This is a genomic window from Nitratifractor salsuginis DSM 16511 (assembly GCF_000186245.1).
GTDB classification, from domain to species: Bacteria; Campylobacterota; Campylobacteria; order Campylobacterales; family Sulfurovaceae; genus Nitratifractor; species Nitratifractor salsuginis.
In genome coordinates this window covers 1,529,663-1,585,375 of record NC_014935.1, presented here as the reverse complement: position 1 = coordinate 1,585,375, position 55,713 = coordinate 1,529,663, and the positions used below count along the sequence as shown (strand labels likewise).

At 55.6% G+C, this 55,713-nt stretch carries 60 protein-coding genes (2 of these 60 only partly in view); 39 read left to right on the top strand and 21 right to left on the bottom strand.

The genetic code is table 11. The annotated features are described in order from the left end of the window. The 6 genes from bcp to NITSA_RS08005 all read left to right on the top strand — a co-directional run. Nucleotides 1-457, top strand: the 3' portion of a protein-coding gene (gene bcp / locus NITSA_RS08030) for a thioredoxin-dependent thiol peroxidase (protein WP_013554525.1). Its footprint begins 17 nt before the window's first position; the window shows 457 of its 474 coding nt (coding positions 18-474); its start codon lies off the left edge, out of view; it ends in the stop codon at nucleotides 455-457. A gap of 39 nt (nucleotides 458-496) precedes the next feature. Then, the gene (locus tag NITSA_RS08025) at nucleotides 497-1,363 is read left to right on the top strand and encodes a hypothetical protein (protein ID WP_013554524.1); all 867 of its coding nucleotides are present in this window, start codon (nucleotides 497-499) and stop codon (nucleotides 1,361-1,363) included. Between the two features lie 191 nt (nucleotides 1,364-1,554). Next, nucleotides 1,555-2,415 carry a 30S ribosomal protein S2 gene (gene rpsB / locus NITSA_RS08020; RefSeq protein ID WP_013554523.1) on the top strand — a complete coding sequence of 287 codons (861 nt, stop codon included), beginning with the start codon at nucleotides 1,555-1,557 and terminating at the stop codon, nucleotides 2,413-2,415. Then, entirely contained in the window at nucleotides 2,415-3,332 is a 918-nt protein-coding gene (tsf, locus tag NITSA_RS08015) for a translation elongation factor Ts (RefSeq protein WP_013554522.1), read from the top strand. Before rpsB ends, tsf begins: the two co-directional genes overlap by 1 nt. Nucleotides 3,333-3,418: 86 nt before the next feature. Continuing rightward, complete coding sequence (locus NITSA_RS08010) at nucleotides 3,419-4,069, top strand: ABC transporter ATP-binding protein (RefSeq protein ID WP_013554521.1); 651 nt, start codon at nucleotides 3,419-3,421, stop codon at nucleotides 4,067-4,069. A 52-nt stretch (nucleotides 4,070-4,121) separates the two neighbouring features. Beyond that, nucleotides 4,122-4,658 (top strand): YceB family lipoprotein, encoded by a 537-nt coding sequence (locus NITSA_RS08005; protein ID WP_013554520.1) that lies wholly within the window; start codon nucleotides 4,122-4,124, stop codon nucleotides 4,656-4,658. A gap of 40 nt (nucleotides 4,659-4,698) precedes the next feature. On the opposite strand, the gene prfB is transcribed toward NITSA_RS08005, so the two are convergent. Further along, complete coding sequence (gene prfB / locus NITSA_RS08000; RefSeq protein ID WP_013554519.1) at nucleotides 4,699-5,817, bottom strand: peptide chain release factor 2; 1,119 nt, start codon at nucleotides 5,815-5,817, stop codon at nucleotides 4,699-4,701. A gap of 155 nt (nucleotides 5,818-5,972) precedes the next feature. Between prfB and panC the strand changes: the two genes are divergently transcribed. After that, nucleotides 5,973-6,800: a pantoate--beta-alanine ligase gene (gene panC, locus NITSA_RS07995; protein WP_013554518.1), complete on the top strand. Its 828-nt coding sequence runs from the start codon at nucleotides 5,973-5,975 to the stop codon at nucleotides 6,798-6,800. 1 nt (nucleotide 6,801) lies between these two features. Here the strand turns inward: panC and NITSA_RS07990 are convergent, their stop codons facing one another. Further along, the gene (locus NITSA_RS07990; protein WP_169308539.1) at nucleotides 6,802-8,808 is read right to left on the bottom strand and encodes a peptidoglycan D,D-transpeptidase FtsI family protein; all 2,007 of its coding nucleotides are present in this window, start codon (nucleotides 8,806-8,808) and stop codon (nucleotides 6,802-6,804) included. Nucleotides 8,809-8,999: 191 nt separating this feature from the next. Between NITSA_RS07990 and NITSA_RS07985 the strand changes: the two genes are divergently transcribed. The 10 genes from NITSA_RS07985 (at nucleotide 9,000) to NITSA_RS07940 (ending at nucleotide 20,194) form a co-directional block, all read left to right on the top strand. Further along, nucleotides 9,000-10,187 (top strand): peptidoglycan glycosyltransferase FtsW, encoded by a 1,188-nt coding sequence (locus tag NITSA_RS07985; protein ID WP_013554516.1) that lies wholly within the window; start codon nucleotides 9,000-9,002, stop codon nucleotides 10,185-10,187. Beyond that, nucleotides 10,180-11,217 carry an undecaprenyldiphospho-muramoylpentapeptide beta-N-acetylglucosaminyltransferase gene (gene murG, locus NITSA_RS07980; RefSeq protein ID WP_013554515.1) on the top strand — a complete coding sequence of 346 codons (1,038 nt, stop codon included), beginning with the start codon at nucleotides 10,180-10,182 and terminating at the stop codon, nucleotides 11,215-11,217. Before NITSA_RS07985 ends, murG begins: the two co-directional genes overlap by 8 nt. Before the next feature lie 101 nt (nucleotides 11,218-11,318). Continuing rightward, entirely contained in the window at nucleotides 11,319-11,762 is a 444-nt protein-coding gene (locus NITSA_RS07975; protein WP_013554514.1) for a hypothetical protein, read from the top strand. A gap of 142 nt (nucleotides 11,763-11,904) precedes the next feature. Beyond that, nucleotides 11,905-12,336 carry a hemerythrin domain-containing protein gene (locus NITSA_RS07970; RefSeq protein ID WP_013554513.1) on the top strand — a complete coding sequence of 144 codons (432 nt, stop codon included), beginning with the start codon at nucleotides 11,905-11,907 and terminating at the stop codon, nucleotides 12,334-12,336. A 108-nt stretch (nucleotides 12,337-12,444) separates the two neighbouring features. Continuing rightward, the gene (gene alaS / locus NITSA_RS07965; protein ID WP_013554512.1) at nucleotides 12,445-15,024 is read left to right on the top strand and encodes an alanine--tRNA ligase; all 2,580 of its coding nucleotides are present in this window, start codon (nucleotides 12,445-12,447) and stop codon (nucleotides 15,022-15,024) included. A gap of 49 nt (nucleotides 15,025-15,073) precedes the next feature. Next, nucleotides 15,074-15,553, top strand: a complete 480-nt coding sequence (locus tag NITSA_RS07960; protein ID WP_013554511.1) for a hypothetical protein — start codon at nucleotides 15,074-15,076, stop codon at nucleotides 15,551-15,553. A gap of 147 nt (nucleotides 15,554-15,700) precedes the next feature. Then, a complete protein-coding gene (gene maf / locus NITSA_RS07955; protein ID WP_013554510.1) occupies nucleotides 15,701-16,252 on the top strand; it encodes a septum formation inhibitor Maf in 552 nt (183 codons plus the stop codon). Between the two features lie 2 nt (nucleotides 16,253-16,254). After that, complete coding sequence (locus NITSA_RS07950; RefSeq protein WP_013554509.1) at nucleotides 16,255-17,346, top strand: aminotransferase class I/II-fold pyridoxal phosphate-dependent enzyme; 1,092 nt, start codon at nucleotides 16,255-16,257, stop codon at nucleotides 17,344-17,346. After that, nucleotides 17,343-18,035, top strand: a complete 693-nt coding sequence (locus NITSA_RS07945) for an ATP-binding cassette domain-containing protein (RefSeq protein WP_013554508.1) — start codon at nucleotides 17,343-17,345, stop codon at nucleotides 18,033-18,035. Before NITSA_RS07950 ends, NITSA_RS07945 begins: the two co-directional genes overlap by 4 nt. Further along, entirely contained in the window at nucleotides 18,032-20,194 is a 2,163-nt protein-coding gene (locus NITSA_RS07940) for a penicillin-binding protein 1A (protein ID WP_013554507.1), read from the top strand. Before NITSA_RS07945 ends, NITSA_RS07940 begins: the two co-directional genes overlap by 4 nt. A 335-nt stretch (nucleotides 20,195-20,529) precedes the next feature. Here the strand turns inward: NITSA_RS07940 and acpS are convergent, their stop codons facing one another. Genes acpS through NITSA_RS07925 form a run of 3 tightly spaced genes read right to left on the bottom strand, consistent with a single transcriptional unit; the run spans nucleotide 20,530 to nucleotide 21,477 of the window. Beyond that, nucleotides 20,530-20,886: a holo-ACP synthase gene (gene acpS / locus NITSA_RS07935; RefSeq protein ID WP_013554505.1), complete on the bottom strand. Its 357-nt coding sequence runs from the start codon at nucleotides 20,884-20,886 to the stop codon at nucleotides 20,530-20,532. Between the two features lie 4 nt (nucleotides 20,887-20,890). After that, nucleotides 20,891-21,079 (bottom strand): hypothetical protein, encoded by a 189-nt coding sequence (locus NITSA_RS07930; RefSeq protein WP_013554504.1) that lies wholly within the window; start codon nucleotides 21,077-21,079, stop codon nucleotides 20,891-20,893. Continuing rightward, nucleotides 21,076-21,477, bottom strand: a complete 402-nt coding sequence (locus NITSA_RS07925; protein WP_013554503.1) for a hypothetical protein — start codon at nucleotides 21,475-21,477, stop codon at nucleotides 21,076-21,078. Before NITSA_RS07925 ends, NITSA_RS07930 begins: the two co-directional genes overlap by 4 nt. A gap of 133 nt (nucleotides 21,478-21,610) precedes the next feature. On the opposite strand from NITSA_RS07925, the gene NITSA_RS07920 reads away from it, so the two are divergent. From NITSA_RS07920 to NITSA_RS07890, 8 genes are all read left to right on the top strand, one after another. Beyond that, on the top strand, nucleotides 21,611-22,000 hold the full coding sequence (locus NITSA_RS07920; protein ID WP_013554502.1) for a hypothetical protein: 390 nt from the start codon (nucleotides 21,611-21,613) through the stop codon (nucleotides 21,998-22,000). Between the two features lie 327 nt (nucleotides 22,001-22,327). Further along, entirely contained in the window at nucleotides 22,328-22,681 is a 354-nt protein-coding gene (locus NITSA_RS07915; RefSeq protein ID WP_013554501.1) for a hypothetical protein, read from the top strand. An 11-nt stretch (nucleotides 22,682-22,692) separates the two neighbouring features. Then, a complete protein-coding gene (locus NITSA_RS07910; RefSeq protein ID WP_013554500.1) occupies nucleotides 22,693-23,373 on the top strand; it encodes a c-type cytochrome in 681 nt (226 codons plus the stop codon). Continuing rightward, complete coding sequence (locus NITSA_RS07905; RefSeq protein WP_013554499.1) at nucleotides 23,363-24,799, top strand: cbb3-type cytochrome c oxidase subunit I; 1,437 nt, start codon at nucleotides 23,363-23,365, stop codon at nucleotides 24,797-24,799. Before NITSA_RS07910 ends, NITSA_RS07905 begins: the two co-directional genes overlap by 11 nt. A 54-nt stretch (nucleotides 24,800-24,853) precedes the next feature. Next, complete coding sequence (locus NITSA_RS11420; RefSeq protein ID WP_013554498.1) at nucleotides 24,854-25,018, top strand: hypothetical protein; 165 nt, start codon at nucleotides 24,854-24,856, stop codon at nucleotides 25,016-25,018. Nucleotides 25,019-25,142: 124 nt separating this feature from the next. Then, on the top strand, nucleotides 25,143-26,852 hold the full coding sequence (locus NITSA_RS07900) for a nitrite reductase (protein ID WP_013554497.1): 1,710 nt from the start codon (nucleotides 25,143-25,145) through the stop codon (nucleotides 26,850-26,852). A 57-nt stretch (nucleotides 26,853-26,909) separates the two neighbouring features. Next, nucleotides 26,910-28,037 (top strand): multiheme c-type cytochrome, encoded by a 1,128-nt coding sequence (locus tag NITSA_RS07895; protein ID WP_013554496.1) that lies wholly within the window; start codon nucleotides 26,910-26,912, stop codon nucleotides 28,035-28,037. Further along, nucleotides 28,022-28,429, top strand: a complete 408-nt coding sequence (locus tag NITSA_RS07890) for a thioredoxin family protein (RefSeq protein ID WP_013554495.1) — start codon at nucleotides 28,022-28,024, stop codon at nucleotides 28,427-28,429. Before NITSA_RS07895 ends, NITSA_RS07890 begins: the two co-directional genes overlap by 16 nt. Here the strand turns inward: NITSA_RS07890 and NITSA_RS07885 are convergent. The 4 genes from NITSA_RS07885 to NITSA_RS07870 form a co-directional block, all read right to left on the bottom strand. Then, nucleotides 28,424-29,314, bottom strand: a complete 891-nt coding sequence (locus tag NITSA_RS07885; protein WP_013554494.1) for a protoglobin domain-containing protein — start codon at nucleotides 29,312-29,314, stop codon at nucleotides 28,424-28,426. The genes NITSA_RS07890 and NITSA_RS07885 overlap by 6 nt on opposite strands. 18 nt (nucleotides 29,315-29,332) lie before the next feature. Next, entirely contained in the window at nucleotides 29,333-30,403 is a 1,071-nt protein-coding gene (locus tag NITSA_RS07880) for a cytochrome-c peroxidase (RefSeq protein ID WP_013554493.1), read from the bottom strand. A gap of 71 nt (nucleotides 30,404-30,474) precedes the next feature. Further along, complete coding sequence (locus NITSA_RS07875; protein ID WP_013554492.1) at nucleotides 30,475-31,434, bottom strand: helix-turn-helix transcriptional regulator; 960 nt, start codon at nucleotides 31,432-31,434, stop codon at nucleotides 30,475-30,477. A 12-nt stretch (nucleotides 31,435-31,446) separates the two neighbouring features. After that, nucleotides 31,447-32,265 carry an SDR family oxidoreductase gene (locus NITSA_RS07870; protein ID WP_223162226.1) on the bottom strand — a complete coding sequence of 273 codons (819 nt, stop codon included), beginning with the start codon at nucleotides 32,263-32,265 and terminating at the stop codon, nucleotides 31,447-31,449. 194 nt (nucleotides 32,266-32,459) lie between these two features. Here NITSA_RS07870 and NITSA_RS10935 point away from each other — a divergent pair, with 194 nt between their 5' ends. The 14 genes from NITSA_RS10935 to recQ all read left to right on the top strand — a co-directional run bounded on the left by NITSA_RS10935 (nucleotide 32,460) and on the right by recQ (nucleotide 46,408). Then, nucleotides 32,460-33,515, top strand: a complete 1,056-nt coding sequence (locus NITSA_RS10935) for an OmpA family protein (RefSeq protein ID WP_013554490.1) — start codon at nucleotides 32,460-32,462, stop codon at nucleotides 33,513-33,515. 8 nt (nucleotides 33,516-33,523) lie between these two features. After that, entirely contained in the window at nucleotides 33,524-34,537 is a 1,014-nt protein-coding gene (locus tag NITSA_RS07860; protein ID WP_042203889.1) for a hypothetical protein, read from the top strand. A 63-nt stretch (nucleotides 34,538-34,600) separates the two neighbouring features. Then, on the top strand, nucleotides 34,601-35,308 hold the full coding sequence (locus tag NITSA_RS07855; RefSeq protein WP_148224963.1) for a hypothetical protein: 708 nt from the start codon (nucleotides 34,601-34,603) through the stop codon (nucleotides 35,306-35,308). A gap of 96 nt (nucleotides 35,309-35,404) precedes the next feature. Next, nucleotides 35,405-36,754 carry an Asp-tRNA(Asn)/Glu-tRNA(Gln) amidotransferase subunit GatA gene (gene gatA, locus NITSA_RS07850; RefSeq protein ID WP_013554487.1) on the top strand — a complete coding sequence of 450 codons (1,350 nt, stop codon included), beginning with the start codon at nucleotides 35,405-35,407 and terminating at the stop codon, nucleotides 36,752-36,754. Between the two features lie 15 nt (nucleotides 36,755-36,769). After that, nucleotides 36,770-38,215, top strand: a complete 1,446-nt coding sequence (gene guaB, locus NITSA_RS07845) for an IMP dehydrogenase (protein WP_013554486.1) — start codon at nucleotides 36,770-36,772, stop codon at nucleotides 38,213-38,215. 140 nt (nucleotides 38,216-38,355) lie between these two features. Then, nucleotides 38,356-39,600: a Tol-Pal system protein TolB gene (gene tolB, locus NITSA_RS07840; RefSeq protein ID WP_013554485.1), complete on the top strand. Its 1,245-nt coding sequence runs from the start codon at nucleotides 38,356-38,358 to the stop codon at nucleotides 39,598-39,600. A 22-nt stretch (nucleotides 39,601-39,622) separates the two neighbouring features. Continuing rightward, complete coding sequence (locus NITSA_RS10930) at nucleotides 39,623-40,411, top strand: tetratricopeptide repeat protein (protein WP_013554484.1); 789 nt, start codon at nucleotides 39,623-39,625, stop codon at nucleotides 40,409-40,411. A 69-nt stretch (nucleotides 40,412-40,480) separates the two neighbouring features. Beyond that, entirely contained in the window at nucleotides 40,481-40,984 is a 504-nt protein-coding gene (locus NITSA_RS07830; RefSeq protein ID WP_013554483.1) for an FKBP-type peptidyl-prolyl cis-trans isomerase, read from the top strand. A 131-nt stretch (nucleotides 40,985-41,115) separates the two neighbouring features. Continuing rightward, nucleotides 41,116-41,904 (top strand): ATP-binding protein, encoded by a 789-nt coding sequence (locus tag NITSA_RS07825; protein WP_013554482.1) that lies wholly within the window; start codon nucleotides 41,116-41,118, stop codon nucleotides 41,902-41,904. Nucleotides 41,905-41,925: 21 nt separating this feature from the next. Further along, a complete protein-coding gene (locus NITSA_RS07820) occupies nucleotides 41,926-42,210 on the top strand; it encodes a nucleotidyltransferase domain-containing protein (protein ID WP_013554481.1) in 285 nt (94 codons plus the stop codon). After that, nucleotides 42,207-42,647 (top strand): hypothetical protein, encoded by a 441-nt coding sequence (locus tag NITSA_RS07815; RefSeq protein ID WP_013554480.1) that lies wholly within the window; start codon nucleotides 42,207-42,209, stop codon nucleotides 42,645-42,647. Before NITSA_RS07820 ends, NITSA_RS07815 begins: the two co-directional genes overlap by 4 nt. Before the next feature lie 184 nt (nucleotides 42,648-42,831). Further along, nucleotides 42,832-43,614 (top strand): TrmH family RNA methyltransferase, encoded by a 783-nt coding sequence (locus NITSA_RS07810; protein ID WP_013554479.1) that lies wholly within the window; start codon nucleotides 42,832-42,834, stop codon nucleotides 43,612-43,614. 78 nt (nucleotides 43,615-43,692) lie between these two features. Beyond that, nucleotides 43,693-44,487 (top strand): tetratricopeptide repeat protein, encoded by a 795-nt coding sequence (locus NITSA_RS07805; RefSeq protein WP_013554478.1) that lies wholly within the window; start codon nucleotides 43,693-43,695, stop codon nucleotides 44,485-44,487. 136 nt (nucleotides 44,488-44,623) lie between these two features. Further along, complete coding sequence (recQ, locus tag NITSA_RS07800; RefSeq protein ID WP_013554477.1) at nucleotides 44,624-46,408, top strand: DNA helicase RecQ; 1,785 nt, start codon at nucleotides 44,624-44,626, stop codon at nucleotides 46,406-46,408. A 27-nt stretch (nucleotides 46,409-46,435) separates the two neighbouring features. Here the strand turns inward: recQ and NITSA_RS07795 are convergent, their stop codons facing one another. The 12 genes from NITSA_RS07795 to ychF form a co-directional block, all read right to left on the bottom strand. After that, the gene (locus NITSA_RS07795) at nucleotides 46,436-47,002 is read right to left on the bottom strand and encodes a tetratricopeptide repeat protein (protein ID WP_013554476.1); all 567 of its coding nucleotides are present in this window, start codon (nucleotides 47,000-47,002) and stop codon (nucleotides 46,436-46,438) included. Beyond that, nucleotides 46,999-49,020 carry an urea transporter gene (locus NITSA_RS07790; protein WP_013554475.1) on the bottom strand — a complete coding sequence of 674 codons (2,022 nt, stop codon included), beginning with the start codon at nucleotides 49,018-49,020 and terminating at the stop codon, nucleotides 46,999-47,001. The genes NITSA_RS07795 and NITSA_RS07790 overlap by 4 nt, the downstream gene beginning before the upstream one ends. 6 nt (nucleotides 49,021-49,026) lie before the next feature. Continuing rightward, a complete protein-coding gene (locus NITSA_RS07785) occupies nucleotides 49,027-50,370 on the bottom strand; it encodes an alanine racemase (protein WP_013554474.1) in 1,344 nt (447 codons plus the stop codon). Then, nucleotides 50,371-51,393, bottom strand: coding sequence for an ATP-grasp domain-containing protein (locus NITSA_RS07780; protein ID WP_013554473.1), 1,023 nt, complete (start codon nucleotides 51,391-51,393; stop codon nucleotides 50,371-50,373). Further along, nucleotides 51,390-51,626, bottom strand: coding sequence for a PqqD family protein (locus tag NITSA_RS07775; RefSeq protein WP_013554472.1), 237 nt, complete (start codon nucleotides 51,624-51,626; stop codon nucleotides 51,390-51,392). Before NITSA_RS07775 ends, NITSA_RS07780 begins: the two co-directional genes overlap by 4 nt. 72 nt (nucleotides 51,627-51,698) lie before the next feature. After that, entirely contained in the window at nucleotides 51,699-52,562 is an 864-nt protein-coding gene (locus tag NITSA_RS07770; protein WP_013554471.1) for a hypothetical protein, read from the bottom strand. 105 nt (nucleotides 52,563-52,667) lie between these two features. After that, on the bottom strand, nucleotides 52,668-52,946 hold the full coding sequence (locus NITSA_RS07765; RefSeq protein WP_013554470.1) for a hypothetical protein: 279 nt from the start codon (nucleotides 52,944-52,946) through the stop codon (nucleotides 52,668-52,670). A gap of 17 nt (nucleotides 52,947-52,963) precedes the next feature. Beyond that, nucleotides 52,964-53,863: a ketopantoate reductase family protein gene (locus NITSA_RS07760; RefSeq protein ID WP_245526328.1), complete on the bottom strand. Its 900-nt coding sequence runs from the start codon at nucleotides 53,861-53,863 to the stop codon at nucleotides 52,964-52,966. Nucleotides 53,864-54,128: 265 nt separating this feature from the next. Then, nucleotides 54,129-54,509, bottom strand: a complete 381-nt coding sequence (gene trxA, locus NITSA_RS07755) for a thioredoxin (RefSeq protein WP_013554468.1) — start codon at nucleotides 54,507-54,509, stop codon at nucleotides 54,129-54,131. 64 nt (nucleotides 54,510-54,573) lie between these two features. Further along, nucleotides 54,574-55,050, bottom strand: a complete 477-nt coding sequence (locus NITSA_RS07750) for a YehS family protein (RefSeq protein WP_013554467.1) — start codon at nucleotides 55,048-55,050, stop codon at nucleotides 54,574-54,576. Beyond that, the gene (locus NITSA_RS07745; RefSeq protein ID WP_083799867.1) at nucleotides 55,047-55,556 is read right to left on the bottom strand and encodes a DUF302 domain-containing protein; all 510 of its coding nucleotides are present in this window, start codon (nucleotides 55,554-55,556) and stop codon (nucleotides 55,047-55,049) included. The genes NITSA_RS07750 and NITSA_RS07745 overlap by 4 nt, the downstream gene beginning before the upstream one ends. Beyond that, a protein-coding gene (gene ychF, locus NITSA_RS07740; RefSeq protein WP_013554465.1) for a redox-regulated ATPase YchF crosses the window boundary here: on the bottom strand, nucleotides 55,549-55,713 show its 3' portion. The gene runs 939 nt beyond the window's last position; the window shows 165 of its 1,104 coding nt (coding positions 940-1,104); its start codon lies beyond the right edge, outside the window; the stop codon is at nucleotides 55,549-55,551. Before ychF ends, NITSA_RS07745 begins: the two co-directional genes overlap by 8 nt.

Sequence of the window (55,713 nt, the reverse complement as noted above, 5' to 3'; positions counted from 1 at the left end):
AAAAGCCCCCGACTTCTGCCTGCCCAACCAGGACAGTGAAGAGGTTTGCCTGCGGGATCTGCAGGGCAGCTGGGTAGTCCTCTACTTCTATCCCAAGGACAACACCCCCGGCTGCACCACCGAAGCCCTCGATTTCACCGCCCATATCGACGAGTTCCGCGATCTGAGGGCCACGGTGCTCGGAGTGAGCCCCGACAGTGTCAAACGCCATCAGAACTTCATCGCCAAAAAGGAGCTCAAAGTGACCCTTTTGGCAGATGAGGATCATAAGGTCTGTGAGCTTTACGGTGTGTGGCAGCTCAAGAAAAACTACGGACGGGAATATATGGGAGTGGTCCGCTCCACCTTCATCATCGATCCCGACGGCATCATCCGCGCCAAATGGGAAAAGGTCAAGGTCAAAGGCCACGTCGAGGAGGTGCTGAAGACATTGAAGGAGCTGGTGGAGGGAGATTGAAGATTTTGGATTATAAATTTTGGATTTTGGATTAGTGTAATGATTTTTAATAAAAAGCGTTGCGAAGCAACGCAATCCAAAGTTCCTCATTCCTCATTCCTCATTTCTCATTCGATTCTCTTTCTCGTCTGTTCTCTCCTCTTCGGTTCCTTTCTTTTCGCTTCGGAGCTCAAGCTCAGCGACGCCCAGGCCCGTCGGATCGCCCATATGATTTGGCAAAACGAAGGCTCCGGACAGCGCTGGCAACTGGTTTGGTGGAACAAGGGCGAAGAGTTCGCCTCCTGCGGGATCGGGCATTTCATCTGGTATACGAAAGAGCAGCGGATGTGGTTCAAAGAGTCTTTCCCTCCGATGCTGAAATTTTTGATCGCCCACGGGGCCAAAGCGCCCAAGTGGCTGACACCCCAAACCCCCTGTGTCTGGAACAGCTATGAACGGTGGAAACAAGCCAAGGAACAAAACAGCCCGAAGATGCGGGAGTTGACTGTTTTTCTCGACCGGACCCAGGGGCTTCAGGCCCGCTATATGCTCCGGCGGCTCAATGAATCCTTCCCGAAGATCCTCCGCTATGCCGAGAGGCACGGCCAGGGGAAGATCGTCGAAAAAAATTACCGCAGACTGCTCTATCGAAAAGACGGCAGCGTCGATCCCCAGGGGGCCTATATCCTCATCGACTACATCAATTTCAAAGGCGACGGAGTTACCAAAAGCGAGCGCTATCAGGGCAAAGGGTGGGGGCTCTATCAGGTCCTTACACGGATGGATCTTCGTGATCCCGATCCCCATCACGCTTTTGCCGTCGCAGCCCGAAAGGTGCTGGAGCGACTGATCCGTATCGCTCCGCCCGAGCGAAAGCTTTGGCGCTTCAAAAAAGGGTGGTTTAAGCGCCTGGAGAGTTACAAATAACTGAAGTGGAGCTTTAAGCCTTTTTGGGATATAATCGCGCCTCCTATCTCTGTGGGGTAGGCGAAATTCTCATGCAGTTATTCCTTGAACAGGTTGTGTCCGCCGGGCATTAAGGGCTGCAGAGGTTCAAACCTGAGGTGATCGTCTGACGATCCGAAATCATTTGCTATAAAATCAAGGAGCAAAACAATATGGTAACTATGAAAGATTTGCTGGAGTGCGGAGTACACTTCGGTCACCAAACCCGCCGCTGGAACCCCAAAATGAAGAAATTTATCTTCGGTGAGCGGAAAAACATCTACATCATCGACCTGCAGAAGACTCTGCGCTACTTCAAATATACCTATAACGTCGTTCGTGACGCTGCGGCCGAAGGGAAGACCGTCCTTTTCGTCGGAACCAAGAAGCAGGCGCGCAGCGCGGTCAAAGAGCATGCCGAGCGTGCCGGTATGCCCTACGTCGCTACCCGCTGGCTGGGCGGTATGCTCACCAACTACCCCACCATCAAAAAATCCATCCGTAAACTCGAAATCATCGAGCAGATGGAAGAGAACGGCCAGATCAACCTCCTGACCAAAAAAGAGGCCCTGATGCTGCGCCGCAAGAAAGAGAAGCTCCTGAACTACCTCGAGGGCTATCGCCATATGAAAAAACTCCCCGATATGATGTTTGTCATCGACGCCGTCAAAGAGCACATCGCCGTCAAAGAGGCACGCCGGATGGGTATGCCCGTCATCGCTCCCCTGGACACCAACTGCGATCCCGACCTGATCGACTATCCCATCCCCGGCAACGATGACGCCATCCGTTCCATCAACCTTTTCTGCCGTGAAATCGCCGATGCCATCATCGAAGGTAAAACGATCTATGAAGAAGAGCATGGCGCTGCTGAAGGTGAAGAGAGTAGTGAAGCTTCCGCCGCCATCAGCGAAGAGGCGGCCGCGGCTGCCAACGTCAGCGAAGAGGAGATGAAAGCGATCGTCGAAGAGGCAAAAGCCGATGCTGAAAAAGAGGCCAGTGAGCCCGCAGAGAAAGTCGAGGAGGCTAAATAATGGCAAACTTCGGACCCAAAGATGTCAAAAAACTGAGAGAGATGACCGATGCCGGTATGATGGACTGCAAGCAGGCTTTGAGCGCCACCGACGGTGATATGGAAGCCGCGGTAGAGTGGCTGCGCAAGAAGGGCCTGGGTGCCGCGGCGAAAAAAGCGGACAAAGTCGCCGCCGAAGGCGCCATCACGATGAAGATCGAAGACCACAAAGGGATTATGGTCGAGATCAACTCGCAGACCGACTTCGTCGCCAAGAACGAGAAGTTCCAGAGCTTCGCCAACCAGGTCGTCGAGCACGCGTTCGCCAACAACCTGGCCAGCGCCGAAGAGATCCTGGAGAGCGAAATCGAAGGTGAGGGATTCAAAGAGTATCTGGCCCTGCAGATCGCGACCATCGGTGAGAACCTGGTTGTCCGCCGCGTCGCGACGATCGAAACCGATGAGAACGGCACCGTCAACGGTTATGTCCATGCCGGCGGCCGTGTAGGTGTTTTGGTGGCGGCTCAATGCGACAAGCCCGAGACCTGCCCCGCGGTCAAAGAGGCGCTCAAAAACATCGCGATGCATGCCGCGGCGATGAACCCCACCTATCTCAACGAAGAGGCGGTTCCCGCCGAAGTGATTGAGAAGGAAAAAGAGATCGCCAGAGAGCAGCTGCTCAAAGAGGGTAAGCCCGAGAACATCCTCGAGAAGATTCTGCCCGGCAAAATCAAGCGCTTCCTCCAGGATAATACCCTGGAGAACCAGAAGTTCGTTATGGATGACAAGATCAGCGTCAGTGAATATCTGGCCAAAGTCGCCAAAGAGGCAGGCGGCAGCGCCAAACTGATCGACTACGTCCGTTTCGAGCTCGGTGAGGGCGTCGAAAAGGTCGAAGAGGACTTCGCAGCCGAAGTCGCCAAGCAGATGGGCAAGTAAGCCCCTGCTCCCCCCTTTTTTCCCAAAACGTTCCACTCTATTCCCTGTGATATAATCGACATACTTCTTTTTCAACAAGGAATTCAATGTCCATGCTCCTGCTTGAAGCTCAGGGCCTATCCCATGCCTTCGATTACCCTCTCTACGATAACGTTTCCATGACGATCAGAGCAGGGGAGAGTGTGGCGGTCATGGGGCGTAGCGGCAGCGGGAAATCGACTCTGCTCCATACCCTGGCAGGATTGATCCCCCCGCTCGAAGGCGAAGTGAGGTTGTTCGGCCAGAATCTCTACCGGCTCAAAGAGGCACGCAAAGAGATGCTCCGGCGCTATGAGACAGGTGTGGTGTTCCAGCACCATTATCTCTTCAAGGGGATGAGCGCCCGAGAAAACGTGGAAGTGGCCGCATTGTTGGCGAAGCAGCCCTTCGATCCGGAGCTTTTTGACCTTTTGGAGATCAGTGAGACTGTCGATCAAAAGGTGAGTGAACTCTCCGGGGGCCAGCAACAGCGGGTCTCTCTGGTGCGCGTGCTGAACAAAAAGCCCAAACTGATCTTTGCCGATGAGCCTACGGGCAATCTCGATTTGGAGACTTCGGAACTGGTGATGACGGCACTGCTCGAATATATCTCCCAGGGGGAAAGGGCCCTTTTCCTGGTGACACATGATCCGGAAGTGGCCCGGAAATGCTCCCGGCAATATCTTCTCGAAGACCGGGAACTCCGCCCCCTTTCCTAGAACGCCCAATCTGGTTATAATTGCCCCAAATCTCAATGGAGACTGGAGTCAAATGAAACGATTGATATGGATCGTCGCCCTTGCGTTTTTCGTCGGTGGATGTGCGATGCCGACCGTACCTCTGTTCGGAAAAAGTGAAAAGATACTCACCTTTGATGATCTCGATACCCAGATGCAAAAACAGCTCCCGAAATCGCTCAAAGGCAAGTTTTGCAGAGTGGTGCTGGAATCCGCACTGGTGCAGCAAGGCGATCAGCCGGGCAGCCTCAGCCTCATCACCCGCTTTGTTATGACCAGTTTCGAAATTCCCGAGGGGATCGACGGCACGCTCCGCTATCAGGCCAAGCTCCGGTATGATCCCGGCAGCCACGCCCTCTATTTCGACAAATTGGAACCGGTCACACTCAATTTCGGCGGCGATGTCTCCCTGCAGGAGTACATATCGGCGGGAGCGCGTCAGGAGATCCCGGTTTTGGTGGCCCGGGCGCTACGTTCGTTGGTGGTTTACAGTTTCGGACCGAAATTTCAGGCGAAGCGACTCGATGCTTTCACCGTTCATCAGGACAAATTGACCCTGGAGTTTGAATAGTAGATCTATTCGGTGCGGGAATAAAAGGTGAGGGGGACGCCTAAGCCTCGGCGTTCTCTTTCTCTCCACTCGCCTGGGCGATGAGGACTCCTTCGAGGAGCTTGTCGATGTCCCCGTCGAGGATCGCTTCGACGTTGGTGAAGGCTTGACCGCTGCGGGTGTCTTTGACCTGCTGATAGGGCTGCAGGACATAACTTCTGATCTGGTGGCCCCATCCGATATCACTCTTTTCAATGCCGTCGATCTCCGCCTGCTTCTTGGCCATCTCATACTCATAGAGCCGTGACTTGAGCATCTTCATCGCGGCGGCTTTGTTCTTGTGCTGTGAGCGGTCGTTCTGGCACTGGACCACGATGCCGGTGGGGATGTGGGTGATGCGGATGGCCGATTCGGTTTTGTTGACGTGCTGACCGCCGGCCCCGCTGGCCCGGTAGGTGTCGATACGGATATCTTTGTCCTCGATCTCGATGTCGATATCGTCGTTGATCTCCGGGGAGACCATCACTGAGGTGAAAGAGGTGTGGCGTTTGGCGTTGGCGTCGAAGGGGCTGATGCGCACCAGGCGGTGGATACCGTTTTCGACCTTGAGATAGCCGTAGGCGTTCTCCCCTTTGATGATGAAACTCACATCCTTGATCCCCGCCTCTTCACCGGGCTGGTAGTCCAGCACTTCCACTTTGAAGCCGTGGCGCTCCGCCCAGCGCAGATACATCCGATAAAGCATACTGGCCCAATCTTGGCTCTCGGTCCCGCCCGCACCCGGGTGGATGGTGACGATGGCATTCGCGCTGTCGTGTTCGCCGCTGAGCATGATGGCGACTTCCAGTTGCTGGATGTGCTCTTTGAGGTTTTCCGCCTCGTCGTAGAGCATCTCCAGGGTCTCTTCGTCTCCCTCGCTTTTGGCCAGCTCGAAATACTCCTGGGCATCTTCGAGGGCCGCTTTGGCTTCGTCGTACTTGGCGAGGGTCCGCTCCAGCCGGGTCTTCTCCTGGGAGATTTTGGCCGCCCGATCGCTGTCGGTCCAGAATTCGGGGTTTTGCTGCATCTCCTCGATCTCATCCAGGCGCTTGCGGATCTCCTCGGGCTTGACGATGTTGGTGATATTCTCCATCTTCGTGCTCAGGCTTTTGAGCAGTTCGCCGTATTCGTAGGCATCCATTTTGAAAAGTTCCTTTTTGAAAATTAGGAATGAGAAATTAGGAATTAGAAGTTGTAAACAGTTTTATTTGACTAGAATCCTAAATTCTAATTCCTAACTCCTAATTACACAAGTTTGGGGTAAGATTTTAGCAAAATATCGTAGAAGGCGAGGTTATGAAGGTAGAGAGGAGTTATGAAGAGTTCGTGACGGTGCGGGATGCATTGACGGGATCGATCGGCTTTGTCCCCACGATGGGGGCTTTACACGAGGGGCACCTGTCGCTGATCCGCCGGGCGAAAGAGGAGAACGATCACGTGATCGTCTCGATCTTCGTCAATCCGACCCAGTTTCTCGAAGGGGAGGATCTCGACAAATACCCCCGGAGGGAAGAGGCGGATCGCAGGATCTGCGAATTGGCCGGGGTGGATCTGCTCTATATGCCGACGACGGATCAGATCTATGAAGAGGATGAACTCTCTATCGGGGCACCGAAGATCCGGGGATATATCCTGGAGGGGGCCAAGCGCCCCGGCCATTTCGACGGGATGCTCCAAGTAGTGATGAAGCTGCTCAATCTAAGCCGGGCCGACCGGGCTTATTTCGGTAAGAAGGATGCACAGCAGCTGGTGCTAATCAGGCAAATGGTGCGCACCTACTTTATGCGAACGCAAATTGTCCCCTGTGAAATCGTCCGCGATCCCGACGGTTTGGCACTGAGCAGCCGGAACCTCTATCTGAGTGATGAAGAGCGCCGCCGTGCGCTGAGTCTTTCGCGGTCCCTGAAGCGCGCCGCTGAAATGATACAAAACGGCGAACGTAAGAGTGAAGTGATTCGAAGGGCGATGGAGGGGATACTGGAGTCGGAAGTGGATCGCCTGGAGTATGTGGCCATCGTGGATCGGGAGTTTCGGCCCCTGGAGCGGGTGGAAGAGGGCAACACGATCATCCTAGTGGCCGCCTGGGTCGGGAAGACTCGCTTGATCGACAATCTCTGGCTCTGACTCAGAACATATCGGGCAGGGCCTCGTGGGGTGTCCGCCGGCGGGGGATTGGAGCCGGGGTATAGACCCGGGGTTTGTGGTGCACTCGGGCGGGGATCGGTGCCGGTCTGCGGTGCCGGGGCGCTGTATGGTTTTTCCGCTCCTGTCGACGCATCTGCTCCCGCTGGCGGCGGAGCAGCTCTTTGATCTGCCGGGTGCGTTCCTGCTGCTTTTTCCGGGCGGCGGCGCGGCGTTTTTTCTCTTTGGCCAGCATCGCTTCCCGCTGTTCGGGAGTGAGGTTGGGGTGGAGATAGCCCAGTTCCACCATATCGTCCACAATGGCTTTGAAGGTCGGGACGGCGGATTGGGCGGCGAAATATTTGTGGTACTTGCTTGCCTGGATCACCAGGACTCCGATCTCGTAGCGATGCCCTTTGTCGTCGTTGGCGAAACCGTAGAAGGAGCTGTTGTATTTTTTGACATAGTGGCCGTGCTCGGTGATATGGGCCGTTCCTGTTTTGCCTCCGATGTCCAGGCCCGGGTACTGGGCGGCGACACCGGTTCCTTCGCTGACCACTTTTTCCAGGATTCGGTGGAGTTGCCGGGCGGTGTGGGGTTTTATGATCCGATGAGGTGCCGGAGTGTCGATGCGGTATTTTTTCCCTGAGGCATCGGTGACGGAATCCACGATCCGGGGAGTGACGAGCAGGCCGCCGTTGTTGAAGGCGTTGTGGGCCCGCAGCAGCTGGACAAAGGTCGCGTGCATTCCGTAGCCGTAGGCCTGGTTGGCTTCGTGGGGTTTGCGCTCCAGCAGACGGGCCGGCTTGATCCGCCCGGGGAGTTCCCGGGAGAGGTCGATACCGGTGCGCCGCCCCAGGCCGAAAGCGCTCAATCCCTTGTGAAATTCCGCACCGCTGAGCCGCCAGGCGATCTGGGAAATCCCGATGTTGGAGGAGTGGACGATGATGTCGGTGGCGCTGAGGGAGTCGTAGGCTTCGTCGTCGGTGATGGTTTGGTGTTTGCTGATATGAAAAGGCCCGCCGTTGTAAGTGTTGATGACCGTATCGGGAGTGACCCGGTTCTTGTCGAGGGCGATGGCCAGGGTGAGGGGTTTGATGACGGAGCCGGGTTCATAGGGGTATTCGGTGAATTTGGCATTGAGCTTGGGGATATCCGCCTGGGTGATGTGCGCGGGGTCGTAACGCTCTGAGCTGGCTAGAGTGAGGAGTTTGCCGCTTCGGCTCTCCATCACGGCGGCGATGATCTCTTTGGCCCCGGTCTCTTCTTTCATCCTGTCGAGGGTCGCTTCGACATACTTTTGCAGCGCGAGGGAGACATTCAGGTGCAGGTTGTATCCGTCTCGGCGGGGGATGCGCAGGCTACTCTTGTTGCGGATGATGGTGCCGATGACATCCCGCATCCCCCGCACCAGGCCGTCCTGGGTTTTGTTGAGGTAGGGTTCGTAACGCTTCTCCAGCCCCTTGACGCCGTAGATCTTTCGATAGCGGCCGACATTGCGGCTTCGGACATAGCCGATGACGGGGGTCAGGGTATCTTTGAGCTGGAATTCCCGTTCCTCTCCGTTTTCGAGGATATCCAGCCCATAGAGGACCTGGACACCCCGTTTGTTGGGGAAGGAACGAAAGACGTGGAGACGACGGAGCTGGTAAGCCAGATACTTCAACTGGATCGCGGTGGAAGCGTCGATCTCTTTGCTCAGGACGACGAAGCCTTTTTTGGGATGCCCTTTTTTATCGAGAAATGCTTGCCGGACCTCCTTTTCGGACAATCCGCTGTAGATGGCGAAAAGACGGATGAAGAGCTCTTTTTTCTCCGGATCGATGCTGCGGGCGTGGACGGTGGCTTCGTAGGTTTTGTTGGACCGGCTGATGGTGTAACCCTCCCGGGAGAGGATGGCTCCCCGCAGAGCCCGATCGTGAATGACCGAAGTATGCGGCGGCATTTTTCTGGGACGCTCCTGGATACGCAGAACGGCGCTGAGGAAGCCGGCGATGAGAACGACCGCCATAATGAAAAGGATGAGAAGTTTGGTACTTCTGGTGGTAAATATCCGTTTGTTGCCCATTATTGTCCAAGATCCCAAATTTATGCAAATAGCTATACTTTTACGGGAAGATTTCTGCTATTTTAGTGAAAACTATCTTCAGATAGACTATAATTTCGGTACTTGATACTATTTAATAAAAATTGGGAATAACAATGTCGGACAAAGCACTTTTTTATGCAGTATGTGCTCTTTTTACCCTCTCGCTTGTCCTGGTCTACTCCCTCTCGACCTTCACGGTCCACTATTACGGTTACGACGATTTTCACTTTTTTTTGCGTCAGCTGGCTTCGGTCCTCCTGGGGATCGGCATTATGGTGACGTTGAGTTGGCTCGATCCCGACCGCTGGTTCGTGCGTCTGGGCTTCGCCATTTTCCTCCTCTCCCTCCTGGCGATGATCCTGATGCCCTTTCTGCCGGCCTCTCTGGCCAAGGAGGTCTTGGGGGCCAAGCGCTGGATTCGCCTCGGGCCCATCTCGCTGGCGCCGGTGGAGTTTTTCAAGGTCGGTTTCGTCTTCTTTATCGCCTGGAGTTTTTCCCGCAAATTGATCCAGCACGGCAAACTCTCCCTATTGCGGGAGTTTCTGGTTCTACTGCCCTATCTGGCGGTGTTCGGCCTGGCGGTGGTGCTCATCGCCATCTTCCAGAAGGATCTGGGGCAGGTGGTAGTCCTGGCGGCGACGATGCTCATTCTGACCCTCATAGCGGGCCGCAGCCTCAAATTCTTTTTCACTTCCCTTTTCCTGGGTTTGGTCGGTGTGGTGACTTTGATCCTCATTGCCCCCCACCGGATGCGGCGTATCAAGAGTTGGTGGTCGACGGTGCAGGATCATTTCCTGAGCTTTTTCCCCCAGGATATGGTGGCGAAGCTTCGGGTTCCGGAAGCGAGCGAACCCTATCAAATCGCCAACTCACTCAATGCCATTCACAACGGCGGTTGGTTGGGCCAGGGGCTGGGTAACGGACAATTCAAACTGGGTTATCTCAGTGAAGTCCATACCGACTTCGTTTTGGCAGGTTTGACCGAAGAGCTCGGCTTTGTGACTCTGATCCTGGTGGCGGGGCTGCTGATCTTCATCATCTTTCGACTACTGCAGATTGCTTCACGCCTTCATCAGCCGGCTTATTACCTCTTTACCGTCGGGGTGGCGCTGCTGATCCTCTTTGCCTTTATCGTCAATAGCTACGGGATCGCCGGGGTGACACCGATCAAAGGGATCGCCGTGCCTTTTCTCAGCTATGGAGGATCCCAGATCCTCGCCTCATCGGTGGCCATCGGGATGGTCTTGATGGTTTCGAAGAAGATCGAAGAGAAAAAATCCAAAAGGAAAAAACATGGGTAGTATCGTTATGACCGGCGGCGGGACGGGAGGGCACCTGGCGATTGTCCGGGCAGTGAAAGAAGGCCTTGTTACTTCCGAGACGCCGACAGCTCCTCCGGTCTATATTGGTTCCACCGGAGGGCAGGATCGGCGCTGGTTCGAAGAGGATAGCGACTTTTCCCGGCGCTATTTCCTTCCGAGCCGGGGGGTGGTCAATCAGGGCTTTGCGGGCAAGATCGCTTCTTTGAGAGTGCTGGCCCGTTCGGTGATGCAGGCGCGATCGATCCTCAAAGAGCAAAAGGCAAGCGTGGTCTTCTCCGTGGGCGGATATTCTGCCGCGCCGGCGGCGATCGCGGCGCTGCTGACGGGTATTCCGCTGGTGATCCATGAGCAAAACGCCGTCCCCGGCACCCTCAATCGTCTGCTGCGCCCCTATGCCAAAGCGTTCCTCTCCTCCTATGACCCCGAAAGTCCCATCCGGGCCTATCCCGTCAAATCGGTCTTCTTCGACAAAGCGAGGGTGCGCAGTGAGGCGAAAACCATCCTTTTCCTGGGCGGTTCCCAGGGAGCGGCGGCCATTAACGAGCTGGCCCTCTCCCTGGCGCGGGATCTCCGGGAGCGGGGGATCGCCATCCTCCATCAGGCGGGAGAGCGGCACCTGGAGCGGGTCCGCGACGCCTATCGGGAGCAGGGGGTTGAAGCGGAGGTTTTCGGCTTCAGCGACAAAATTCCCGACTATATGGCAAGGGCCGATTTCGCCGTGGCCAGAGCCGGTGCCTCCACCCTCTGGGAGTTGGCGGCCAACGGCTTGCCCACCCTTTTCGTCCCCTACCCCTATGCAGCCGGGGACCATCAGTATCACAACGCCCGCTTCCTGGCGGAACGACGCCTCGCCTGGGTCCTGCGCGAATCGGAATTGGAACCCGGCAAAGTCCTCGACCTGCTCAAGCAGGATCTCTCCATCCCCAGCCGCGGCCTGATCGAGTTCACTCCCCGCGACGGTGCCCGCGAAATCGCCGGCTTGCTGCAGAGCTATCTGGGCACGCACTAACTTTCCTTCGTTTCTCTTCACGATTCCTCCCCGATTTTCATCTAAGATTCCCGTTGAATCCCACACTGAATGTGGGGAAAGTTCGGACGACGGAGGAACACATGATGAAAAAAAGAATCCTTGTGACGGTCGGAATCCTTTTCCTGGCTTTGGGCTTGAGTGGATGTGGCGGTGGAGGCGGCGGCAGTGCGTCGATCCCATACAAAAAAGCTTATCTGCAGACCTACGACCCTGAGAGTGACAGCTATGTCGGAGTGGAGGGCGTGGCCTACCGATGTGGGCCTGATGAAGGGGTGACCGATGCGGACGGGACCTTCCGCTATGTCGATGGAGACCGGTGTACTTTTTACGACCTGGATGATACCCTCTCCCTCTCCGATCCCGATCTGCTCTACCTGGGGGTCAGCCGTGACGGCTCCCTGGGTTGGGGGAATGTCCCTTATCAGTGCATCTCGGGCTATGAAGGCTTGACGGAGCCGACGGGAAGGTTCCAGTTCGATCCCTGGTGGGAGCCTTCCGGTGACCGCTGTACCTTCGAATTTTGATCCGGAGGGGGACAAAGATCGCTTTGATGAGTGATGGGGGAGGATTCTATCGCGTCACCGGTCTGTGAACTTTGATGAACTGTAAATTTTTTGGGTTATAATACTTCATTAAGTAAATCAGGAAAAAGAATGGGAGTCGGTTATGTTTTCACTTTTTGAGCCTAAACAAAGGAAATTGGTTAAACAATGGAAAAAAGAGCATGAAGAGCTCGTGATCCTTGGTGAAAAGGTAATTGGAGAGTATGTCAAGAATAATCAGGAGGCTACCAAACGCTATCTCAAAAAGTTCGTGGATATGGCGGTGGACCATTTGGGAAGCGAAGATATCGAAATGTTCAAAATGCTCCGTGACACCGACATGAACGACAAAAAGGTCGAAGAGCTTATTTTCCAGTTCCAAAATTCTTTCAAAGACACCAAAATGACTTTGATGAAATTTCTTGCCAAATATGTCCGAGACGATGCACAGTTCGATGAGGAGTTTTTCGATACCTTCCAAAATATTTTGGAAATTCTGAAAGAGCGGATCAACTATGAAGAGGATAACCTCTATCTCTACCTGAGCCTCAGCTGAGGCCAATAACGTCGGGGAACTCTCCCAAAGGCCATTCTCTCCGACAAAACTTTTCCCCTATCTCTTTTCGCTAAAATATCACCCATTAATCGACCGAGGGAAACAACCATGGATATCCGCAAGATGTATCTCGACTATTTCGCCCAGAGAGGCCACCGTGTGGTACCCAGCTCCCCGCTGGTACCCGACGATCCGACCCTGCTCTTCACCAACGCGGGGATGGTGCAGTTCAAAAGCATTTTTACCGGCGAAGCGCCGATTCCCAATCCTCCCAGAGCGACCAGTTCGCAGACCTGTATTCGGGCCGGAGGCAAGCACAACGACCTGGACAATGTGGGCTATACGGCCCGGCACCATACCTTCTTCGAAATGTTGGGGAACTTCAGCTTCGGCGACTATTTCAAAAAAGAGGCCATCGCTTTCGCCTGGGAATTCGTCACGGGCGAAGAGTATCTGGCCCTGCCGGTCGAAAAGATCTGGGTGACCGTCCACGAGAGCGATGACGAAGCCTACGAGATTTGGAAAGAACACATCGCCGAAGAGCGGATCAAGCGTTTCGGGGACAAGGACAATTTCTGGCAAATGGGCGATACCGGCCCCTGCGGCCCTTGCAGCGAAATCTTCTACGACCAGGGCGCGGAACACTTCAACGGCCCCGAGGATTATATGGGGGGCGACGGCGACCGTTTTCTGGAGATTTGGAACCTGGTTTTCATGCAGTACGAGCGGGATGAAACGGGCGAGCTCCACCCTCTGCCCAAACCCTCCATCGATACCGGAATGGGCCTGGAGCGGGTGGTCGCCATCAAGGAGGGGGTCTTCAACAACTACGACTCTTCCCTCTTCAAACCCCTGATCGACGCCATCACAGAGATCGTCGGTAAGGCCCCGACCGAAGAGACCATCGCCAGCTATCGGGTCATCGCCGATCACCTGCGCTCGACCACCTTCCTCCTGGCCCAGGGGGTCAACTTCGACAAAGAGGGGCGGGGCTACGTCCTGCGCCGCATTATGCGCCGGGCGATCCGCCACGGCTATCTGCTGGGCCTCAGAGAGCCCTTTATGCATCGCCTGGTCGATACCCTCGTCGAGCAGATGGGCGGGCACTACGACTATCTGCCCAAACGGGCCGAAGCGGTCAAGACGGCGATGAAGATGGAGGAGGAGCGCTTCTTCGAAACCATCGAAGCGGGGATCAAACTCTTCAACGAAGAGCTGCAGCGCACGAAGGATGTCTTTAGCGGGGAGGTGGCGTTCAAACTCTACGACACCTACGGATTCCCTCTCGACCTGACCCAGGATATGCTCCGGGAGAAGGGGATCGAGCTGGATATGGCCACCTTCGAAGGCAAGATGGCCGAGCAGAAGGCCAAATCCCGCGCCGCTTGGAAGGGCAGCGGTGACGCGGCGGTCAGCGGCGATTTCAAAGCCCTGGAGGAGCGCCACGGCCCCAACCGCTTTGTCGGCTACGAAGAGACCGATACCAAAACCAGGATCGTCGCTCTACTGGATGAGAATTTCAAAGAGGTCCAAAAACTCGAAGGGCTCGGATGGGTGATGCTTGATCCCACGCCCTTCTACGCCGAGTCGGGCGGGCAGGTCGGTGACCGGGGTGAGTTGGTGGTCTGGAGCGGCGGACCCAACGTCAAAGTCCTCGATACCCGCAAATTCCACGCGCTCAACCTCTCCTATGTCGATACCGAAGGCAACACCCTGGAAGTAGGTCAGGAGGTCGAAGCGCTGGTGGATGATTCCCGCCGCCAGATCGCCAAGCACCACAGCGCGACCCACTTGCTTCACGCCGCGCTGCGGGAAGTGCTGGGCGAGCACGTGACCCAGGCGGGTTCACTGGTGGAGGCGACGCGCCTGCGCTTCGACTTCACCCATCCCAAGGCCCTCAGCGCCGAAGAGTTGCAAAAGGTGGAGCATTGGGTCAACGAAGTGGTGGACCGTGCCATCGAGGGAGAGGTCAAAGTCCTTCCCATCGAAGAGGCCAAAAAAGAGGGGGCGATGGCCCTCTTTGGCGAAAAATACGGCGATGAGGTGCGGGTGGTCCGCTTCGGCGACGCTTCGGTGGAGCTCTGTGGGGGGACCCACGTTCGCAATACCGCGGAAGTAGGCCTCTTCGCCATCACCAAAGAGTCGGGCGTGAGCGCCGGGGTGCGCCGGATCGAAGCGGTCTGCGGTAAAGAGTCGGCCAAGCTCTTCGATCACCTGCGCCGGGAGCGCAAAGAGATCGTCGAAGCGGTGAAAAACCCTGAGCCCCTGGCCGGTATCGCCAAGCTCAAAGAGCAGATCAAAACCCTCAAGAGCGAACTCGACGCTGCTCTGGCCGGCGGCGCTAAAGAGCTTGCCGAAGAGAAGATCGGTGACATCACGGTGATCGTCGACGAGGTGAAGGCGGGGGATATCAAAAAGATGATCGACGAGATCAAGAACCGTCACGAGAAGGTGGCGGTGATGCTCTTCCAGAAAAAGGGCGATAAAGTCCTCCTGGCCGCCGGCAGCAAAAACACGCCGGTCAAAGCCGGGGATTGGATCAAAGAAGTCGCTCCGATCCTGGGCGGCGGCGGGGGCGGACGCCCCGACTTCGCTCAGGCGGGAGGGAAAAACCCCGAAAAGATCCCCGAGGCGATGCGGGCGGCCAAAGGGTATCTCGACGATGCTTTGCGAGCGATCGACCTATAATTAAATTAGAAAGTAGAAATTAGTAATTAGAAATTTGGAGGAGTGTGGGATGAAAGATCTGTTTGCCAATTATGCCCATATCATCATTTTTCTGCACGTTTTGGGGGCCTTTGTCTGGGTCGGGGGGATGATCGCCGTGCGCGCGGCGGTTCATCCGGCGCTGCAGAGTATCGAAGATCCCAAAGTGCGTCTGGAGACGACCCTTCGGGTGACGGGGCGGCTCTTTGCCCTCGTGGCGCCTTTTATCCTTTTGATCCTCCTGACGGGCCTGGTGATGGTGATCGCTCTGGACGGCCACCACGGTGCCAACAAGACCATCTTCATTGCCAAAGAGGGGATCTGGACCGTGATGGCTCTGAATTACCTCTTTATGGTTTTCAAGCGTGCCCGGGCCTGGAAGCTCTTCCAGGCGGGCGATCCGGCCGCCGCCAAAGCACAGGTGGCCAATATCCCCAATCTGTTGCTGCCCATCAATATTTTGCTGGGGGTCGTGGCGCTCTGGCTCGGAATCACACTCCGGGGAGTGTGATTCAATGAGAAATGAGGAGTTAGGAATGAGGAATTTTGGATTGCTTTGCTCTGCAAAGCTTTTTTTGAATAGTGATTACTTTGGACGACTAAAAAATTCTCCATTCTCTATTCTCCATTCTCCATCTCATAAGAAGTGGAGCTTCTTATGATAAGGCTTTGTTCCGCCTCCGAGAGCCGTGCCAAACTCCTCAGAGAGTTCGATATCGATTTCATCCAGTCTCCCGTGGACTTCGACGAGGAGCAGATTCAAACGAACGATGCTAGAAAATTCGTCTACCACGCTTCCAAAGGCAAGCTGGAAGCGGCAGAGGCGGCTTTTGGCTTGGAGATCCCGCTGTTGGTAGCCGATACGGTGATCGCCGGGCCCCGGGGGCAGATCCTGCGCAAGGCGAAGGATCGCGACGATGCCGAGCGGATCTTGAGGACGATCAGCGGAGAAGAGATCGCCATCGTCAGCTGCGCCCATCTCAAATCGGCCCGGCGTTACTTCCTGGACCTTTCGGCGACCCATTACCGATTCGCTCCCTTCGACGAAACCGAGCTGCAGCGCTATCTTGAGAGCGGGGAGTGGCAGGGCAAGGCGGGGGCCTGTATGGTCGAAGGGTTTTGCAAGCCTTACATCGAGAAGGTGCAGGGGCTCGAGAGCACGGCGATGGGATTGCAGGTGGAGATCCTGCGTCCCTGGATCGAGGTGTAGCGGTGCCCTACAGTCGGGAGCTCGAAGCGTTGCGCAGGGCGGGACGTTTCCGCGAGCGCCGGCTCTATGACCCCTCTTTGATCGACTTCGCCTCCAACGACTACCTGGGGCTGGCCGAAAAGCGCAAACAGCTTCACCGGGCCCTGCACCGGCTTGAAGATTTCCCCGCTCACGCTCCCAAGGCGAGTATGCTCGTCAACGGCTACCACCCCGTCCATCAACTCTTCGAAGACCGCATCGCCGAGCTCAACGGTTTCGAAGGGGGCATTATCGTGGGCAGCGGTTACCTGGCCAACCTCGGGCTCATCGAAGCTTTGGTGCGCAAAAAGGACCGCTTATTTATCGACGAGGAGTATCACGCCAGCGGGATGATGGCGACGGGGCTGCTGGGGGATCGGGTGAGCCTCTTTCGCCACAACGACCCCGAAGAGCTTCGCCGTATGCTGCGCCAAAGCAAAGCCAAGCGGAAGATCGTCGCCGTGGAGGGGGTCTACTCGATGAGCGGGGATTTGGCCGCCCGGGAGATCTTCGAAATTTGCGAAGAGGAGGGGGCTTTGCTGATCGTGGACGAGGCCCACAGCTCCGGAGTGCTGGGGCGGCATCTGCTGGGGATCTTCGAGCACTACGGCATCGCCCCCTGCCCTGGGCATATCAAGATGGGGACTCTGGGCAAAGCCTACGGGAGCTACGGTGCCTACATATTGGCCGAAGCTTCGATCCTCTCCTATCTGGAGAACCGGGCCAAGCCGATTATCTACTCCACTGCCCCTTCGGTGATCGATACGGCTCTGGCCTTGGAGAACTTGGAGTATATCCGCCGTCACGCGCCGAAACTGCGCCGTCGGATCGGGAAGCGGCGGCAAATCGTGCAGAGGATTCTCGGGAGGCGGATGGAGTCGCTGATCCTGCCGATCCCTGTCGCTTCGAATACCCGGGCTTTGGAGCTTCAGCGGGAGCTCACTGAGCGGGGCTGGCTCGTCGGCGCCATCCGCCAGCCCACGGTCCCGCGACCGATCCTTCGGATCATCCCACGGCTCGGCGCTCCCAAAAAGGAGCTCAAAAAGATGCTCAGCTACCTTAAGGAGCGTCTTTGATCCGCGTCGAAACCCTGAAGATCTATGAAGGGGAACGCCCTCTGGTCGATCTGAACTTCGAGCTCAAAGACTCACTGGCTCTGGTGGGCCAAAGCGGCAGCGGCAAGTCGCTGACCCTCAAGGCACTGCTGGGGATGCTCCCCTCCAATCTACGCTCGGAGCTGAAGATCTCGGCTCCTTTCGGGCTTGTTCGGGGCTGGACCCTCTCCTTCGTTCCCCAAAATCCCTTCACCGCCCTTTCGCCGCTGACCAAAATCCGCAAGCAGTGGTTCGCTTCCGAGGAGAAGGCGCGGGAACTTTTTGCGTTGCTGGGGCTGGAGTGGAGCCTCTTCGACCGCTATCCGCCCCAGCTCAGCGGAGGGCAGCTTCAGCGCATCATCTTCGCCGTCGCCCTGAGCAGCGATCCGAAACTGATTCTGCTCGACGAGCCGACGACGGCCCTGGACCCCCATCTGAGGGAGGAGGTCGCCCGCATTCTGGTAGAATTGCAAAAACGCTTTGCCTTCAGCATGCTCTTCGTCACCCACGACATCAACCTGGCGGCAAAGATTTGCCGGGAGACGCTGGTGATCCGGGAGGGGCGCAAGGTCGAGGCCGGGCCCAGTGAGGTGATCCTGGCCCATCCCCGCAGCGACTATACCCGGCGGTTGCTGGAAGCGAGTTTCGCCCGGAGGGAGTTCCGTCGATGATCAACCGTTTTGTCAAAACCTCCATCTTCCTGGCGATCCTTTTCGGCATCGCGTTGGTGGGAGCCTTCGTCTACGCCTATCAGGAGGTGAAGCTCGACGCCGACAAGATTATCAACTACCGCCCCGAGCTCTCCACGGAGATCCTGGACCGGCACGGCAAACATCTGGCCTACGTCTTCAAAAAACGCCACCGCCTCTACGCCACGTTTGATGAGCTGCCTCCCAAACTCGTCGAAGCCCTCATCGCTACCGAGGATACCCGCTTTTTTGAGCACCACGGGGTCAACCCCGACGCGATCCTGAGGGCGATCGTCGCCGACATCAAGGCGGGCCGCTTCGTCGAGGGGGGATCGACCCTGACCCAGCAGCTGGTCAAAAACAAGCTTCTCTCCAGCCAAAAAAAGCTGGCCCGCAAGATCAAAGAAGCGATCCTGGCCATCAAGATCGAGAATGTCCTGAGCAAAGAGCAGATCATTGAGCGTTATCTCAACGAGATCGCCTACGGAAACAACTATTACGGAGTCAAGACCGCGGCCCAGGGGTATTTCCACAAACCCCTCAAAGACCTCACCCTCAAAGAGATCGCGATTCTGGTGGGCTTGCCCAACGCTCCGAGCTACTACAACCCCCGCCGCCACTACAAGCGGGCGCTCAACCGGGCCAACGCCATTCTCTACCGAATGAAACACCTAGGCTGGATTACCGACGAGGAGTATCACAAAGCGATCAAGGAGACTCCCAAGATCTATCGCACCACCCTGACGCAGAACGTGGCGCCCTATGTGGTCGATGAGGTGCTGCGCCGTTTCCGCGGCAAGCTGGCGGATATCCGGACCGGCGGCTATAAAATTTACACCACCATCGACCTCTCGATGCAGAAGAAGGCGCGCAAGGCGTTGAAATACGGCTACGGCCGCCTCCTCAAACGCTATAAGGAAAATCCGAAAAAGAGCGATCTCAACGGAGCCTTGATCGCGGTGGAGAACAAAACGGGAGACATCCTCAGTATGGTCGGAGGGGTCGATTACAAAAAAAGCGCCTTCAACCGGGTGACGATGACCCGACGCCAGCCGGGATCGGCCTTCAAACCCTTTATCTACCAGACGGCGCTCGATATGGGCTACAACCCCGCTTCCAAACTCACCGATCTCGCCCGGACTTTTGTCTACTACAAGAACGGTCACCGCAAGATCTGGGCTCCCAAGAATTACGAACGGGATTTCAAAGGCTTCATCACCCTCAGAGATGCTCTGGTCCACTCCCGCAACCTGGCCACCATCAACCTGGTCTACGACATCGGGATCGCAACGATCCGAAAGCGCCTCAAACTCCTGGATGTGGAAAATATCCCCAACGATCTCTCCATTGCCCTGGGGAACCTGGCGCTGAGCCCACAGAAGATGGCCCAGATTTATACGGTCTTTTCCAATTACGGCCATATGATCGAGCCGAGGCTCGTCAGCAAGATCGTCTCCAGAGAAGGGGCGGTGATCTACGAGACGAAGCCCAAGGAGATCCTCGATTTCACCCGTCCGGAGCAGGCGTATCTGATGACCAGCATTCTCGAGGATGTCATCAAGCGAGGGACCGGCCGAAAGGCTGCCGTCAAAGGGATAGAGCTGGCGGGCAAGACGGGAACCACCAACGATGGGGTCGATGCCTGGTTCTGCGGCTACTCCCCGTCGGTGACCACCATCGTCTGGTACGGCCGAGACAGCAACCGTCCCATCGGGCGCCACGCCACCGGCGGATCGGTATCGGCCCCGGCTTTCGCCTATTTCTATCGGGAACTTCTGAAGCTCTACCCCAATATGCCCCGGGTTTTCCCGGTCCCCGACGGGGTTTACGAAGGAGAGGTTGACGGACATAAAGAGCTCTATACCAAGATCTCTCCTCTGCCCAAAGGCGAAAGCGGGGATTTTCTGGATGAGGGATTCGCCCCCGCGACGCCAGGTGAGCGGAATCAAAGTGAGGGAAGCGCTTCGCGTGCCGCCGGAAGCACGGATGCGACAGACGAAGTGGAGATGATCCCTCTGGATGGGGATTCGGCGGCCAGCGGCAGGATCGAGGATGAGCAGGGGAGAGAAGTGGTTGACCCCCTCCATCCTCCCCGGAAGAATCCGGCTCCCGTCGGTGGGGATAGCGGATCGCTCTTTTAATGTCCTCGTTGGATACTTTCTTTTTTTCCTATCCCTATATTCCTGTCGTAAATATCGTTCCCCGTTACGTCACTGCCCAAACCCTGAATGAATTTCTAACCGATGAACACTTCACGATTGCCGTCTAAGAGAACCGGCCTTCCGGCACTTGCTGTGGTGACGGCCATTGAGGCTGATCCTGGTTTTCTTCCACGTATAGCGTGGGAGCGGAGGCGGTGTTTTCTAGTGCTATGAATGTTACACGGCATAAAAAACGAGGTTGCGGCTTCCATTTTCGCAACCTTCCAAATCAGCTTCAAACCCCTTGACAAATCTATCAGTTATGTCAAACTCGGTTACTCGGTTACTATCATGACCACCGCGATGGCAAAGCCGCCGTCGTGGCTAATAGAAAGCGAGCTCTCTACGATCCCGAAGCGTCGGGTAACTGCTTCATCGAAAAGAAGATGGGGGGCGCCCCGTTCATCCTTGACGATGTGCATATCGTGAAAGCCCAGATCGGCTCCGATGCCGCAGCCCAGGGCCTTGGCCGTCGCCTCTTTGGCGGCCCAGAGCCCGGCGAGGGTGGCATCGGTGCTATCTGCATCGTATTCCGATTCATCGAGATAACGTTTGAGAAATCTCTCCCCGAATTTTTCACGGCTCTTTGTGATCCGTTCGATGAGGGCGATATCCGTTCCCACCTTGATCATCGCATTATCCGTATTTGAGGTAGGCGGCGACCAGAAGAGAGATAAGGATCGTGACGCCGATGACCATCGTTTTGTACCACTTTTCATGGATATCGAAACGCTCCATAAGCCATTCGGCGATGCGCATAGCGGGATAGGCGAAAAAGAGGAGCAGTACGCTGGTATAGACCAGCATCAAAACCGTATTCATCATTGGGGTTTCACTCCATAATAGTCTTGGACGAAATGACGCTCTTTTTCATTTTGAAATGCGATGGTTTTGAGGACTTTCCCCTGATCGTCGAGGATCTCCAGTCGGTCGTGGCGAAGCCTGAGATGCTTGCCCGCCCATTGGCGGTCGAGCTCCTGAAGCCGCTTGTAGAAATTCACGGCATCCGGCTCCTCTTTGAATTTGGGGTCCTCTTTGCTGAGGATCCGCAGGCCGCCTATGCTCTTTTCTATTGTATAGGGCTCGAAGCTTCTGACAATCGGATAGATCCGCTTGTCCCGATAGGGCGGTTTGCCTTCGATAAAGGCGACGATGGCCAGAAAGACCATCAAAAGTCCCAAAGCCAAAACGATCTTTTTACTGAATATCTCTTTTTGTGCCATACTGAATTCCGTTCCTTGCGCCATTTTTGCGGTAGTATAGGCTCTCTCTCATTAGAGCGTGTTGACTTGTATCAAGGAAGGGAAGCGTCAAACTCAGCTAGACTTTCCCCAAAAGAGCAGGAGGAGAAAAGCGATGCTATCACAGTTTTTTCGATTGGAAGGGGCCTATTTGGTATTGGCGGGGATCATCCTCTTGATCACCCTCTATGTCTCTACCCGTCCCTTCATGTCCAAAGGAGCCCCCAAAAAAGCTTTGTTCTGGGTGGGCCTGGTCCTCATTCTCTTTATCGGGGGGCATTACTGGGTTACCAGCTCCCGGATCGCCGAAGTCAAAGCCGCCTTCGAGCAGGGAAAACCGATCCTCTGTGAAAGCCGGGCCATCCGAACCGCCGCCCAATCGATCGAGATACGCAAGGGGATAGCCGATTGGCATCTGGAAGGAGACAACTTCGTCTCCCCCCAATATGTACGCCCCTTCAGTGCCGCGCGATGTATTGTCAAAAAGTCTTTAAAGGCTTTTTGAATTGAGAATTGAGAATTGAGAATGGAAAATTGAGAATTTTTGATTCTGGATTATAATAAAGTGAACATATATAATACCGGATTACACTGCAAGTAACACGATTTTTCATACCCAATAACCAATATACCAATACACTCCCAACCGACTTCGTTCAATGATTAAGCGAGAAACCGAGGAACAAAATTCCTCAATGTTCAACTCTCCCAATAACCAATGACTAATCTACCAATAACTTTCAAATCTTGACCTCTGTCAATGCCCCGTCCGGGGAAAGCCGCCATAATACCCTATGCTCGTCGTAGCATAACGTTCAAAGGAGTCCTTGACATGGGAAATACTGCACCACTTTGGCATTCGATCGCTCCCGATCAGTTCCTGCCGATCTTCATCGTCTCTACTCTGGTGATCGTGCTGGGGGCTGCCTACGCGGGAATGATCACGCTCGTCAAAATGGGGTATCTCTCACGGAAATGGGAACCTGTGGGCTATCTGCTCTGGATTTTGCAGGTTCTTAGCCTGTATGAGTTGGCCATCCTGATTCACAGCAATCACTACACCACCAAGGTGTTGATCGTGACGATGGTGGCCTATCTCTTCGTACCGCATCTCTATTTCTATCTCATTTCCGAGTCGGAGAAACGGTATGACCAGAAGAAGCCCAACGATACACACAATCAATAAAAGGAGGAAAAATGGCTGAGAAAAAAGCATCGGTCTGGACGAGTATCAGCTTTTGGCGACGCTCGGCAGCCTGGGTAACCGGGTTCGCGACGATTCTGCTGATCTTTCTGACCTTCGACACGATGAGTCAGATTCGCATGGGAACCGATAAGGAGTTGCAAGAAGAGGTGGCGACCGGCAAAGAGACACGCCGGATTCCCGCCCCGACGGTGATCAACTACCATATCGACTACAAATACAATGAGAAGCGGGGCCTCGAAGTTCCCGTCATCGGGAAAAAAGAGCCCTTCTTCGGAAAAGAGTGGAGCCCCAAAGAGGCTGCAGCCCTGCTGCACCTGGGTAAGCTCACCTCTCAGGCCAAGAACTGCATGGATTGTCATACCCTGCTCGGTAACGGTGCCTACTATGCGCCCGACCTGACCAAGGCCTGGCTCGATCCTATGTGGGAAAAGACCATGCCTGCTATGACGAACAAGAAGACCAAAGAGGAGGCGATGGTTGCCTTCCTGACGCATCCTGAGCGGTACCCCACCCATGCGCGGATGATGCCCAACCTGGGGATCACCGAAAAAGAGGCTATGGGTCTGGTGGCTTTCCTGAAGCATATGTCGGCTATCGACACCAACGGCTTCCCCAGAGGCTTCTCCAAAGGCGTGAAAGAGTATCAAACAGGAGGGACCTATGCTCAGTAGTATCAAAAGCAACGTTTTACAGTCGGAGTCGAAAAAGCTCGCGATGATGTATTTCAGAGTGGCGATCATCCTCTTCGGGGCGCAGCTGCTCTTCGGTTTGTTAGCGGGATTGCAATTCCTTTTCCCCGGCTTCCTTTACGGGATCCTGGATTTCAGTGTCAACCGGATGGTTCACATCAACGCGCTGGTCGTCTGGATGCTCTATGCCATGATCGGCTCGGTCTATCTGATGTTGCCGGACGAGACCGGGATCGAAACCGTGGGTATCGGCCTGGGTAAGCTGGCTTTCTGGGTCCTTACCGCGGCAGTGACCGTGGTAGTCCTGGTCTATCTCCTGGTTCAGGTCGGACCCGGTAAAGAGAGCACCATCTGGTTGATCAACGAAGGTCGTGAATATCTCGAAGCACCGCGATGGGCCGATATCGGCATTGTCGTTGTGGTCCTGATCTTCTACTGGAACGTTTTTGCTACCTATATGAAAGGGAAGCGCACAGGAATTATGACCGTTATGGTCGCGAACCTGATGGCCCTGGCCGGTCTCTATCTGGCGGGTATGTTCTTTACTGACAATATCTCCGTCGATCAGTACTGGTGGTGGTGGGTCATCCACCTCTGGGTGGAAGCGACCTGGGAAGTCTTCGTCGGTACGTTGGCGGCTTACGCTTTAATCAAAGTCATCGATGCCAAGCGTGAAATCGTCGAAATGTGGCTCTGGATCGAAGTCCTGATGCTCTTCGGTTCTGGTATTCTTGGACTGGGTCACCACTACTTCTGGATCGGTACTCCCGAGTACTGGTGGGAGATCGGAGCCCTCTTCTCCGCACTGGAGCCTGTGCCTCTGGTCGCCATGTTCGTCCATGTCCTCTATGACTGGGGGAAAGAGCAGGGTCATACCGAGGCAAAAGGTGAAAAATCGGCCATTAAAAACGGTCCCGCAATGGCTTGGATTACGACCAATGCCTTCGGAAACTTCCTTGGGGCCGGTATTTGGGGATTCTTCCATACCCTGCCTCAGGTCAACATCTATACCCATGGATCGCAGTTTACGGCAGCTCACGGCCACTTGGCCTTCTTCGGCGCCTATGCGACGATCCTGATCGGTATGATGTATCTGGGCATTCAGGAAGCCTACGGGATCAAGAGAATGAAAGCGACCTTCAAGTCCAAAATGGCGATCTTCCTGATCACCTTCGGTGTTTTGGGAATGGCTGTAGCTCTGACCATCGCCGGCTATGAGCAGGTCCTGGTTGAGCGTGCAGAGCTGGGAGCCGGATGGCAAGCCTTCTTCACCGCCCAAAACCTCCCCTGGTATGTCCAGGCACAGGTATGGCGTGAAATCATGGGTCTGGTCACCTTTGTCGGATTCGTCTATCTGTTGATCGACCTGCTGACCATCGGTAAGAAAGAGGCGGCGCAAGGCGCCTGATTTTCGCAAAGGAGCGAAGCTCTTTTGTGTTGACATTACATAAGGAGAAATGCGATGAACTTTCATATGTTCGAACAGTGTGCGGATGTGTCCTGCCACAATATTTTCGCCTGGCTCAATCAGGGGCCGCTGACGCTGACGCTGACGTTGCATACGATTATCATTCTGCCGATGATCTGGATCTATTTCAGCGAAAAGAAGAAACTGCAGAATAAGTAGTCTTGACCGAAGTCATGATTTTTCAAGATTTGTTGGAATAAAATTGAAGAATCGGATGACGGGAGAGAGTGGTCGATGTGTACATCGGCCGGAAATGAAGATGAATCAATCCAAAGGAGGAAAGATGAAACTTGGAACAGTCCTTAGTTATGTAGCGGCGGTTTCGCTGGCAGCGACAATGGCCCAGGCCGGAACGTCAAAAATGGATTTCGCCAAAGTCTATGAGAAAGAGTGCCAGGGTTGTCACGGCCCCATCCACCAGGGTGGTGTCGGTGCTGACCTGCGCCCCAAGGCTCTGAAGAAAAAGAATAAGCAGATGCTGGTCGATACCATTCTGGAGGGTCGCCCCGGAACGGCGATGCCGGCGTGGAAATCGAAATTCAGCCGTGACGATGCCGCAGGGATGGTCGACTGGCTGATGAACTGGAAAAATACCGTCGAACTCAAGCTCGATCTCGATCAGATCAAGAAGAGTTGGAAGAAATTGGCGGATCGTGAAGCGCTCTTCAAGAAATATCCCACACCTACCGACGTGAAGAGTGTCAAAGATATCGTTTTCGCCACTGAGCGTGACGCGTCTCTGGTCGACTTCATCGACGGTACCACCGGTAAGGTCCTCTCCCGCCACAAGGCAGGTTTCGCTGTTCACGTCACGGTGACCAACAAGCGGATGCCCCGCTACGCCTATTCGATCAGCCGCTCCGGGCGTCTGACCATGTTCGACCTCAACGCTCCCGGCCAGCCGGCGATTGCCAGTGTGCAGGTAGGACAGGAGTCTCGCGGTCTGGCTGTCTCTCCCGACGGTAAATATGTCATGGCGGGAGATTACAATCCCGGCGGCGCCGTCCTCTGTGACGCCAAGACCCTGGAGCCGCTGAAGGTTTATCCCACCTCCAGTGTCATCGATCCTGACGGAAACATCGGACCCAGCCGCGTCGCTTACATCGCCGATACACCTTATGCTCCCTATTTCAGCTTTGCGCTGAAAGACGGCGGCCATGTCTATATCGTCGATTACAGCAAACCTGACTTCCCGGTCGTAGGGGATATTCCCAACATCGGTAAAATCCTGCACGATGCGTTTGAAAACGAGGGTGTGGATGAAGGTCGTTTCGTCTATGTCGCTTCTCAGGGTAGTGACCTGATGGGTGTTGTCGACCTCAAGACCAAAAAGCTGGCTGCCAAGATCTATACCGGCCCCGGCACCAAGCCCCACCCCGGACAGGGAAGCTCCTGGTACAACGACAAGTACGGTCAGCTCAACGCGACCAACAGTATGAACGTCGGTGATGTCGTTATCTGGAATATGGATAACAAAGTGGTCGCCAACGTTCCTACCGCCGGCGGCGGACTCTTTGTCGGTACCAGCAAAGATACTCCCTATCTCTGGTCTGACTGTGTCCTGGGCGGACCCCACAACTACAACAAGGTCTATCTGATCAACAAGCAGACCCTGAAGACCGATCGGATCATCGAAGTCGGCAAGACCAAAGGTCACCTGATCGATGCCCATACCGGCAAGATCCTGCAAGAGTGGGATGCGACTCAGTATCAGACGGTCAAAGGCAAGCAGGTCTCTTCCAAGATTTCCAAAGAGACCTTGCTGACTTATACTGCCAAGCATGGGCCCAAGGTCAAGAACCCTGTCGTTCCTCGCCTGCTCCATGCCGAGCCTGCCAACCATGGCAAGTGGACCTTCATCTCCGAGTGGACCACCGGACGGATCGGTGTTTACGAGTCTGAGACTGGAAAGTTCGTCAAGTATATTTACAATATGACGACTCCGACCTTCACTTACTCCGTAGAACATCGCCAGGAAGTTCCCGGAGCGTAAGGCTCCTGTCACTCTCCTTCGGGAGGGTGATGCCTTGACTTTTCCAAGGAAAACCCAATGCATCATCCCCTGCTGAAAATTTTGGCTTTTCTTTTATTCTCGTATACTGCCGTTGGCGCCGCTACACCCTATATTCCCAATCACAAATGCAAAGAGTGTCACGAGAAAATCTACGAAGAGTATGAACACTCGGCTCACCATCTGAGCTATTTCACCGACGAACTCCACCGGAAAGTCGCCAACGCTTCCAATCCCAAAACCTACGAGTGCGCTCCATGCCATATGCCGGCCGCATCCAACATTGATGCGCTCGTCTCCGGCAAGGAGCGTCCCCGCGAGAGGGATGTGAGAGAAAGGGATGGGGTTTCCTGCTTCTTCTGTCATACCATCGCCTATGTGAAAAAAGCTCATCATTTCAATCTCAATCTCCCCGCCAAGCAGGCCGAGGGGTACAAACCCTCCCTTTTCGGCTCCTACAACAATCCCGACGAGAGTGACAAACACTCATCCCTCAAAAGTCCCATCTACCGGGATAATGTCTGTATGGGATGCCACAGCCACAAGGTCAACGAGAACAATGTCACGATCTTCCGGGCGATGCATCCCACCGACAATAGCCGTGGATGCATCCGCTGTCATATGCCTATGGTCCCCGGCGGAGCTGAAAAGCACAACAATCGTAACCGCAGCGAGCACCACAGCCACCGCTTCCCCGGGATCCGTGATGCCAAGTTCCGCGCAACAGGCTATCGTTTGAGTGTATCCAAAGAGCCCGGCGGAATCGCCGTCACCCTCGAAAACCGTATGCCCCATCCTATGATCATCCAGCCTGCCCGGGCCAAATATCTCAAGATCACGGTCAAACGCAAGGGCAAAACGATTTGGCAAAACTACCGAAAAAGCCCAACCGAAGATCCCAAAGCCTACTTCGCTTACTATTTTTTCAAAGACGGTCATCCCATCGTCATTCCCACTCCTGCTACCTCTGAAAAGGTCAACAATCTCCAGGGCAAGGAGATCCGCACCCTCAACTACAAAATACCGGGACTCCGTTCCGGAGACCAGGTCACCGTGACCCTCTACGGCCGTCTGGCCAAGGAGGAGTGCCTCAGAGCCATCGACCTGGCCGACAAGCGTTTCACGACCCCGATGAAGATCAAAGAGCTTCGATGGACCGTCCCCTAATCCTGAGACGTTTTTTATTCCTTTTACTGACGGTTGTGCCGCTGTGGGCCCGTATCTCCTGGATGGGGGATTACGCGGCGGCCCATCGTTTGGCCCTTCGGCAGCACAAAGATCTTTTGGTGGTTCTGGTGAAAAGAGGGTGTCGGGAATGTGGGGAATTGATCCGTCGGATCGGAGTCGATGAACCTTTGCGGCAGAGCATCGAGAAGCGATACATTCCGGTCATCATCACCGCTGATTCGGGTGCCCGCTATCCGATTGAGCTCTACTACACGACCCGATTTCCCACGATCTTTTTCGTCGATGCCGCAAAAGAGACCTTTTTGGCGCCGTCCTGTTACGGGATGGGGTGCATCAAGAGAAACATAACAACCATTCCAACACGACTATAGACGTTTCCTCCCCACCAGCCAATAGGAGAGAGCCAGTCCCAGGGTCACCAGGCCGATGATCATCAACTCTTCACCCTTTTCCGGCGAGAGTGAATAGATCAATATCTTGCGGATCAGGGCGGCCATAGCCAGCATAATAAACGCGCCGATGGCGAAACCTCTTCCCTGCAGGTGGTGGATCTCTTCGTGGATGAGCTCGATAGCGGCCCAGAGAACCAGGAGGCTTCCTAGGACGCTGAGAATCCCTTTTTCGATCCCCTCGTCTCCGGTAAAGAGCAGATAGACATCATACAAAAAGAGCCCGATGGAGAAGATGGCGACGATCCCCAACGCTCCCGCGAGAAAGAAGTTGATGTGGGAGCTGAATTTTTTGAGCCATCCAAGGATTTCACGTTCATATTTGGACATAGAGAGGAATTTGCTCAGCTCCTCCTCACGGTAGGAGCTGGTCAGCACGTCGAGATTCATATCGATGATCTTCTCGACAGCCATAATCTCTTTGATATGCCGTTCTTTGTCGCTGAAATCCTCTTCGATATGTTGCAGCACGAAGGTCCGCACATAGGTAAACGCGGAGTTGACATAGTGGGTAGGCAAGCCGATCTTTACGTGGATCTCTCCGATTTTATAGAGGCCGGTGAAGTAGACTACGTCGTATTTCCCGCAAAAAAGATTGAGAAACCACTCTTTGATCTTTTTGCGATGATAGGCGATGATCTCGTCATTTTTGAGGAAATCGGCCGTTTTCCCAAAGCCCCAGATGTAGTTGTAGAACCCGTCAATGAATTCATCGGCCACTTGACGCATTTTGGGTTGCATCTCTTTGAGAATAGCCGCCTCTTCTTCCGTAAATCTATAATGGGATTTTAAACTATCGTATTCCATTAGGGCTCCTTTCACTTCTCAATACCCGTAGTCCACGATTTTCCCGCTGAGGGATTTCAAAAAGGCGACGACATCTTCGATCTGCTTTTTGTTGAATTCGTGGCCGATCTGGTATTTACTCATGATCCGCACCGCTTCGTGCAGATCCTTGACGGCGCCGTTGTGGAAGTAGGGGGAGGTCCTGGCGATGTTGCGCAGCACCGGAACCCGGAAGAAATCCCTGCCGCCCCGTCCGTGGAAATCTCCGACATTGTCGAAGGGGAATTCACTGCTTTTCATATGGAATTTGGGTGTGAACTCAAAGCCGAGATAATCGCTGAGGTAGGCGCGAAGGGGAAAGCGTTTGACGAATTGCCCCCCGACGCTCATCCCGCTGTGGCACCCTTTGCATCCTTTGTGCATAAAGAGGGTCAGCCCCCGTTTGGCTGCCGGGGAGAGGGCGCCGGTGTTGCCTTCGAGGAATTCGTCGAAGGCGCCTCGGGTCAGCAAGGTTCGCTCATAGGCTCCGATGGCCATACGGATATTATGGAAAGTGACCCCCTCTTTGCCGAAAACCTTGGCAAAGGTTTGGCGGTATTGGGGATCCTTTTTGAGCCGCGCTACCGCCTCTTTGGGGGTGAGGTTCATCTCAAAAGGCGCTTGGATCGGGCCGCCCGCCTGCTCCTCGACGGTGTGGACCCTTCCGTCCCAGAACTCATATTTCTCCAAAGCGGCGTTGAGCACTGTGGGAGAGTTGAGGTGGTGGGGGTTGATGCGGCCGTGATAGCCGATGGCCGCCGGGCGGTTATCATCGCCCCCTTCGGCGAGAATGTGGCAACTGGCGCAGCTGACGGTGCGGTCTCGGGAGAGGATGGGGTCGAAGAAGAGCTTTTTCCCCAGGGCGATCTTGGCGGGGGTCATCGGGTTGTAGGTGCCGTTGACCTCCCGCATCAGGCCCGCACGGGTTTTGGGGATGGGGCGATAGCCGCTTTCGAGCGCTTCTTGGCGCAGGACTTCGTCGGAAGGGACTTTGAGCGGTTTTTCCGGGAAAAAGGAGGGGAGGGAAAAGATTCCGGCAAAGATGGCCAAAGAGATCAGCAAAGCTTTCATTTTTCGCTCCTTGCTCGATAGGATTCTCTTCGATTATAGAGTGCAAGGAGCGTTAGTTCAATGCATTTTAGTCACAATCGGGATTTTTCACCGTCACGAAAGGGATTTTTGAGCAGATCACCGGGATAGATGCCGAAGCGCTCGAAAAAGAGGGCGCTGAAATGGCCCGGATGGCGATACCCCACCGCCCGGGCTACCTCTGATACGCTCATCATCCGATCCCGCAGGAGCCGGTTGGCCTCTTTGAGGCGCAGGCTTTGTACATAGCTGTGGATCGTCGTGCCGAAACGTTTTTTGAAGGCCCGTTTGAGTTTGAAGTCGTTGCTGCGCACCAGCCGGGCCAGCTCCGGGATGGTCAGCGCCTCGGTGTAGCGCTGCAGGAGCACAGCCTTGGCCCGGTCGGTGATGAGCCGCTCCTCTTCGCTGAGCTCGGCGGGATCTTCCCACTCGATCATCCCCAGTTGATGGATCAGCAGTTCGAGGGCCCGGTGTTCCGTGGCGATGTTGCTCAGCGTGCTTTTGCGGCTGGAGGCGCGAATGTGGCGGATGAGGTATTCGCTAAGCGCATCCACGGGGCGACGGTGGATCAGCTCAAAGGGGACGCCGGCGGCCAATCGGGTGTAGAGGCGGTCGATGGGCTCCCGGCGGTTCTGCGTCAGATAGCGGCGGATGAAGAAGTCGCCCACAAAGAGGGCAAAAGCGTGCATCGGGTGCTTGGCGGGGCTTTGGACGAGCAGATCCTGACGGGAGCTGAGCACGATGGCACTCTCTGCTGCCTTGAGACTGAGCGATCGGGCCTCGCGGCGTTCCTGGAGATCGAGCCGGCCTTTGAAGACAAAGAGAAAGGCCAGCATCCGGTCGATCCCGCTGACCGCTTTGCAAAAGCCCGGATTCTCTTCCCCCTCTAGCGAGGCTTCCAGACAGACCAGTCCGTTGGAGATGTCGAACCGGCGGATGAGCCTTCCTGGGCCTTTTTCGAGGTCGCTGACGAGGCAGCGCCGCTCCTGGGCCCCGAAAAAAAGGCTCCTCACCGTGCACCTCTCTTAAAATCCATAGCTGTCCCGCACCCGCTGTTCATACTCGGCATCGTTGAGCTCCCGACGCATCGCGAGAAACTTTTTGGCGATCTCTCCCACTGCGACCCGTGCGGGGGCTTCCTCGGTCTCGATGAGGTAGCGGATGGCGTGTGCCACTTCCATCGGGTCGTTGCCGTGGTTGATCTCTTCGACGATTCTCGGGGCCAATTGTCGGGAGAGGGGAGCGTAGGGGCTCGTTTCACTTTGGATCTTGGCGTTGACTTTGAGGTTTTTGCGGGCGAACTGGGTGCTGAAAAAGCCCGGCATCACCGAATGGACCCGGATCCCCGCGGGCGCCAGCTCCAAACGCAGGGAATCAGTCACCCCCTCCACGGCGTATTTGCTGGCGTTGTAAAAGGTCAGCAGGGGCAAACCCACCCGCCCGAGAAAGGAGCTGATATTGACGATGACGCCGCTTTGCCGTCGGCGCATCACCGGGATGACCTGCCGGGTCACCCGCAGCAGACCGAAAAGGTTGATCTGAAACTGCTCTATAATCTCCTCTTCCTCCGCCTCCTCCACGGTGGCTACCAGCCCGTAGCCGGCGTTGTTGACCAGCACGTCGATGCCCTTGTTCTCCTGCAGGATCGTCTCCACCGCTTGCGCTACCGAGCTTTTGGAGTGCAGGTCCATCGCTACGACACGGGGAGGATCGGAAAGCTCCGATTTTTCAAACTCGGCCCGGAGTCTTTCGGGATCGCGGCTAGTGGCATAGACGCGGTAACCGCACTCGGCCAGGTACTGGGCCGTGACACGCCCCATACCGCTGTAGGCTCCGGTGATCAAAACGGTCTTTTCGATCTTCTTCTCCTTTTGAAATCAGTAGGGTCTCGAAGATAGCATATTTCCCTGCTTCCCAAAATGATTTGGGTTAAGTGTCTTGTTTGCATATATCGATAAATCAAAGATTTGTTTGAAGATTATAGACTAGTGGTATAATATAAAAGTAATAAAAGAAGTTAAGTGGAAAGGAGGGCAAAATGAGAAGAGTTGTTCGGCTTTTCGTCGGAATATCCTTATTTTCCGCGTTAATTCTGGCCGGTGGATTGGTGACGGGAACATCCCGTCCTTTTGCTCCTGGGGACAAGGTCCTCTACCGGAACGATTTCAGGAATTGTCCGGTGGGGGAGATCCCCGAAGGGTTCAACAAGATCGACGGAGCAGTGGAGTGCGTGAAATTCAACAATCACATCTGGGTTGCCAATTCCGCGGCCGCCGGTATGGAGCTAGGCAAAAAGATCGATCTGGGTGCGGGAGATTTCTCCATCGACTTCAATGTCGTTCCCCGAGACGCAGGTGAATTCAATTTCTTCCTCTATGAGAACGATGAGAAGGGCTGGGACAAGAAAGTGATCCCAAAAAGCAAGTTGACCTTTTACCAATGTGGGGTCAATTTGGAGGGCGTAGGATTCTTGAAAAAAATAAAAGATTGCTATGAGAAACCCCAGCATGTCGCTTTGCAGGTACGAAGGGGGCAAATGCGCTTTTATATCAACGGGAAACGTGCCGTAGCGATCCCGTGGAAGCTGGAAAAGGGAAAGGGTGTGACGGGTTTCGGTTTCGAACATCGGTTTCGGGCGGATCCCTACGGGTATCTGATCAGCGATCTTCGGGTGGCGAAGTACACGAAAGCCGAGGCGAAACCCACCCCCGAACAGGTAGGGATTATTGTGCGCAAGACGAGTGAGGGGTCGATGCTGACGGTCCCTGAGAAGGTCCTTTTTGACTTCAATAAATTCATCCTCAAACCCGAGGCCAAAAAGGCCCTCGATGTGGTGGCGGACTATATCCGCTCCCATCCCGCCCGGCAGATCGTCGTCACCGGCTATACCGACAATATCGGCACCGACGCCTACAACCTGCGCCTTTCTCTGCAACGGGCCCAGTCGGTGGCGGATTATCTGATGGATTGCGGAAAGGTCGATCCCAAACTCTTCAAGATCGTCGGGAAGGGCAAAGCCAACCCCATCGCCGACAACGCCACAGAAGAGGGCCGGGCCAAAAACCGCCGGGTAGAGATCCGGTTGATTCGATGAGAGCATTTGTGAGCCTCTGTCTCCTGGCGGGAATGAGCGTAGGGCTTCTGGGCTGCGTGCCGATCCCCGAAATCGTAGGTGTTTTCCTCAACAAAAAGGGAGTCACCCTTCAGCAGCCTCCCAGAGATTGGATAGAAAATCTTCGAAAGGAGTTCGGTTTACGGATGATCCGTATCGATCAGATCGACAAGATTCCACATATTGCGATAGAAGCATCCCAATCCTCGAAGGTTGTGAGTATCACAAGCAGTGTCGATCTGCGTCCCTGGTTCAAAAATAAAAAGTGCGCCCAGACTTGGGAGAGTTTTGATGAGTGTCGAAATAAAGGGGTCGATCCCGAAGATGATCGCCTGCAGCGGCGACTTGACCGTGAATTCTATTCCAGGGTGATCTGTCAGGAGCGCTGCCTCGATCCGGAGATGGACAGGGATCTTTTGAAAGAGACGGAGCTCAAGCGGGATTCCAACGCAAGCTGCGAGGATCCCGAATTCATCAAGTGGGAGCTGCGCTGGCCCAGGCCCTGGCGTTTCGTACTAAAGACGGAAGCCATCGGTAAAAAATGGGGATTCGCCTCGGCCGGGCAGGCCAAGGCGAGCCTTCATCGTATCAATGAGCTTCTGGGCCGGGTCCTCCCCGGAGCCCGCTTCCCGGAAGATCCTTCCGAGAACCACGATATGGATGTCTATAGTGAAGAGACGCGCTCTATCTATGTCGATCCGGGATTGAAGCTGCCGGTTATTCTGAAGCGTTTGAGAGACGTGAAATATCTGCAGGGGCTCAGTCCCGCCGATATCGAAGCGATCGGCCGCGTCGCACGTGGAGGCAAGAGTATCTACTACTTGCCGAAGGGTTGTCCAAAGGAAGAGGTGATCCCCGAATGTTTCGTGAGAGAGGACGGCGCGGGCCATTTGCAAAAGATTTGTCCGAAAAGGAAAAGGGTGCCGGGCTGGTATGCTATATCCAACGGCAATCGGATCAACTTTTCAGAAGAAGGGTGCCCGAAGATCGAAGTGTTGAAATAGCACGGAAATTGAAATGATAGGAGGATGGAGATGAGAAGAGTGCTCTTATGGTTACTGAGCTTGGTGTCGATACTCTTTGCGGTACAGAATGATCAGCAATGTCTGGAGACCATGATGAAGCTTCACGATCTGCAAAACCGCATCGTTAAAAAGAGTTTTGAAGCCCTCAAACCCGGCACTTGGGCCAAATACAACGACGGAACCCTCGCCCTCTATCTTGGGGAGCAGCCCGTGGATGGGAAAAGGCTTTATGGGATCGAGTTTCAAAATACCCGGATGCCTGTATCTCAGATCTGGTATGCCGAGGTCCCCAAAAACTTTATCCTTCTCGGCAGAAAACTCACCTTCTTGACCCTCGATCCGAGGATTGCCTACCTCAATATTGGGGGAGTGCTTGTAAAAGTGGACAAAGACCTGATCGATCTCTATCTGACGAGGATGCAGCCCCTCTCCATCGGATTGACCCCGGCACAAATTCAAACGACGGCAAAGTGTGTTCACGATACGGTGCTTAGATTTCGCTCTGGTATCCGCCTCCCGAGCGGAAAGGTGATCGATGTGGCTGAGATCATCGATAGGACCACGGGTGGGGTGGTCTACATGAGTGATGAGGTGCCTTTCGGATATGTCCGAACGGGACCTTTCGGCTCTCCCGGCGCGCCGTCGCTGGTCGATTTCGGCTACGGTGGCCACACACCGCATATCACCCCGGCGCAGCAAAGAGCAGCGAAGCCGGCAGCTTCGCTGCTCTTCGGTCCGGGGAGGTTTTGAAAGGGCAAAAAGTTCTCGTTTCTACCGTTTTCAATCCCTCCCAAACCTCTTTTTGGCTATAATCTGCGACTACATCTATCCGAGCAGGACGGCCACGTGATAACCCTCAAAGAAGCATTGATCAAATCACCCCAGGAGTTGGCGGAGATCCGACAGGAGCTGCGGCGCAAGGCCGAAAGTGGTGGCCTCAACGCCGTCATCGCCTTTGACGAAGCGGGGGAGGGGGTTCCCATCCTCCTCAAAGACAATATCCAGGTCAAAGGGTGGAATGTCACCTGCGCCTCGAAGATCCTCCAGGGCTATGTGGCCCCCTATGACGCGACCGTGGTGGAGAATCTTCGGGCGGCGGGGATGGCCCCTTTCGGCCGGGCCAATATGGACGAGTTTGCTATGGGTTCTACGACCGAGAGCAGCGTCTACGGCCCCACCCTCAACCCCCACGATACAAGCCGGGTGCCCGGGGGCTCCTCGGGCGGTTCCGCCGCGGCGGTAGCAGCCGGCGAAGCCATCGCGGCCCTGGGGAGCGATACCGGCGGTTCCATCCGCCAGCCCGCCGCCTATTGCGGTGTGGTGGGCTTCAAACCTACCTACGGCCGGGTGAGCCGCTACGGATTGGGCGCCTACGCCTCCAGCCTGGACCAGATCGGGCCCATTACCCAAAATGTGGAGGATGCGGCGATTCTCTACGACGCTATCAAGGGTCACGATCCCAGGGACTCCACCAGCGCCGAGTTTGAAAAAGAGCCGATCTACGGGCAGATCGATCCCGACCGCAAGCTCACGATCGCGGTGATCGACAACTACGTCGCCGAAGCTTCCCCGGCGGTACAGCGGGCCCACGAAGAGGCGCTCAAGGCTCTGGAGGCCGAGGGGCATACCATTGTCCACAAAGAGCTCTCCAACACCAAATACGACATCGCCACCTACTACATCGTCGCCACCGCCGAAGCGGCGACCAACCTGGCCCGCTACGACGGGGTGCGCTACGGGCGCCGCTGCGACGATCCGAAAAACCTGGAGGATCTCTACTTCCGCACCCGCAGTGAAGGCTTCGGCGAAGAGGTCAAGCGCCGGATTTTGCTGGGCAACTTCGTCCTCAGCTCCGGCTACTATGACGCCTATTACCTCAAAGCCCAGAAGGTCCGCCACCTGATCCGGGACGAATTCAACAAGATCTTCGCCGAGGCGGATTTGATCCTTTCGCCGGTCGCCCCCTCCGTCGCTCCCAAACTGGGGGCCCTGGCCGATCCCCTGGAGATGTACAAGAGCGATATGTACACCATCGCCGTCAACCTGGTGGGCCTGCCCGGATTGAGCCTGCCCGTTATGAAGGACAGCGAAACCGGGATGCCGGTCGGATTGCAGCTGCTGGCCAAAGCCTTTGACGAGAAGACCCTTTTTGACGGTGCCGCCAGCCTGGAACGTGCGGTCAACTACAGCCACTAACCCAAGGAGAACCCCATGCGAATCAAAATGCGCGCTCTGACTTTCGAAGATGTCCTGCTGGTACCCCAGCACTCTACCGTCCTGCCCAAAGAGGTTTCCCTCAAAAGCCGTCTCACCCGCCGGGTCGGGCTCAATGTCCCCATCGTCTCGGCAGCGATGGATACCGTCACCGAGCATCGGGCCGCCATCGCTATGGCCCGTCTGGGCGGGATCGGGATCATTCACAAAAATATGGATATCGCCACCCAGGCGTTTGAAGTCAAGAAGGTCAAAAAGAGCGAAAGCGGGATCATCATCGACCCCATCTTCATCGGGCCCGACGCGACGGTGGCCGATGCCGACGCGATGATGGCCGAATACCGGATCTCCGGGGTTCCCGTGGTGGATGAGAACCGCAAGCTTCTGGGGATCATCACCAACCGTGATATGCGCTTCATCACCGACAAGAGCCTCAAGGTCAGGGATGTGATGACCCCCATGCCTCTGGTGACCGCCAAGAAGGGTACTTCCCTCGACGAAGCAGCCAAAGTGCTCCAGGAGCACAAGATCGAGAAGCTTCCCATCGTGGATGAGAACGGCATCCTCACCGGGCTGATCACCATCAAAGATATCGAGAAGCGCGAGCAGTATCCCAACGCCAACAAGGATGAGTTCGGCCGCCTGCGCGTCGGCGCCGCCATTGGGGTCGGGCAGCTCGACCGGGCCAAAGCGCTGGTGGAAGCCGGAGTGGATGTGATCGTCCTCGACTCGGCCCACGGCCACTCCCAGGGGATCATCGATACCCTCAAGATGATCAAAGCGGAGCTCGATGTGGATGTGATCGCGGGGAACATCGCCACAGGTGCCGCCGCCGCCGATCTCATCGAAGCGGGCGCCGATGCGGTCAAAGTGGGTATCGGGCCCGGTTCCATCTGTACCACCCGGATCGTCGCAGGAGTCGGCGTGCCCCAGATCAGCGCTATCGACGAGGTGGCCCAGGTGGCTAATCCGATGGGCGTTCCCGTCATCGCCGACGGAGGGATCAAATACTCCGGCGATATCGCCAAAGCCCTGGCGGTGGGGGCCAGTTCGGTCATGCTGGGCAGCGCCCTGGCGGGGACCTATGAAGCTCCCGGTGAAATGATCATCTACAACGGCCGCCAATTCAAAGAGTATCGGGGGATGGGTTCCATCGGTGCGATGACAAAAGGAAGTACGGACCGCTACTTCCAGGAAGGCACCGCCGCGGACAAACTGGTCCCCGAGGGGATCGAGGGGCGGGTCCCCTACCGCGGGCGCATCGCCGATGTGATCCATCAGATGACCGGAGGGCTGCGCTCCTCTATGGGCTACTGCGGAGCCAAAGACATCCCCACCTTCTGGGAACGGGCGGAGTTCGTGGAGATCACCAGCGCCGGGCTCAAAGAGTCCCATGTCCACGACGTCACCATCACCAAAGAGAGCCCCAACTACCACTCCTGAGTCGGGGCGGGCTCTTCCCGATCGCTTAAAAAACCACGCATTCCCCTTAATCATACTATTTAATATACATTTCAGTCCCTCTCCGATACAATCAAAGGAAAAACCGGATCATACGATGACCGATGGGTGAAAGGAACTCCATGCGCCTTCTGTTGACGCTCCTGCTCTCCTGCTATCTTTTTGCCGTGGATGCGACGCTCAAGATCGAGAAGAATGTGGATCAGCGTGCCAAGATCGCCGTCATAGACAGCTCCGACCCGGGGATGCCTCTGGGCCGGAAGAGTTATGAGATCTTTACGGCCGATCTGAAGATCACGGGCCACTATCGCCCCGACGGCCTCTACCACGACGGGAGCTTCAACGGGCCGATCCTCAACCCCGATCTGCGCGCGATGGAGTATCTGCTTAAATACCGCATCAGTGAGTCCGGCAATGGGGTGAGCCTCGATGTTAAAGTCCTCAAAGGGGGAGACTCTTCCCTGGTCTTCGAGCGCAAATACAGCATCGGCTCTCAGGCCCGCTATCCTTTCCTCATTCACCGGGCGGTGACCGATCTGAATGCCGCGATGGGCTTCACGCCGGTCGATTGGCTCAACCGCTATGTGCTTTTCGCCCGCTACACCGGCCGCCGGGAGAGCGAAGTGGTCCTGGCCGATTACACCTTCACCTACATCAAGCCGATCATCCGGGGCGGGCTCAATATCTTTCCCGTCTGGGGCGACGCGAAGCAGCGGACGATCTACTACACCGACTACAGCGGCAAACTTCCTACGCTCTATCGCCTCGATCTGACGACGGGGCAGCGGACACGGATCCTCGATTCCCAGGGGATGTTGGTCTGCTCCGACGTCAGCCGGGACGGCAAGCGACTGCTACTGACGATGGCCCCTTCCGGCCAACCCGATATCTACGAATACAATGTCGCCACCGGCGAGAAACGTCAGCTCACCACCTACAGCGGGATCGATGTGGGAGGCAAATATGCCGACAAGGAACGGAGTATGGTCTTCGTCTCCAACCGACTGGGCTATGCCAATATCTTCAAAAAACCCCTCGCGGGCGGCCCCATCACCCAACTGGTCTTCCACGGAAGCAACAACGATTCCTGCGATGCCTTCGACAACAAAGTGGTCTATTCGAGCAAAGAGAAGAGCAGTTTCGGCAAAGCTTTCAACCTCTATCTGACGACGACCGACGGCGACTATACCCGGCCGCTGACCAGCGGCGGGATCAACCAGTTCCCCCGCTTCTCCAACGACGGGAATACCGTGCTCTATATCAAGCGCAGCGAAGCGGGCAATTCCATCGGCTACATCGGCCTGCAGACCGATCTGAGCATCCTCTTCCCCCTGGGAGAGCACCGCATCCAGTCGATCGACTGGTAAACTTTAACTGAGGAGTGAGATCGTGAAACGTTCGGCACTGATTTTGACCCTGGCGTTGTTGGGGGCGACCCTGCTTTGGGCCGAACCTTCCGTCTACGGAGGAGGATACGGCGGCAGCTCCCTCGCTACGCAGAACAAAAAGACGATTCTCTCCCTGCGTCAGCAGGTCAACCGCCTCCAGGAGGAGGTCGACGGTTTGCGCAGTATGGTTTCGAGCCTCAATCAGCAGATCAACCTTCTCTCCAGGAAATCGAAGAGTGACGGAAGTGAACAACTCCTTGCCAAGCGATTGGATTCACTGGAAGCTCGATTGGCCCGCCTCGAGAAAAACCCTGCGCGCCAAAGCACGACCCGCCGAAAGCCCGCTCAGAGCTCCACCGGCTCTTCGGGGCAGAAAGCCCAAGCCGCCAAAACAACGCAAACAGCCGCTTCCAAAAAAGATCCGCTCCTGAAGGCCGGCTCCTCGGCTCTCTTCAGTCGCGGGGTGAGGCTGATCAACCAGAAACGCTATGCCGAGGCCAAGCGGCGTTTCGACATCCTGGCCGGGCGCAAATACAAACCGGCGGCGGTCAACTTCTATCTGGGGGAGATCGCCTACCGTACCGGCAAGAATGACGACGCGATCCGCTACTACCAAAAGAGTGCCGAGCTCGATGAGAACGCCGCCTATATGGACCGGCTGCTGCTGCATACCGGTATCGCCCTGGAGCGTACCGGGGACAAAGCCCAGGCCAGAAACTTCTTCCAGGCGATCGTCGACGGCTATCCGGGGACTCCCAGCGCCCGTGTGGCGAAAAAACATCTTAAATAAACCGGAGTTGAAAGCTCCGGTTAACTTTGCTTGGTTACAATGACGCAAAATTATACAAAGGACATTTTTATGGCAATTGAAAACGAAAACAGCGTCGTCGGCATCGAGTACGAAGTCAAAGAGGCCGGTACCGATACCGTCATCGACAGCAACAAGGGGGCACAGCCTCTCGAGTTCATCACCGGCAAGGGGCAAATCATCCCCGGTCTGGAGAAAGCACTGGTCGGTATGAAAGAGGGCGAAAGCAAGAAGATCGTCGTCCCCGCCGCCGAAGCCTACGGCGAAGTCAATCCCGAAGCGAAGCAGACCCTGCCCCGCGAACAGTTCGAAGGGATCGATCTGAAAAAAGGGATGGCACTCTACGGTCAGGGCGAAGACGGCCAGACCGTTCAGGTTACCGTCGTCGATTTCGATGACAACACCGTCACCATCGACTTCAACCACCCCCTCGCAGGCAAAGACCTGGAGTTTGACGTCACCGTTACCGAAGCGCGCCCCGCTACCGATACCGAAGCCCAGACCGGTCAAGTCGGCGGCGGTTGTACCGACGGCAGCTGCGGCTGCGGCCACTAAGTCCCCGCCGAGGCTTACGCCTCATTCTATTTTTCTTTCCAAACACATTCTCCTCTTTCTCTTCTCCATTTTATTTACGATAAGCTATATAGATCGAGTGTACTCTTTTGATCACAGTAAAAGGAAAGACGATGGTCGATTGGCAGAGGAAAAAAGCAGCCGTTTTCCGTCCCTCTCTTGGACGGCTCAAAGGCATAGATACTCTCGATCCGATCACTCTGGATGCGCTGGTGGGGATTGGGGAGCAGAAACGCCGCCTCATCGAGAATACCGAGGCTTTCCTCCGGGGAGAAGAGGCGGAGAACGTCCTGCTCTGGGGTAGTCGGGGCACGGGCAAATCCTCCCTGGTCAAAGCCCTGCTCAACGCCTATGCCGACCGAGGGTTGCGGGTGATCGAGTTTTTCAAAGAGGATCTGCGTCATCTCCCCGATGTGCTCGACGAGATCCGGGGTGAGCCCTGGCGCTTCATCCTCTTTCTCGATGATTTGACCTTCGGTGAAGGGGAGAATATCTATACCTACCTCAAGAGCGCGATGGAAGGTTCCATCGAACCCTCGCCCGATAATCTCTTGGTCTATGCCACCTCCAACCGCCGCCATCTCGTCCCCGAGTATCAGAGAGAAAATGAAGCTACGATCATACGAGAGGGTGAAATTCACTACACCGATTCGGTAGAGGAGAAGATCTCCCTGGCGGATCGATTCGGCCTTTGGCTGGCTTTCTACCCCTTGAATCAGGAAGAGTATCTCGCTGTGGTGGATCACTACTTCAAAGGGGAGGAGATCGATCGGGAAGCCCTGCATCGAGAAGCCCTGCGTTTCGCCCAGGAACGGGCTTCCCGAAGCGGCCGCACCGCCCGGCAGTTTTGGAAGGCGTGGAAGGGACGGCTCCGGCGAGTGGGGGGCCAAGCGTCGCGATAAGCAAAATGTTACAATACAAATATGAGACTGTCCAAAGAAGAGAGAAAGCTCCTGAAACGTACTCTTGCCGAGATGTCCAAAGAGGCGGAACTCTACCTTTTTGGCAGCAGGGTAGACGATAGGAAACGGGGCGGGGATATCGACCTGCTGGTAGTGGATAAGCGGCTGAGCAAAAAGGATCTTCGAAAGCTTCGTATCGAATTTTGCAAACATTTTGGAGAACAGAAAATCGATATCGTTCTGGATAACGGAAAAGTAGACGATCCTTTTATCACCATTGCTAGAGAGGGGGCTGTTCCTTTATGATACGAACGAAACTTTTACGTGATCGGGAGCTGCTTCAAAAACAGATGCGATGGCTGGAACTCTCTTTGGATGAGTGTGGTGCGATAGGGATTAAAGCCGAGTACAGCATCGAAGAGTTCGGGAAGTTTGAAACTCTCTGCAGCCGGTATGCCCGGAGTATCGATTTCCTTGTCCGAAAGATCTTTCGGACCATCGATGCCTATGAATTCGAAGCTCAGGGAACTTTGGTCGATGTCGTCAATCGGGCGCATAAACGGGGGCTCATCGAAAGCGTCGATGAGCTGCGATTGATGAAGGATATTCGCAATACCATCGTCCACGAGTATATCGAGGATGAGCTTACCGAAGTTTTTGATGAAGTATTGGAATATGGCAAAAAATTACTTGCCGTAATGCAGACTACAGATCGCTATATTGAAAAGATCGCAGCTGAGTAAAACTCAGCGCTCTTCCCCCTCATTCATATACCAATATACTCAGACTCAAGACTGGAAAGTATCGCATTGAAAAATATTTCGGTATGTCTGTATAGATGCAATAGAGATTCGAATCATATCTTTCCTTTATGGATGTGCAAGCGATATTTTTTGGTTACCATTTCAGAAAACCCAGGAGTCGGCTTTGGAGATCATTGAACTCGAGACGTTGGAATTACCCGAATTGCGGCCCTATGCCACCCTTCGTGGCAACCTTTTCGACAAAGACGGCAGTTTCGTCGCCGACTCCCCGCGGGTAGTGGGGCAGCTGCTCGGGAGCGGGTTGGAGTTCAAGAGTTTGCTTTGCACCCCGGAGTATTTGGAAAAAGAGCGTGAACGGATCGAGGCGGCGGGGGTTCCCAAGGTCTATCTGGGCTCCCGTGAGCTGCTGGAGCGAATCGTCGGTCACTCCATCCATCACAACGTGATGGCCCATCTGAAGCGCCCGACCAATGTCCCCCTGGAAGAGTTGCCCGATCGGGTGGTGATGCTCACCCGGCTCAATAATCTGGAGAATGTCGGGGCGATCGCCCGCTCCGCCGCGGCGCTGGGTGTCGGGGGCTACGTGGTGCCGAGCTCCGGGCCCCACCCCTACGGACGCCGGGCCATCCGGGTGAGCACCGGGCACGTGACCCGCCTGAAGGTCCACTGCTATGAGGATATTTTGCAGACGATGGAGCGACTGCGTGAGCTGGGCTATACCCTCCTGGCGGCGGAAGCGACACCCGAAGCGGTGCCTCTGGCGAGGTTCGGGCCCGTTCCGAAGCGCTGGGCGCTGATTTTGGGTAATGAGGAGGAGGGGGTGCCCGAAGAAGTGCTCGAAAAGTGCGACGCGGTACTGCAGATCGAGATGGAACCGGGGATCAAGAGTTTCAATGTGGCGACGGCGGGGGCGATCATTATGTACCGTTTGAGAATTGAGCGTTGAGCGTTGAGAATTTTGGATTTTGGATTGAGGAATCTTTCCAATAACCAATATACCAGTACACCAATTACAGGGCTAATAATGAGAAAATATTTGATTGCGGGATTTTTTCTGAGTGTCTGGCTTTTGGCTGCCGGAGTGGATAAGGGGCAGGTGGATGAGGGGGTTCGGCTTTTCAAGGCGAAAAAGTTTGACCGCTCCTATAAATTACTGCTTCCGGCTGCCAGGGCGGGGGATGCCAGAGCGCAGTTCTATCTGGGGCTGCTCTACGATATGGGTTCGATCCGGCTGATGGATAAAAACCGGGCGGTGGAGTGGTACCGCAAAGCGGCAGAACAGGGTTATGCCGATGCCCAATACGATATGGGGGTGATGTTCTCCAAAGGGGAGGGGATCTACAAGGATCTCGAAGAGGCACGCCATTGGTATGAAAAGGCGGCTGCCCAGGGGCAGGGCTATGCTCTTTACAACCTAGGGGTGGTCTGGGACAGGGGCTACGGGGTCACGCCGGATTTCGACAAAGCCCGCGGCTATTACGAGCGGGCCGCCGCCAAGGGGATCGCCAAAGCCGCCTACAACCTGGCCAATCACTACTACAAGGGCAAAGGGGTCCCCAAAGACCTCTCCAAAGCATTTCATTATTACCGGCAGGCCGCCAAACTGGGCCACGCCGCGGCGCAGTTTCACCTGGGCTGGCTCTATCAGCAGGGCGAAGGGGTCGAGCGCAACGCGACCTTGGCGAAGCGCTGGTACCGTGAATCGGCAATCAACGGCAGCCGGGAGGGGGCCTGGAACTATGGGCTGATGTTGGAGCGTGAGGGGAGTCCCGAGGCGGGGTATTGGAAAAAGCGGGGGAAACCGAATGACGGGGAGTGATGAATGATGAATAATTAATGGTGAATGGTTTCGGTATGCGTTGCTTCGCAACGCTACAATTATCTAATGACCACCCCCGCCTGTCATTTGGAAATTTTCCTCTTTCTCCTGAAAAAATCCCGCTACACTTCCATCTATGAACAAGCTTGAGATCCTCAAACGTCATTTCGGTCATCAGGGGTTCCGTCCTTTGCAGGAGGAGGCGGTGGATGCGATTCTCTCCAGGCGGGATCTGCTGATGATCCTGCCCACGGGAGGCGGGAAGTCGCTCTGCTATCAGCTGCCCACGCTGATGATGCCGGGAGTGACCATCGTCGTCTCTCCGCTGCTAGCACTAATGCACGATCAAGTCACGGCGCTGCTGGAGATGGGGATCCCCGCGGCGATGCTGGGATCGATGCAGAGCTTCGAAGAGCAGCAGGAGACGGTGCGTCGGCTGCGGCGGGGGGAGCTGAAGCTCCTCTATGTAGCCCCGGAGCGTCTGAACAATGACTTCTTTTCCCAACTTCTCTCCACCCTTCCCATCAACTTTTTCGTCATCGATGAAGCTCACTGCGTGAGTGAGTGGGGGCACGAATTTCGGGAGGATTACCGCCGTCTCTCCCTGCTGCGGGAGCGTTATCCCCAGGTGCCCATCGCCGCCTTTACCGCTACGGCCACCCGGGAGGTGGAGGCCGACATCGCTTCCCAACTCGGGCTCAGAGATCCCGTACGGGTGCGGGGAAGTCTCTACAGGGAGAATCTCACCGTCAGTGCCCGTCACCGGGTGGGAGACGGCCGGGCTCAGCTGCTCGATCTGCTCTCGGCCCACAAGGGAGAGTCGGGGATCGTCTATACCCTTTCGAGGAAGCAGACCGAATCCCTGGCGGATCATCTGCGGGCCAAGGGATACTCCGCCGCCACTTTTCACGCGGGGCTGAGCGCCGAGGAGCGCCGGCGGGTCTACGAGGAATTCGTCGCCGACAAGATCGAGACGGTGGTAGCGACGGTGGCTTTCGGGATGGGGATCGACAAGAGCAACATCCGCTACGTAGCCCATATGAGCCTGCCCAAGAGTGTGGAGAACTACTATCAGGAGATCGGCCGGGCGGGGCGGGACGGGTTGGAGGCGGAGACGCTGCTGCTCTTTGGGGCGCAGGATCTGCTGATGCAGCGCCGTTTCATCGATGAGCTCCCCGAGACCCCCTACAAGGCCCACGCTTACGCAAAGCTGGAGAAGCTCTGGCGGCTGGTCAGCGGCGAAGCGTGCCGCCACAAAGCCCTGGCCGATTATTTCGGTGAAACTCTGCCCGAGTGCGGTGAGCGTTGCGACAATTGCCTGGCTCCGGCTGTGGAGCGTCTGGAGATCACCGAGGCGGCGCGAAAGTTCCTGGCGGCGGCCTGGCGGAGTGGGCAGCGCTTCGGCGCCGGCTATCTCATCGATCTGCTGCGGGGGAGCCGGGACCGCAGGATTCTGGAGAACGGACACGAAGCCCTCTCCGTCTACGGCATCGGCAAGGAGTATGACCGCAAGCAGTGGAGCAGTGTGGCCGACCGGCTGCTGGAGCTGGGAGGGATCGCCCTCAACGAGCACAAGGGGGTGGTCCTGACCGAGACCGGTGCGCAGATCCTCAAAGGGGAGCGGGAGGTCCTGATCCGCAAAGAGCGTATGGAGAAGGAACGTCGAACTCCCAAGCCCCAGCCTATAGAAGAGGTCGATTACGACAGGGAGCTCTTCGACGCCCTGCGCCAACTCCGCAAAGAGATTGCTACGGAAAACGGAGTGCCCCCCTATGTGGTCTTCTCCGACAAAACCTTGCGGGAACTCTCGATCCACCGCCCTCAAACGCAGGAGGAGATGCTGGAGGTTCACGGAATCGGAGAAGTGAAATTCGAGCGCTACGGCGAAGAGTTTTTACACTTGCTGAGCGAGTGGAGCTGAGCCGGGCAGAGTGGGAAGCGCTAAGGCTCAGCGGCTCTTCGGGGATATTTTCGGGTGCTTCGCGGCTTTGGGCTTGGATGTCAAGCGGGCAGAGAGGCGGAGAAACTCCGGGGAACTGGGATAGTAGGTCAAAAGCCGTTTGACGATGCGACGGGCCGCATCTTTTTGATGAAGTGCCAGGAGGGTTCGAGCCAGGTAGAGATTGGCATAATAGTTCAGCGGATCTTTCTCCAGGACGATTTTGGCGTTGATCTCGGCGAGGGAGGGTTTGTGCAGCGGGAGATAGACTCTGGCGAGTCCCAGGCGCGGTTCGAAGGAGTCGGGCTTGATGAGTGAAGCCTTGGTGTAGTAGCGTACTGCCTTCTTGTAGTCGCCTGCCAGGGAGTAGAGCCAGGCCATCCGAAGATTGTAGCCGTATTGATGTTTCAGCGTGGGCTCCAGGGGCTGAAAAACTTCAAGGGCTTTGCGGTACTTCCCCTGGCTTTCGAGGGTGTAGGAGTTTCGGTAAGCCCGGGAGATCGCTTCGTTCCCGGGTGATGCAGCTCCCCACAGAAGCACACTCAAAAGGAAAAGAATCGGGATCAATCGTCTCATTCGCACTGCTTTTTTAACAAAATATTACCGTATCGTATCTCATCGAAGCCTTTTTGGTTGACGGCGAAAGTGACTTGCCCGAATTCGGAGTTGAGGCTGAATCGCTCCATCGTATAGTCGAATTCCCGACGGTAATATTCGGGCCGGAAAGAGGCGATCATCATAATCCAGATCCGTTTGAGGCGGGATTCGAGCAGGTAGATGGGGAGGGCATCCCGGAAGCTGGCGGAGGAGACCATACTCAGGGGGATCCGGGGAGCCAGTTTGAAGAGTTGGGCGAGTTCACTGTCGGGATTCCCCTCGTAATGATAGAAGTAGAAAAAGGTCGGCGCCGTATAGAAAAAGAGCCGGTTGTCGCCGTCACTGAGATAGAATTCTCCCAGATGGTTCATCGCGACCTGCCAGCGGACCGTGCCGGAGGGCTGCCCCTCCACGAAACGCTCGTAGACAAAACGCTCGTCGAGGACGAAGGAGAACTGCATCTGCATATTCTGGGTCGGAAGGAGCGCTTCGACCTCCTCACCTGTGTGGGGAAGCGCGTGAAAAAGTATCCGGGATGCCTGACGGTAGAGGACGAAGCGGAAGGGAACGGTCTCACTGCCCAGGATCCCGGTACGCTGCACCTGGATATGGAGATGGGGCTGGGGAGAGTAGCCGCTGTTCCCGCATTTGGCGATGACCTGTCCCAGGCGCACATACTCCCCGACTTTGGGAAGGATCGAGTGCTGCATCAGATGGCTGATTTCGATGTAGTGCCCGTCGAGACTCTGGAGGATGATGTAGTTGCCCCAGTTGTTGATCCGATCGACGGTGCCGATGGGGTTGTCGGGCAGATCGGAGAGGAGGGCGACGACATAGCCGTTGACCGGAGAGAGGACACTCTCGCCGAAGCAGTGGTAATCCTCGGGATAGTCTCCGGTAGTCCGGTAGCTGGAGCCGTTTCTCAGGACAATGAAGTCGTAGGCGTAGCGCCATGCGCCCTTGTGGGTCCATTCGCCGTCAAATCCCTGATAGACGTTCCATCGGCCGCTGAAGGGGAGGGCGATGTTGGGGACCTTGGGCCCGAAGCGGAAGAGGGTCTGCAGGTAGTAGGCCAGGGAAGCCTCCGGCGTGGCTTTGATGGCGCTGTTGAGCCCTTCGTATCCGACGACCACCAGCAAAAAGAGCACGACCATGACGACGGCGTTGAAGGGAAGGGTGAAAACAGGGAGGGAGTAGTAGTTGAAAAAGATCTTCGTCGCATCGGCGAAGATGACACTCAGTGCCACGGCGATCCCGGCGTAGATATAGTTTCTCCAAAAGGGCAGGAGGAAGATTCCACCCAGAGCCATTGCCACCAGAATATAGTTGAAGGCGTAGACATCGTGATAGGCGGCACTCCAGGAACCGATGAGCAGAGCATGGGTAGCCACCCCCGTATAGAATCCTGCCAGCGAGAGGGAAAAAAGGGTCGGGGAGATCACCAGCAGGATCAGAGCCATCACCAGGCCCGCCGCCTGGTTGGGGAGGAAAAAGATCGACCCCAGCGAGCTGAGGTAGGATCCCAGGGAAGTGTCACCCAGGAAGGCGTAATGGGCCAGACCGTTATGAAAGTGGGCGAGCAGCCCGTTGTAATTCATCGCCGCCAGATAGGCCAGGGCTGTGACCAGCGCGAAAGGGAGGGAGAGCGGTGGAATGCGCCAGCGGGCGAAAAGGGTGCTGATACTGAAGGAGCTGAGAAAGGTCAGCACCGCCAACAGAAAGATGAAAAGAAAACTCATCACCGAGGGGGTGAAGAGAAAACCGATCCCCAGACCGACCAGCAGGGAGTTGTAGAGATAGAAACCGTGTTCGAGATAGGTGTGCCGCAATCCGGCGAACTCCGCAAAAACGATGGTGCAGAGCAGGGCGAAAAGTCCGCTGATCCCTACGGTGGGTTCCGCGAAGGTCAGCAGCAGCAAAAGAGCGCCGGCGATGCGGTTTTCGAGGAAAAGGATCGCCGCATAGGGGCGCAGGATCAGGGAGATCAGGTTCTGCATGATGAATCAGGAGCGCTTCAGATAGTCGGGGATCCGCTCTTTGTAGTTGATCGTCTCCAGATCGTCGGGCTCTTTGATGAGATGGACATTGCGCTCTTTGTCGATGAGCACAGCCGCCGGGCGGTAGCGGATGAATTGCATCGACTGGGTGTAATTGTAGGCGCCGACCGGGCCGATGGTGATGACGGTCCCGCGATCCAGAGGGGGAAGCATGATGTTTTCGCTGAGGATATCGATGTTCATACAGAGAGGGCCGTTGAGCATGGAGGGTTCGTTGAGCCCCTCATAACGCCGATCCAGTTCGAAGTTGAAGTTGTACCAGGTGGCGGTGTAGAGGAGATTGACCCCGGCATCGAGGATGTACCCTTTCATTCCATCGGGGAAGCGCTTGTAGGCTTGAACCGTCGTCAAGAGGTAGCCCGCTTCGTCGATGAGGTGACGGCCGGTCTCGAGGTAGAGCCGGGGCAGAGTGTCGCTCTTGTTGTGGGTGTAGATCGCTTCGGTGATCTGCTGGGCGTAATCGTCGGGGGTGGGGACGATGACGTCGGGGGATTGGTACACTCCCTTGAGCCGGTTTTTGCTGGCGAAACCCCCGCCGATATCGATGTATTCGATCCGGTAACCGAAACGCTCTTCGGCCTGGTGTTTCAAATCCATCAGCTTGGCGGTCTCTTTGCCGTAGGCACTGGCGTCGAGCATAAAGGTCCCGATGTGGGAATGCAGACCCGTCAGCTCCAGGAGGCCGCCGCTGTGGATCCTCTCGATGGCATCGATCGCTTCTCCCGATTCGTAGTTGAATCCGAAGCGGCTCCACTGGGGGTAGATCCCCGTATCCATATTGACCCGGATCGCCACGGGGATCTTGACCCCCAGCTCCCGGGCGATCTCTTCCAGGTCGTTGATTTCGAAGAGGTGGTCGATATGGATCTTGGCGCCCTCTTCGACGGCGACTTTCAGCGCCTCTTTGGGCTTGTAGGGTCCGTTGAAGATGATATCCTTGCCCTCGATTCCCAGGGCACGGGCTTTCTGGTACTCGAATTCGCTGACCACTTCGGCGATGCTTCCGAGTTTATGGTAAAGATTGCAGATGGCGTTGAGGTAATTGGTCTTGTAACTCCAGCCGAAGACCACGTCGGGGTAGCGGGAGCTGAAAGCTTCGTGCAGGCGGTGGTATTTCTCTTCGATCTCCTGCTGGGAGAATACGAAGAGGGGACTGCCGTAGTTTTGGACCAGTTCACGGACATCCACCCCGGCGATCTCGCTGCGGATCTTCTGGCTTTTGAGGGGGGAGCCGTATTTGCTCATCATGGCGAAATCGACTTTGTTGATGGTGGGTTTTTGATAGCTCATTTAGCGTTCCTTTGTCGTCATCAGTTTGGAAAATTCCGAAAAGTCGGTGATCAGCTCTTCGGTATAGCGGACATACATCTTTCCGTCGGGGAATTCCCGGCGGGGTTCGACCTTTTCACCCCGGGCCAGCCTGACCATCATTTGGGGGAGATTGATCCCCACGCCGGTGGCGAAATAGACCCAGGCGGGGAAACGGGGATTGATCTCGATGATGTAGAGGCGCTCTCCGTCGGCGATGCACTCCAGCTCGAAGGGCCCACGCCACCCGGTCTCCCGGACGAAACGCTCCGCCGTCTGCATCAGCCCGTCGTGGTGGATGGTCACGCCGGTCCAGATCTTGCCCAGTTCCGTGGTGGTGAGTTTTTTCATCGAGAGGGCACCGACCAGTTCACCCTGGCCGTCCCCCAGGCCCACCAGATTGATCTCCGAGCCCTGGACCACCTCCTGGATGAGCAGGGGGAAGCCCCACTCCGCCGAAATCTTGTGAAAGGCGTCCAGAGCGCTCTCCAGGTTGTAGACCTTGTAGGCTTTGTAGTAGTTGCCTTTGATCATAAAGGGGAAAGAGAACTCTTTGGAAGCCCGGATGAGGTCATCGACCGAAGTGAGCTCCATCGTTCGCGGGTGGAGGACTCCCAGTGCTTCGGAGAGTTTGGGGAGCCGGCTTTTATCCCGCAACTCGAAATGCTCGAGGGTCGGGAGAAAGGTCCGGATCCCCAAGGCATTGATCTCCTTTTGATAGCGGATATAGAGGGGGAGTTCCGCATCCAGGTTGGGGATGACCATATCGATCGCCTCCCGGCGCCGGATCTCTTCGAGGCGGGGGCGCAGTTCGTCGAAGCCCAGGGTGGGAAAGGGCATCAGATAGACCCGCTCGAAGAGATCGTCCATATAATCCGCCGGTTCGTTGGGGTCGTAGCTCAGGCCGACGAGCCTGGTTTCGCCTTTGAGGCTTTTGGCGATGGGGTAACCGGGGGCGGGATTGTCCGTGGCATTAAGGCCGCTGAGCGCCACGGTCCGGATCATCGGATCAATCCGTAGATCCTGAGTTTGGCCAGAAAATCGCTCACGTCGATATAGATCTCCGAGCGGTCGGCTCCGTGACGTTGAGCCAGGGTCTCGACGATCTCGTTTTTCGTTTTGCCCTCTTTGAGCAGATCGATGATCTCCTGGGCAGAGCCTCCCAGTTGGTAGGAGGTCCCCACCGTGGGGTCGAAAGCCATTCCGTTTTCGTCGATAACCAGATGTTGGAGTTGCATGGAAGATGTCCTTTGGATTGTTGATGAATCAGGTGCGGGCAGAAGCGTCCTTCAACCCGGTAAAGCAGGAGATCAGAAGGTATGGCTGACCATCGCCACGATACTGTTGCTGTGGGCTTTGTTACCCAGGTGCTCGAATCGGCTGTATTCGTACTGAAGCTTCAGGGAAGTGTTGGGACGGATGGCATAGCTGACGCTGGCGCTGACGCCGCCTTTGTAGAGTTCTCCGAGGTTGTAGACCGTGAAGCCTCCATTGTTGACGGAGTAGATTTTCTGTCCCACCCAGCCTTTGATCATATGGGTCCATTTGCCTTTGTAATGGTAGAGACTCAGTCCGGCGGAGTGGTAACTGCTGTTGTAGCCTTTGGCTCCGGCGTCGGGGATGAAGATCCCGTTGTACTCCGCTTCGAGATAGAAGCTTCCCATAGTGCTGGCATAGGTACCGAAATTGTATCCGGCATAGGGTCGGAATTGCCAAACGTTCATAGAGTCCCAGGTTCGGCCTGAAGCGTCGTTGTGGTAGTGGGTGGCGTAAGCGTCAAGCCCGATATTGTAGTGAAGGTAGTTGTACCAGTTGACTCCCAAAATCCCGGTAAAAGCGCCGTCGGTCACCTTGTCGTCGCTGTCGATGTAGTGAGCCCCGATCTTGTAAGCCAAATGATAGCCGCGATAACGGGTATAGATGGCGGTCAGGTCAGTCTGGTTGAGGTTGGGAAGGTTGTGGCGATATTTGATCCGGGTATGTTCCACCGCCAATTCCAATTTGTTTGGAGCACGATAGATGGAGGCATAGAGGCCACCGACGACGGCACTGCTCTTGTCGGATCCGGAGCTGTAGTCGATATAGCCCGCATAGGGCAGCACCGTGGTCATCGTTTTCGGCCCGGCGAAAGCGAGCGAGAGTGAGCCGAGTAACATCATAGATAATTTACGCATTTAAATCTCCTGGATAAGTTCGAGTGAAATTTTATCGTAGTACTTTTAATAAAAACTATTCAAAGTTATTTTAGGAAGCGTCAGGATAGAGGGGAGGATGTGCTATCACGACTTTTTTCGGGAGAGATCGGCCATCACACGAAAGAGAAAGTATCCGATCGCGAAGACGGCGGGTTCGTATCCGGTGATCGGCAGTTGGATACCCTCAAAGAGCAGGAAGAGGATCAAAAAAAGCGTGGCGAAATAGATGACCAGTGCTTTGGAAAGATAGTCGAAGAGATGGATGACCCAGTGGCGGTCGGAATCGCCAATGCCGCAGCGTGACATGACTCCACGAACAAAATCTTTGAGAAATTTGAGACTCAGACGCTCGATCAGATTCATCTTCGATATTCCGACTTTTATTCCGAGGTTCGAAGACGCAGAGCCCGATAGAGCTTTTCCATCGTCGGCACTTTCACCCCTAAGCGATCTCCCTCCCGGACCACATAACCGGCCAGGGCTTCGATCTCGGCGGGTTTGTTCCGTTCGATATCGAGTTGCATGGAGGTTTTGGCGCCGGGGAGGACTTTGGCGGCCTGCTCGAGGGTCGCTTCGACATCCTGCCTGGTGAGAGGAACCCCTTTGGCCTGTGCCAAAGCGGCGATCTCTTCCGTCAACTCTCTGAGCTCGTCGGCGTGTTCCTGGGCGATACGGTCCATCGGAACCTTGTAGATGGAAGTCAGGACCGCCATCGGGGAGATGAAGAGGAACTTTTTCCACTGTTCATAAGCGATCTCGGCGGTAGGTTTGTGGCGGGGGAGGGCACGATCGAAGAGTTCGACGATGGGGCGGTAGTCGGCAGGGTCGAAGCCCTCCTTGCCCCAGCAGAGACGGAAGATCTTTCCCTTTTTGCGGATCACGCCGGGTTCGACGATGTTGGAGAGGATGTAGATACACCCCTCCAGGACATCGGCCTGGGGATAGCGCTTGAGGATTCTCGGGCGATACTCTACGCCGTTGAGCAGAGGAAGGATGACAGTTTGAGGGCCGACATTGTTTCGGATGCGTTCCAGCCCATCATCAAGATCGGTATCTTTGAGGGTGACGAGGATGAGGTCGAAGAGGCCCAGCCCCTCGGGATCGTCGGTGGCATGGGCGGGATGGACGGTGTAGCGCTCCGTATCTTCGAGGATGGTTAGCCCCTCTTGGCGGATTTTGTCTAGGTGGGCTCCCCGTGCGACCAGGGTCACATCAGGCTCCACCGCGCGGAGGAATCGGGCTCCGAGATATCCGCCGACGCCGCCGGCTCCCAGGATCATGATTTTCACGGATCTTCCTTCTTAAAAGTGTTTTTAAAATGTAAACAATATCCCCGCCTTGGACTGCGCTTTCACTCGATAGCTCTGGCAGTCGCAAACACCTACGGTGCCCCGATGGGGTTGAGTGCTCCTTTGTCGCCATCGAATGAAAGCTCAAGCGCGAGTAACTGCAATAGTAGTTAACAAAGTAATAGTGTAATGATATCGCTTTTGGGAAAAAGAGTGGGAGAGAGGAGTGTGAAAAGTATTGGGGGAAGAGGGGGCCTTACTGGGCACCGCCCTCCTGCTCCTGCTGTTTGGCGATCTCGGCGCGGACCATATCCATATCGAGTTCGCGGACCTGCTTGATGATGTCTTTGAGGGCCTCTTCGGGGAGCATACCGGCCTGGTTGAAGACGATGACGCCCTCTTTGATGACCATGATGGTGGGGATGGAGCGGATCTGGAACTCTGCGGCGATCTGCTGCTCCTCTTCGGTGTTGACTTTACCGAAGAGAATATCGGGGTTCTCGGCGGCTACTTTTTCGAAAATGGGAGCGAAAGATTTGCAGGGCCCGCACCAGGGAGCCCAGAAGTCGATGATCGCGATGGGAGCGGAGCTGACTTTTTCGTTGAAGTTTTCTGCGGTGAGGTTTTCGAGTGCCATAATTATCCTTGAAATTTTGATGGAGAAATTATGACATAGTAGCCTGAAGATCAGCCGACGGCCTTTAGGCAACGGGAGGCATATCGGCCCAGAACTCCTCCAGGCCCAGGAGAAAGTCGTTGAGCATAGCATCAGAGCAGAGGAGATATTTGGGGTGTTGGGGTGAGCGGAAGAGATCCCGGAGCTTGGAGCGGCTCAGGGGGCGTTCTCCCAATTCGAAGATCACCTCCATATCGGGGTCTTTGAGCTCCAGGGCGATGCGGAGTTTTTTGAGGATGAGGTTGTTGTCGAGCTCGATCTCGGCATCCTCGGGAGGAGGACTTTTGATTTCGCCTCGGCGCAGGCGGATCAGCCCGTCGAGGAAGACGCCCAATTCTTCATAGCTGGCATTCTCGTGCCCCTTGGCGGAGGGTTTTTTGAGGATCGCTTTGAGCCGTTTTTCGTCGATGGGGTACTCTTCGAGGGCATAGATCTTCAGCATGGTCTCCGGATCGAGGCGCAGGGCCTCTTTGATCTTGTAGAGAACCTGGCCCGGCTTCATTTGGCACTCTTTTTGATGGCATCGGAAGCACTGTCGAGGTCGCGGGCCAGCAGGTTGATGAGCTGAATGCAGGTCTTGTCTTTGATGTTGTGCTTGAGGGACCAGTATTCGGGGTTGGTGTAGACCAAATGGGTGGTGCCGTTGAGCTCGTTGTAAAAGCCGATGCGCAGAGGAAGGTCCACGGCCATCGTCGGGTTGCAATCGAGGAGCTTGGCGCTGATCTTGGGGTTGTCGAGCTCCAGGGTGAGGGTAGGTTTGAGATAGAATTTGAGCGCTTTGGCCCTCGCCTCGTGGTCGATGGTGCGCAGAAGGTGGTAGTTCATAGGTGCGAGGGCTTGTGTGATCCGTTTGGCGCTCTCGGTAATGTTGTAATCGCTGGTGTGCTCTTTTAGGAAAGCCCCCCGGTCTTTGCCCCCGCTGCATCCGCTGATCGCAAAGAGGGCGAGCAGGACGGCTGTCAACAAGGAGGCGTTTTTCATCGTTCTTTTGCTCATCGGATCAGACATTGAAACGGAAGTGCATCACATCGCCGTCCTGGACGATATAATCCTTGCCCTCCAGGCGCATTTTGCCCGCCTCTTTGGCGCCCGCTTCTCCGCCGTATTTGACGAAATCTTCGTAACTGATCACTTCGGCGCGGATGAAGCCTTTTTCGAAGTCGTT

Coding starts and splice junctions, on each gene's coding strand:
- NITSA_RS07910 (WP_013554500.1), top strand. CDS start 22,693: ATGGCTGAGAAAAAAGCATCGGTCTGGACGAGTATCAGCTTTTGGCGA.
- NITSA_RS10935 (WP_013554490.1), top strand. CDS start 32,460: ATGAGAAGAGTTGTTCGGCTTTTCGTCGGAATATCCTTATTTTCCGCG.
- NITSA_RS07960 (WP_013554511.1), top strand. CDS start 15,074: ATGAAAGATCTGTTTGCCAATTATGCCCATATCATCATTTTTCTGCAC.
- rpsB (WP_013554523.1), top strand. CDS start 1,555: ATGGTAACTATGAAAGATTTGCTGGAGTGCGGAGTACACTTCGGTCAC.
- NITSA_RS07890 (WP_013554495.1), top strand. CDS start 28,022: ATGGACCGTCCCCTAATCCTGAGACGTTTTTTATTCCTTTTACTGACG.
- NITSA_RS07825 (WP_013554482.1), top strand. CDS start 41,116: ATGGTCGATTGGCAGAGGAAAAAAGCAGCCGTTTTCCGTCCCTCTCTT.
- NITSA_RS07790 (WP_013554475.1), bottom strand. CDS start 49,020: ATGCAGAACCTGATCTCCCTGATCCTGCGCCCCTATGCGGCGATCCTT.
- NITSA_RS07795 (WP_013554476.1), bottom strand. CDS start 47,002: ATGAGACGATTGATCCCGATTCTTTTCCTTTTGAGTGTGCTTCTGTGG.
- NITSA_RS07765 (WP_013554470.1), bottom strand. CDS start 52,946: ATGAATCTGATCGAGCGTCTGAGTCTCAAATTTCTCAAAGATTTTGTT.
- alaS (WP_013554512.1), top strand. CDS start 12,445: ATGGATATCCGCAAGATGTATCTCGACTATTTCGCCCAGAGAGGCCAC.
- acpS (WP_013554505.1), bottom strand. CDS start 20,886: ATGATCAAGGTGGGAACGGATATCGCCCTCATCGAACGGATCACAAAG.
- guaB (WP_013554486.1), top strand. CDS start 36,770: ATGCGAATCAAAATGCGCGCTCTGACTTTCGAAGATGTCCTGCTGGTA.
- NITSA_RS07885 (WP_013554494.1), bottom strand. CDS start 29,314: ATGGAATACGATAGTTTAAAATCCCATTATAGATTTACGGAAGAAGAG.
- maf (WP_013554510.1), top strand. CDS start 15,701: ATGATAAGGCTTTGTTCCGCCTCCGAGAGCCGTGCCAAACTCCTCAGA.
- NITSA_RS07920 (WP_013554502.1), top strand. CDS start 21,611: ATGCTATCACAGTTTTTTCGATTGGAAGGGGCCTATTTGGTATTGGCG.
- NITSA_RS07785 (WP_013554474.1), bottom strand. CDS start 50,370: ATGAGCTATCAAAAACCCACCATCAACAAAGTCGATTTCGCCATGATG.
- NITSA_RS11420 (WP_013554498.1), top strand. CDS start 24,854: ATGAACTTTCATATGTTCGAACAGTGTGCGGATGTGTCCTGCCACAAT.
- NITSA_RS07925 (WP_013554503.1), bottom strand. CDS start 21,477: ATGGCACAAAAAGAGATATTCAGTAAAAAGATCGTTTTGGCTTTGGGA.
- NITSA_RS07750 (WP_013554467.1), bottom strand. CDS start 55,050: ATGAAGCCGGGCCAGGTTCTCTACAAGATCAAAGAGGCCCTGCGCCTC.
- recQ (WP_013554477.1), top strand. CDS start 44,624: ATGAACAAGCTTGAGATCCTCAAACGTCATTTCGGTCATCAGGGGTTC.
- tolB (WP_013554485.1), top strand. CDS start 38,356: ATGCGCCTTCTGTTGACGCTCCTGCTCTCCTGCTATCTTTTTGCCGTG.
- NITSA_RS07970 (WP_013554513.1), top strand. CDS start 11,905: ATGTTTTCACTTTTTGAGCCTAAACAAAGGAAATTGGTTAAACAATGG.
- NITSA_RS08005 (WP_013554520.1), top strand. CDS start 4,122: ATGAAACGATTGATATGGATCGTCGCCCTTGCGTTTTTCGTCGGTGGA.
- murG (WP_013554515.1), top strand. CDS start 10,180: ATGGGTAGTATCGTTATGACCGGCGGCGGGACGGGAGGGCACCTGGCG.
- NITSA_RS07745 (WP_083799867.1), bottom strand. CDS start 55,556: ATGTCTGATCCGATGAGCAAAAGAACGATGAAAAACGCCTCCTTGTTG.
- NITSA_RS07820 (WP_013554481.1), top strand. CDS start 41,926: ATGAGACTGTCCAAAGAAGAGAGAAAGCTCCTGAAACGTACTCTTGCC.
- prfB (WP_013554519.1), bottom strand. CDS start 5,817: ATGGATGCCTACGAATACGGCGAACTGCTCAAAAGCCTGAGCACGAAG.
- NITSA_RS07895 (WP_013554496.1), top strand. CDS start 26,910: ATGCATCATCCCCTGCTGAAAATTTTGGCTTTTCTTTTATTCTCGTAT.
- NITSA_RS07815 (WP_013554480.1), top strand. CDS start 42,207: ATGATACGAACGAAACTTTTACGTGATCGGGAGCTGCTTCAAAAACAG.
- NITSA_RS07780 (WP_013554473.1), bottom strand. CDS start 51,393: ATGATCCGGACCGTGGCGCTCAGCGGCCTTAATGCCACGGACAATCCC.
- NITSA_RS07990 (WP_169308539.1), bottom strand. CDS start 8,808: ATGGCGGTCGTTCTCATCGCCGGCTTCCTCAGCGCCGTTCTGCGTATC.
- NITSA_RS07760 (WP_245526328.1), bottom strand. CDS start 53,863: ATGATCCTGGGAGCCGGCGGCGTCGGCGGATATCTCGGAGCCCGATTC.
- NITSA_RS07905 (WP_013554499.1), top strand. CDS start 23,363: ATGCTCAGTAGTATCAAAAGCAACGTTTTACAGTCGGAGTCGAAAAAG.
- NITSA_RS07900 (WP_013554497.1), top strand. CDS start 25,143: ATGAAACTTGGAACAGTCCTTAGTTATGTAGCGGCGGTTTCGCTGGCA.
- NITSA_RS07775 (WP_013554472.1), bottom strand. CDS start 51,626: ATGCAACTCCAACATCTGGTTATCGACGAAAACGGAATGGCTTTCGAC.
- NITSA_RS07975 (WP_013554514.1), top strand. CDS start 11,319: ATGATGAAAAAAAGAATCCTTGTGACGGTCGGAATCCTTTTCCTGGCT.
- NITSA_RS07930 (WP_013554504.1), bottom strand. CDS start 21,079: ATGATGAATACGGTTTTGATGCTGGTCTATACCAGCGTACTGCTCCTC.
- trxA (WP_013554468.1), bottom strand. CDS start 54,509: ATGGCACTCGAAAACCTCACCGCAGAAAACTTCAACGAAAAAGTCAGC.
- NITSA_RS07985 (WP_013554516.1), top strand. CDS start 9,000: ATGTCGGACAAAGCACTTTTTTATGCAGTATGTGCTCTTTTTACCCTC.
- panC (WP_013554518.1), top strand. CDS start 5,973: ATGAAGGTAGAGAGGAGTTATGAAGAGTTCGTGACGGTGCGGGATGCA.
- NITSA_RS07880 (WP_013554493.1), bottom strand. CDS start 30,403: ATGAAAGCTTTGCTGATCTCTTTGGCCATCTTTGCCGGAATCTTTTCC.
- NITSA_RS07830 (WP_013554483.1), top strand. CDS start 40,481: ATGGCAATTGAAAACGAAAACAGCGTCGTCGGCATCGAGTACGAAGTC.
- NITSA_RS07805 (WP_013554478.1), top strand. CDS start 43,693: ATGAGAAAATATTTGATTGCGGGATTTTTTCTGAGTGTCTGGCTTTTG.
- NITSA_RS07770 (WP_013554471.1), bottom strand. CDS start 52,562: ATGCGTAAATTATCTATGATGTTACTCGGCTCACTCTCGCTCGCTTTC.
- NITSA_RS07940 (WP_013554507.1), top strand. CDS start 18,032: ATGATCAACCGTTTTGTCAAAACCTCCATCTTCCTGGCGATCCTTTTC.
- NITSA_RS07915 (WP_013554501.1), top strand. CDS start 22,328: ATGGGAAATACTGCACCACTTTGGCATTCGATCGCTCCCGATCAGTTC.
- NITSA_RS08010 (WP_013554521.1), top strand. CDS start 3,419: ATGTCCATGCTCCTGCTTGAAGCTCAGGGCCTATCCCATGCCTTCGAT.
- NITSA_RS08025 (WP_013554524.1), top strand. CDS start 497: ATGATTTTTAATAAAAAGCGTTGCGAAGCAACGCAATCCAAAGTTCCT.
- tsf (WP_013554522.1), top strand. CDS start 2,415: ATGGCAAACTTCGGACCCAAAGATGTCAAAAAACTGAGAGAGATGACC.